61 protein-coding genes are annotated in these 55,175 nt (G+C 68.7%); 29 read left to right on the top strand and 32 right to left on the bottom strand.

The window, feature by feature from the left end:
* Positions 1-73: 73 nt before the first annotated feature.
* From J4030_RS15925 to J4030_RS15910, 4 genes are read left to right on the top strand one after another with little or no spacing between them, the layout of a single operon-like run.
* Positions 74-1,390: a class I SAM-dependent methyltransferase gene (locus tag J4030_RS15925; RefSeq protein ID WP_208050215.1), complete on the top strand. Its 1,317-nt coding sequence runs from the start codon at positions 74-76 to the stop codon at positions 1,388-1,390.
* Positions 1,387-2,199 carry a glucose-1-phosphate cytidylyltransferase gene (locus tag J4030_RS15920; RefSeq protein ID WP_208050214.1) on the top strand — a complete coding sequence of 271 codons (813 nt, stop codon included), beginning with the start codon at positions 1,387-1,389 and terminating at the stop codon, positions 2,197-2,199. Before J4030_RS15925 ends, J4030_RS15920 begins: the two co-directional genes overlap by 4 nt.
* Positions 2,199-2,852 (top strand): PIG-L deacetylase family protein, encoded by a 654-nt coding sequence (locus J4030_RS15915; protein ID WP_208050213.1) that lies wholly within the window; start codon positions 2,199-2,201, stop codon positions 2,850-2,852. Before J4030_RS15920 ends, J4030_RS15915 begins: the two co-directional genes overlap by 1 nt.
* Before the next feature lie 43 nt (positions 2,853-2,895).
* A complete protein-coding gene (locus tag J4030_RS15910) occupies positions 2,896-3,915 on the top strand; it encodes an NAD(P)-dependent oxidoreductase (RefSeq protein ID WP_208050212.1) in 1,020 nt (339 codons plus the stop codon).
* A 13-nt stretch (positions 3,916-3,928) separates the two neighbouring features.
* Here the strand turns inward: J4030_RS15910 and rfbC are convergent, their stop codons facing one another.
* Positions 3,929-4,489 (bottom strand): dTDP-4-dehydrorhamnose 3,5-epimerase, encoded by a 561-nt coding sequence (gene rfbC, locus J4030_RS15905; protein WP_208050211.1) that lies wholly within the window; start codon positions 4,487-4,489, stop codon positions 3,929-3,931.
* A 47-nt stretch (positions 4,490-4,536) separates the two neighbouring features.
* Between rfbC and J4030_RS15900 the strand changes: the two genes are divergently transcribed.
* From J4030_RS15900 to J4030_RS15885, 4 genes are all read left to right on the top strand, one after another.
* Positions 4,537-5,640, top strand: coding sequence for a class I SAM-dependent methyltransferase (locus J4030_RS15900; RefSeq protein WP_208050210.1), 1,104 nt, complete (start codon positions 4,537-4,539; stop codon positions 5,638-5,640).
* 196 nt (positions 5,641-5,836) lie between these two features.
* On the top strand, positions 5,837-6,586 hold the full coding sequence (locus J4030_RS15895; protein WP_208050209.1) for a helix-turn-helix domain-containing protein: 750 nt from the start codon (positions 5,837-5,839) through the stop codon (positions 6,584-6,586).
* 13 nt (positions 6,587-6,599) lie between these two features.
* Entirely contained in the window at positions 6,600-7,505 is a 906-nt protein-coding gene (locus tag J4030_RS15890; protein ID WP_208050208.1) for an oxidoreductase, read from the top strand.
* 103 nt (positions 7,506-7,608) lie between these two features.
* Positions 7,609-8,181, top strand: coding sequence for a TIGR00730 family Rossman fold protein (locus J4030_RS15885; protein WP_243763466.1), 573 nt, complete (start codon positions 7,609-7,611; stop codon positions 8,179-8,181).
* A 53-nt stretch (positions 8,182-8,234) separates the two neighbouring features.
* On the opposite strand, the gene J4030_RS15880 is transcribed toward J4030_RS15885, so the two are convergent.
* On the bottom strand, positions 8,235-8,672 hold the full coding sequence (locus tag J4030_RS15880) for an SRPBCC family protein (RefSeq protein ID WP_208050207.1): 438 nt from the start codon (positions 8,670-8,672) through the stop codon (positions 8,235-8,237).
* Positions 8,673-8,806: 134 nt separating this feature from the next.
* On the opposite strand from J4030_RS15880, the gene J4030_RS15875 reads away from it, so the two are divergent.
* A complete protein-coding gene (locus J4030_RS15875; protein ID WP_208050206.1) occupies positions 8,807-9,799 on the top strand; it encodes a TIGR03557 family F420-dependent LLM class oxidoreductase in 993 nt (330 codons plus the stop codon).
* 74 nt (positions 9,800-9,873) lie between these two features.
* On the opposite strand, the gene J4030_RS15870 is transcribed toward J4030_RS15875, so the two are convergent.
* The 5 genes from J4030_RS15870 to J4030_RS15850 all read right to left on the bottom strand — a co-directional run bounded on the left by J4030_RS15870 (position 9,874) and on the right by J4030_RS15850 (position 15,166).
* A complete protein-coding gene (locus tag J4030_RS15870) occupies positions 9,874-10,977 on the bottom strand; it encodes a YihY/virulence factor BrkB family protein (protein ID WP_307864738.1) in 1,104 nt (367 codons plus the stop codon).
* A gap of 43 nt (positions 10,978-11,020) precedes the next feature.
* A complete protein-coding gene (locus J4030_RS15865; protein WP_243763465.1) occupies positions 11,021-11,668 on the bottom strand; it encodes a bifunctional 2-polyprenyl-6-hydroxyphenol methylase/3-demethylubiquinol 3-O-methyltransferase UbiG in 648 nt (215 codons plus the stop codon).
* Between the two features lie 104 nt (positions 11,669-11,772).
* On the bottom strand, positions 11,773-12,108 hold the full coding sequence (locus tag J4030_RS15860; RefSeq protein WP_208050239.1) for a DUF779 domain-containing protein: 336 nt from the start codon (positions 12,106-12,108) through the stop codon (positions 11,773-11,775).
* A gap of 162 nt (positions 12,109-12,270) precedes the next feature.
* Positions 12,271-13,794, bottom strand: a complete 1,524-nt coding sequence (adh, locus tag J4030_RS15855) for an aldehyde dehydrogenase (protein WP_208050205.1) — start codon at positions 13,792-13,794, stop codon at positions 12,271-12,273.
* A 130-nt stretch (positions 13,795-13,924) separates the two neighbouring features.
* A complete protein-coding gene (locus tag J4030_RS15850) occupies positions 13,925-15,166 on the bottom strand; it encodes a GAF domain-containing protein (protein ID WP_208050204.1) in 1,242 nt (413 codons plus the stop codon).
* Between the two features lie 230 nt (positions 15,167-15,396).
* Here J4030_RS15850 and J4030_RS15845 point away from each other — a divergent pair, with 230 nt between their 5' ends.
* The gene (locus J4030_RS15845; RefSeq protein ID WP_208050203.1) at positions 15,397-16,302 is read left to right on the top strand and encodes an LLM class F420-dependent oxidoreductase; all 906 of its coding nucleotides are present in this window, start codon (positions 15,397-15,399) and stop codon (positions 16,300-16,302) included.
* Positions 16,303-16,381: 79 nt separating this feature from the next.
* Here the strand turns inward: J4030_RS15845 and J4030_RS15840 are convergent, their stop codons facing one another.
* The 4 genes from J4030_RS15840 to J4030_RS15825 all read right to left on the bottom strand — a co-directional run bounded on the left by J4030_RS15840 (position 16,382) and on the right by J4030_RS15825 (position 20,126).
* Entirely contained in the window at positions 16,382-17,788 is a 1,407-nt protein-coding gene (locus tag J4030_RS15840) for a hypothetical protein (protein ID WP_208050202.1), read from the bottom strand.
* Positions 17,789-17,942: 154 nt separating this feature from the next.
* Entirely contained in the window at positions 17,943-18,929 is a 987-nt protein-coding gene (locus J4030_RS15835; RefSeq protein WP_208050201.1) for an aldo/keto reductase, read from the bottom strand.
* A gap of 73 nt (positions 18,930-19,002) precedes the next feature.
* Entirely contained in the window at positions 19,003-19,620 is a 618-nt protein-coding gene (locus J4030_RS15830; RefSeq protein WP_208050200.1) for a maleylpyruvate isomerase N-terminal domain-containing protein, read from the bottom strand.
* Entirely contained in the window at positions 19,620-20,126 is a 507-nt protein-coding gene (locus J4030_RS15825; RefSeq protein WP_208050199.1) for a DUF1203 domain-containing protein, read from the bottom strand. Before J4030_RS15825 ends, J4030_RS15830 begins: the two co-directional genes overlap by 1 nt.
* Before the next feature lie 153 nt (positions 20,127-20,279).
* On the opposite strand from J4030_RS15825, the gene J4030_RS15820 reads away from it, so the two are divergent.
* Complete coding sequence (locus J4030_RS15820) at positions 20,280-21,242, top strand: GDSL-type esterase/lipase family protein (protein ID WP_208050198.1); 963 nt, start codon at positions 20,280-20,282, stop codon at positions 21,240-21,242.
* A 76-nt stretch (positions 21,243-21,318) separates the two neighbouring features.
* On the opposite strand, the gene J4030_RS15815 is transcribed toward J4030_RS15820, so the two are convergent.
* Positions 21,319-22,275 (bottom strand): NADP-dependent oxidoreductase, encoded by a 957-nt coding sequence (locus J4030_RS15815; RefSeq protein ID WP_208050197.1) that lies wholly within the window; start codon positions 22,273-22,275, stop codon positions 21,319-21,321.
* A gap of 104 nt (positions 22,276-22,379) precedes the next feature.
* On the opposite strand from J4030_RS15815, the gene J4030_RS15810 reads away from it, so the two are divergent.
* Positions 22,380-22,880 (top strand): GNAT family N-acetyltransferase, encoded by a 501-nt coding sequence (locus J4030_RS15810; RefSeq protein ID WP_307864737.1) that lies wholly within the window; start codon positions 22,380-22,382, stop codon positions 22,878-22,880.
* A gap of 21 nt (positions 22,881-22,901) precedes the next feature.
* Here the strand turns inward: J4030_RS15810 and J4030_RS15805 are convergent, their stop codons facing one another.
* On the bottom strand, positions 22,902-23,783 hold the full coding sequence (locus J4030_RS15805; RefSeq protein WP_208050196.1) for an LLM class flavin-dependent oxidoreductase: 882 nt from the start codon (positions 23,781-23,783) through the stop codon (positions 22,902-22,904).
* Positions 23,783-24,850 carry an aldo/keto reductase gene (locus J4030_RS15800; protein ID WP_307864736.1) on the bottom strand — a complete coding sequence of 356 codons (1,068 nt, stop codon included), beginning with the start codon at positions 24,848-24,850 and terminating at the stop codon, positions 23,783-23,785. The genes J4030_RS15805 and J4030_RS15800 overlap by 1 nt, the downstream gene beginning before the upstream one ends.
* A gap of 53 nt (positions 24,851-24,903) precedes the next feature.
* Between J4030_RS15800 and J4030_RS15795 the strand changes: the two genes are divergently transcribed.
* The gene (locus tag J4030_RS15795; RefSeq protein WP_208050195.1) at positions 24,904-25,497 is read left to right on the top strand and encodes a TetR/AcrR family transcriptional regulator; all 594 of its coding nucleotides are present in this window, start codon (positions 24,904-24,906) and stop codon (positions 25,495-25,497) included.
* On the top strand, positions 25,385-26,215 hold the full coding sequence (locus tag J4030_RS15790) for a HutD family protein (RefSeq protein WP_307864735.1): 831 nt from the start codon (positions 25,385-25,387) through the stop codon (positions 26,213-26,215). The genes J4030_RS15795 and J4030_RS15790 overlap by 113 nt, the downstream gene beginning before the upstream one ends.
* Before the next feature lie 238 nt (positions 26,216-26,453).
* On the opposite strand, the gene J4030_RS15785 is transcribed toward J4030_RS15790, so the two are convergent.
* Positions 26,454-27,182 carry a peptidase E gene (locus J4030_RS15785; protein WP_208050193.1) on the bottom strand — a complete coding sequence of 243 codons (729 nt, stop codon included), beginning with the start codon at positions 27,180-27,182 and terminating at the stop codon, positions 26,454-26,456.
* A gap of 21 nt (positions 27,183-27,203) precedes the next feature.
* A complete protein-coding gene (locus J4030_RS15780; RefSeq protein ID WP_208050192.1) occupies positions 27,204-27,782 on the bottom strand; it encodes a TetR/AcrR family transcriptional regulator in 579 nt (192 codons plus the stop codon).
* A gap of 125 nt (positions 27,783-27,907) precedes the next feature.
* Between J4030_RS15780 and J4030_RS15775 the strand changes: the two genes are divergently transcribed.
* Together J4030_RS15775 and J4030_RS15770 are read left to right on the top strand one after the other, a co-directional pair.
* Positions 27,908-29,500 (top strand): MFS transporter, encoded by a 1,593-nt coding sequence (locus J4030_RS15775; protein WP_208050191.1) that lies wholly within the window; start codon positions 27,908-27,910, stop codon positions 29,498-29,500.
* A gap of 125 nt (positions 29,501-29,625) precedes the next feature.
* Positions 29,626-30,441 (top strand): transglutaminase domain-containing protein, encoded by an 816-nt coding sequence (locus J4030_RS15770; protein ID WP_208050190.1) that lies wholly within the window; start codon positions 29,626-29,628, stop codon positions 30,439-30,441.
* A gap of 88 nt (positions 30,442-30,529) precedes the next feature.
* Here the strand turns inward: J4030_RS15770 and J4030_RS15765 are convergent, their stop codons facing one another.
* A complete protein-coding gene (locus J4030_RS15765) occupies positions 30,530-30,679 on the bottom strand; it encodes a GPGG-motif small membrane protein (protein WP_208050189.1) in 150 nt (49 codons plus the stop codon).
* A gap of 166 nt (positions 30,680-30,845) precedes the next feature.
* Positions 30,846-31,628, bottom strand: coding sequence for a PIG-L family deacetylase (locus tag J4030_RS15760; RefSeq protein WP_208050188.1), 783 nt, complete (start codon positions 31,626-31,628; stop codon positions 30,846-30,848).
* Positions 31,629-31,720: 92 nt separating this feature from the next.
* Here J4030_RS15760 and J4030_RS15755 point away from each other — a divergent pair, with 92 nt between their 5' ends.
* Positions 31,721-33,172 (top strand): cytosine permease, encoded by a 1,452-nt coding sequence (locus J4030_RS15755; RefSeq protein ID WP_208050187.1) that lies wholly within the window; start codon positions 31,721-31,723, stop codon positions 33,170-33,172.
* A 1-nt stretch (position 33,173) separates the two neighbouring features.
* Positions 33,174-33,656 (top strand): nucleoside deaminase, encoded by a 483-nt coding sequence (locus tag J4030_RS15750; RefSeq protein WP_307864734.1) that lies wholly within the window; start codon positions 33,174-33,176, stop codon positions 33,654-33,656.
* Positions 33,657-33,658: 2 nt separating this feature from the next.
* On the opposite strand, the gene J4030_RS15745 is transcribed toward J4030_RS15750, so the two are convergent.
* On the bottom strand, positions 33,659-34,297 hold the full coding sequence (locus J4030_RS15745; RefSeq protein WP_208050186.1) for a nucleoside/nucleotide kinase family protein: 639 nt from the start codon (positions 34,295-34,297) through the stop codon (positions 33,659-33,661).
* 59 nt (positions 34,298-34,356) lie between these two features.
* On the opposite strand from J4030_RS15745, the gene J4030_RS15740 reads away from it, so the two are divergent.
* Positions 34,357-34,953 (top strand): LysE/ArgO family amino acid transporter, encoded by a 597-nt coding sequence (locus tag J4030_RS15740; protein ID WP_208050185.1) that lies wholly within the window; start codon positions 34,357-34,359, stop codon positions 34,951-34,953.
* Between the two features lie 30 nt (positions 34,954-34,983).
* Here J4030_RS15740 and J4030_RS15735 read toward each other — a convergent pair whose 3' ends face one another.
* Positions 34,984-35,307: an Lsr2 family protein gene (locus J4030_RS15735; RefSeq protein ID WP_208050184.1), complete on the bottom strand. Its 324-nt coding sequence runs from the start codon at positions 35,305-35,307 to the stop codon at positions 34,984-34,986.
* Positions 35,308-35,435: 128 nt separating this feature from the next.
* Between J4030_RS15735 and J4030_RS15730 the strand changes: the two genes are divergently transcribed.
* Positions 35,436-36,812 (top strand): FAD-binding oxidoreductase, encoded by a 1,377-nt coding sequence (locus tag J4030_RS15730; RefSeq protein ID WP_208050183.1) that lies wholly within the window; start codon positions 35,436-35,438, stop codon positions 36,810-36,812.
* 100 nt (positions 36,813-36,912) lie between these two features.
* The gene (locus tag J4030_RS15725) at positions 36,913-37,485 is read left to right on the top strand and encodes a GNAT family N-acetyltransferase (protein WP_208050182.1); all 573 of its coding nucleotides are present in this window, start codon (positions 36,913-36,915) and stop codon (positions 37,483-37,485) included.
* A gap of 13 nt (positions 37,486-37,498) precedes the next feature.
* Here the strand turns inward: J4030_RS15725 and J4030_RS15720 are convergent, their stop codons facing one another.
* From J4030_RS15720 to J4030_RS15710, 3 genes are all read right to left on the bottom strand, one after another.
* Positions 37,499-38,059, bottom strand: coding sequence for a dienelactone hydrolase family protein (locus tag J4030_RS15720; RefSeq protein WP_208050181.1), 561 nt, complete (start codon positions 38,057-38,059; stop codon positions 37,499-37,501).
* 132 nt (positions 38,060-38,191) lie between these two features.
* Positions 38,192-40,162: a protease pro-enzyme activation domain-containing protein gene (locus J4030_RS15715; RefSeq protein WP_208050180.1), complete on the bottom strand. Its 1,971-nt coding sequence runs from the start codon at positions 40,160-40,162 to the stop codon at positions 38,192-38,194.
* Positions 40,163-40,309: 147 nt separating this feature from the next.
* Complete coding sequence (locus tag J4030_RS15710) at positions 40,310-41,332, bottom strand: 6-phosphofructokinase (protein ID WP_208050235.1); 1,023 nt, start codon at positions 41,330-41,332, stop codon at positions 40,310-40,312.
* Positions 41,333-41,491: 159 nt separating this feature from the next.
* On the opposite strand from J4030_RS15710, the gene J4030_RS15705 reads away from it, so the two are divergent.
* The 4 genes from J4030_RS15705 (at position 41,492) to J4030_RS15690 (ending at position 45,280) form a co-directional block, all read left to right on the top strand.
* Positions 41,492-42,307 (top strand): alpha/beta fold hydrolase, encoded by an 816-nt coding sequence (locus J4030_RS15705; RefSeq protein ID WP_208050179.1) that lies wholly within the window; start codon positions 41,492-41,494, stop codon positions 42,305-42,307.
* Between the two features lie 84 nt (positions 42,308-42,391).
* On the top strand, positions 42,392-43,789 hold the full coding sequence (locus tag J4030_RS15700; RefSeq protein ID WP_208050178.1) for a glucose-6-phosphate dehydrogenase: 1,398 nt from the start codon (positions 42,392-42,394) through the stop codon (positions 43,787-43,789).
* Positions 43,790-44,134: 345 nt separating this feature from the next.
* A complete protein-coding gene (locus J4030_RS15695) occupies positions 44,135-44,641 on the top strand; it encodes a GrpB family protein (protein WP_307864733.1) in 507 nt (168 codons plus the stop codon).
* Positions 44,642-44,746: 105 nt separating this feature from the next.
* On the top strand, positions 44,747-45,280 hold the full coding sequence (locus J4030_RS15690) for an ATP-binding protein (RefSeq protein WP_208050176.1): 534 nt from the start codon (positions 44,747-44,749) through the stop codon (positions 45,278-45,280).
* 223 nt (positions 45,281-45,503) lie between these two features.
* Here the strand turns inward: J4030_RS15690 and J4030_RS15685 are convergent, their stop codons facing one another.
* Entirely contained in the window at positions 45,504-46,136 is a 633-nt protein-coding gene (locus J4030_RS15685) for a TetR/AcrR family transcriptional regulator (RefSeq protein ID WP_208050175.1), read from the bottom strand.
* Positions 46,137-46,334: 198 nt separating this feature from the next.
* On the opposite strand from J4030_RS15685, the gene J4030_RS15680 reads away from it, so the two are divergent.
* The gene (locus J4030_RS15680; protein WP_208050174.1) at positions 46,335-46,505 is read left to right on the top strand and encodes a hypothetical protein; all 171 of its coding nucleotides are present in this window, start codon (positions 46,335-46,337) and stop codon (positions 46,503-46,505) included.
* A 48-nt stretch (positions 46,506-46,553) separates the two neighbouring features.
* Complete coding sequence (locus tag J4030_RS15675) at positions 46,554-47,474, top strand: SDR family NAD(P)-dependent oxidoreductase (protein WP_208050173.1); 921 nt, start codon at positions 46,554-46,556, stop codon at positions 47,472-47,474.
* Between the two features lie 150 nt (positions 47,475-47,624).
* Here the strand turns inward: J4030_RS15675 and J4030_RS15670 are convergent, their stop codons facing one another.
* Together J4030_RS15670 and J4030_RS15665 are read right to left on the bottom strand one after the other, a co-directional pair.
* Positions 47,625-48,068 carry a GNAT family N-acetyltransferase gene (locus J4030_RS15670; protein ID WP_208050172.1) on the bottom strand — a complete coding sequence of 148 codons (444 nt, stop codon included), beginning with the start codon at positions 48,066-48,068 and terminating at the stop codon, positions 47,625-47,627.
* A gap of 94 nt (positions 48,069-48,162) precedes the next feature.
* Positions 48,163-48,669: a GNAT family N-acetyltransferase gene (locus J4030_RS15665; protein WP_208050171.1), complete on the bottom strand. Its 507-nt coding sequence runs from the start codon at positions 48,667-48,669 to the stop codon at positions 48,163-48,165.
* Positions 48,670-48,916: 247 nt separating this feature from the next.
* Between J4030_RS15665 and J4030_RS15660 the strand changes: the two genes are divergently transcribed.
* The gene (locus tag J4030_RS15660; protein ID WP_208050170.1) at positions 48,917-49,540 is read left to right on the top strand and encodes a hypothetical protein; all 624 of its coding nucleotides are present in this window, start codon (positions 48,917-48,919) and stop codon (positions 49,538-49,540) included.
* A 95-nt stretch (positions 49,541-49,635) separates the two neighbouring features.
* Here the strand turns inward: J4030_RS15660 and J4030_RS15655 are convergent, their stop codons facing one another.
* From J4030_RS15655 to J4030_RS15640, 4 genes are all read right to left on the bottom strand, one after another.
* Positions 49,636-50,589: an aminoglycoside adenylyltransferase domain-containing protein gene (locus J4030_RS15655; RefSeq protein WP_208050169.1), complete on the bottom strand. Its 954-nt coding sequence runs from the start codon at positions 50,587-50,589 to the stop codon at positions 49,636-49,638.
* A gap of 15 nt (positions 50,590-50,604) precedes the next feature.
* Complete coding sequence (locus J4030_RS15650) at positions 50,605-51,618, bottom strand: hypothetical protein (RefSeq protein WP_208050168.1); 1,014 nt, start codon at positions 51,616-51,618, stop codon at positions 50,605-50,607.
* A 71-nt stretch (positions 51,619-51,689) separates the two neighbouring features.
* Positions 51,690-51,899 (bottom strand): hypothetical protein, encoded by a 210-nt coding sequence (locus J4030_RS15645; protein ID WP_208050167.1) that lies wholly within the window; start codon positions 51,897-51,899, stop codon positions 51,690-51,692.
* Between the two features lie 542 nt (positions 51,900-52,441).
* On the bottom strand, positions 52,442-52,981 hold the full coding sequence (locus tag J4030_RS15640) for a hypothetical protein (protein WP_208050166.1): 540 nt from the start codon (positions 52,979-52,981) through the stop codon (positions 52,442-52,444).
* A gap of 220 nt (positions 52,982-53,201) precedes the next feature.
* Between J4030_RS15640 and J4030_RS15635 the strand changes: the two genes are divergently transcribed.
* Positions 53,202-53,696, top strand: a complete 495-nt coding sequence (locus J4030_RS15635) for a GNAT family N-acetyltransferase (RefSeq protein ID WP_307864732.1) — start codon at positions 53,202-53,204, stop codon at positions 53,694-53,696.
* A 74-nt stretch (positions 53,697-53,770) separates the two neighbouring features.
* Here the strand turns inward: J4030_RS15635 and J4030_RS15630 are convergent, their stop codons facing one another.
* Both J4030_RS15630 and J4030_RS15625 read right to left on the bottom strand, forming a co-directional pair.
* On the bottom strand, positions 53,771-54,211 hold the full coding sequence (locus J4030_RS15630) for a GntR family transcriptional regulator (RefSeq protein ID WP_307864731.1): 441 nt from the start codon (positions 54,209-54,211) through the stop codon (positions 53,771-53,773).
* Complete coding sequence (locus J4030_RS15625) at positions 54,208-54,552, bottom strand: hypothetical protein (RefSeq protein ID WP_208050165.1); 345 nt, start codon at positions 54,550-54,552, stop codon at positions 54,208-54,210. Before J4030_RS15625 ends, J4030_RS15630 begins: the two co-directional genes overlap by 4 nt.
* Positions 54,553-55,175: the final 623 nt, after the last annotated feature.

Here is a 55,175-nt window from a genome sequence, read left to right as displayed (position 1 = left end):
CCCGGCCCGCCCGTTCGGTGTTTGTCGCGCCCGCGCAGCAGGCCACCATCGACCGAGGGGGACGTGGAACGACATGCAGGAGCAGCTCATCGACTCGCCGCCGGCGACCTGCCGGCTCTGCGGTAGCACCCAGCTGCGCAGCGTGCTCGATCTGGGCGCCACACCGCCGTGCGAGTCGTTCCTCACCGCCGGGCAGCTGGACCTGCCGGAACCGACGTACCCGTTGCACCTGCGGTTGTGCGGGGCGTGTCTGCTGCTGCAGATTCCCGCCCTCATCACACCCGACGAGACGTTCACCGACTACGCCTACTTCTCGTCGTACTCCGACTCCTGGGTCGAGCACGCGCGCTCGTACGTGGGCCAGGCGCGGGAGCGCCTGGGCCTCACGGGCGACTCCTTCGTGGTCGAGGTCGCTTCCAACGACGGGTATCTGTTGCAGCACTTCCAAGGTTCGGTGCCCTGCCTGGGCATCGAGCCCTCGGTGAACGTCGGGGCCGCCGCGCGCGATCGCGGGGTCGCGACGCGCACCGACTTCCTGGACGAGCACGTCGCCGCCGAGGTACGTCGCGAGCACGGTCCGGCCGACCTGGTGATCGCCAACAACGTCTACGCGCACATCCCCGACCTGCTCGGATTCACCCGCGCGCTGCGTGGCCTGGTCGCCGATGACGGGACGGTCTCGATCGAGGTGCACCACGCGCTCAACCTCGTGCGGCATGCCCAGTTCGACACGATCTACCACGAGCACTTCCAGTACTACACGCTGTTGTCGGCGACCCGGGCGCTCGCGACCGGGGGCCTGCGGGTGGTCGACGCGGAGCTGATCCCCACGCACGGCGGGTCGCTGCGCATCTGGGCGAGGCCGGAGGCCGTCGGCGAGGAGCCGTCCGCGTCGGTGGCGCGGATCCTGGCCCTGGAGGAGGAAGCAGGACTTCACACTCCCGCCGGCTACGACGCCCTCGCCCCGCGGACGGCGGCGGTCCGCCAGGATCTGCTGCGCTTCCTGCTCGACGCGCAGCGCGACGGACTGCGAGTCGCGGGTTACGGGGCTCCGGGCAAGGGCAACACCCTTCTGAACTACTGCGGTATCCGCCCCGACCTGCTGGCGTACACCGTCGACCGCAATCCGTACAAGCACGGCCGGTTCACCCCCGGCACCCGCATCCCGATCCATCCGCCCGAGCACCTGGACGCCGACCGACCCGACCTAGTCCTCGTGCTGCCGTGGAACCTGCGCGCCGAGCTGACCTCGGCCCTGGCGCACGTCGCGCAGTGGGGCGGGCGGCTCGTCTTCGCCCTGCCCGAACTGGCGGTGATCGACCCGGCGAACCCCGCGGAGCCGCTCGAGCAGTCCGGCGACGCGGCACGGACGACGGGGGCGCGGGCATGAAGGTCGTCCTGTTCTGCGGCGGTTACGGGATGCGGATGCGCGGCAGCACCGACGACGTCCTCACCAAGCCGATGCACCTGGTCGGTCCGCGCCCGATCATCTGGCACGTGATGCGCTACTACGCGCACTTCGGCCACACGGAGTTCATCCTCTGCCTCGGCTACGGCGCCGACCAGATCAAGGACTACTTCCTGCACTACGAGGAGACCGCCTCCAACGACTTCGTGCTGCGCGACGGGAAAGTGCAACTGCTCGACACCGACATCGCGGACTGGACGATCACCTTCGTCAACACCGGTCTGAACTCGCCGATCGGCGAGCGGCTGCGTCGGGTGCGCCCCTACCTGGAGGGCGATGAGACGTTCCTCGCCAACTACGCGGACGTCCTCACCAACCTCCCGCTCGACGCGATGATCGAGGAGTTCCAGGCGTCCGACTGCGCTGCCGCACTGCTCGCGGTCCCGCCCCAGTCGTCGTTCCACGTGGTGCAGTTCGACGAGCAGCATCGGGTGCGCGACCTGGAGCAGGTCGGTGTCATGTCGATCTGGGAGAACGGCGGCTACTTCGTGCTCACCCAGGCGGTCTTTGACCACCTGCCGGAGAACGGCGATCTGGTGGGCGACGTGTTCGAGGCGTTGCTCGCGGAGCGGCGGCTGCTCGCCTACCCCTACTCGGGCTACTGGAAGCCGGCGGACACCTTCAAGGAGCGTGCCGAGCTCGACCGCGCGTGGGACACCTACGACGCCCCTTGGGCGTTGTGGAACGGAGCCGGGCCCGGTCAGCCGGCATCGCAGCCCAGGACCAGTTGATGCTCGAGCTCACGACCGGGCCGATCGACCGGCTCGTCCTACTCGCCGCGCACTGCGACGATCTGGCGATCGGGGTCGGCGGCACGATCCTGCTCCTGGCGGCCGCCCGACCCGACCTACGGGTGGACGTCGTGGTCCTGACGGGGGGCGGCGGGCCGCGGGAGACCGAGGAGCGCGCCGCGTTCCACCGGATGTGCCCGGAGGCCGATCTGCACCTCACGGTGCTGGACCTGCCCGACGGCAGGGTGCCCTCGCACTTCGATGTCGCCAAGGACGCGATCGTCGCGGCGAGAGAGGCCGGCGCCGGCGGTCTCGTCCTGGCGCCCCAGGTCGCGGACGCCCACCAGGATCACCGGGCCGTCGGCGAGATCGCGCCGACCGTCTTCCGCGACCATCTGATCCTGCACTACGAGATCCTCAAATGGGAGAGCGATCTCCCCGCCGTGACCGCCTACCAGCCTCTCGACCGAGCCACGATGCGCGCGAAGCTCGCCGTGATCCAGGAGAGCTACCCCAGCCAGGCGCACCACGACTGGTTCGACGACGAGTCGTTCCTCGGCCTCGCCCGCATCCGCGGGGTGCAGTGCCATGCGGCGTACGCCGAGGCGTTCGTCGCGCCGAAGGTCACCCTCGGAATCGGACGCGGCCGGTGAGCGGGACGGCCCGTCGGTCCACGACAGAGAAGGACGAATCGCGTTGAGAATTCTAGTGACCGGCAATCAGGGGTATCTCGGCTCGGTGATGGTGCCGGTGCTGCAGGCCGCGGGACACGACGTCGTCGGATACGACACAGGGTTGTTCGCGGACAGCGTGCTGGGCGCCGCGCCGACGGATCCGCCCACGATTCGCAAGGACATCCGCGATGTGCAGCCGTCGGACCTGGAGGGCTTCGAGGCGGTCATCCACCTGGCCGCTCTGTCGAACGACCCGCTGGGCGCCCTCGAACCGCAGATCACCCACGACATCAACCACCACGCGTCGGTGCGCCTGGCGAAGGCCGCCAAGGAGGCCGGCGTACGCCGCTTCCTCTACGCCTCGACGTGCTCCGTCTACGGCGCCGCGGGCGCCGATGCCGTGAAGGAGGACTCGCCGATGCGCCCCGTGACGCCGTACGCCGAGTCGAAGGTGCGGGTCGAGGGCGACGTGCACGATCTCGCGGACGCCGAGTTCGAGCCGGTCTTCCTGCGCAACGCGACCGCCTTCGGCGCCTCGCCGCGGTTGCGGGCGGACATCGTGCTGAACAACCTGGTCGGCCACGCGGTGCTGAGCGGTCGCGTGCTCGTGCTGTCCGACGGGACGCCCTGGCGACCCCTCGTCCACGCGAAGGACATCGCCGAGGCGTTCTCCCGTTGCCTCACCGCACCGCGGGATGCGGTGCATGCCAAGGCGTTCAACGTCGGCACCGAGGCAAACAACGCCACCGTGGCACAGATCGCGCAGGAGGCGCAGCGCGCGGTGCCGGGCTCGACGCTCGACATCACCGGCGAGACCGGATCGGACCCGCGGTCCTATCGGGTCGACTTCGGCGCGATCCGCGCGGCGCTGCCCGGCTACGACGCGTCGTGGTCGATCGCCGACGGAGCGCGTGAGCTCGCGGCGGCGTACCGCTCGGCGCCCCTCACCCGGGACGGTTTCGACGGCGACTTCGTACGGCTCAAGGTGCTGCAGCGCAAGCAGGAGGCCGGACTGCTCGACGCGGGCTTCCGGCTGCGGTGAATCCGGCATGTCCTCAACCTTGTTCGCGCACGGCCAGGAGGGCGCGAAGTTCGGCGAACGTCCCGGCCGCCAGGTCGCGTGCGCTCATCGTGCCCACCGGCAGCGGCCAGTCGATCGCCAGGTCCGGGTCGTCGTACCGGACGGCCAGGTCCTCGCTCGGATCGTGCGCGCGGTCGATCCGGTAACACACGTCGGCCACGTCGCCGAGCACCTGGAAACCGTGCAGGAAGCCCGGCGGGACGTAGAGATGGGCGAAGGTCTCGTCGTCCAGGCGGGCGCCGACGCGTTGTCCGAAGGTCGCCGACCCGGCCCGGATGTCGACCAGCACATCGAGGATCGCTCCCCGCGCGCACCGCACCATCTTGCCCTCGCCGGCGCCCGAGCGACCGTGCATGCCCCGGATGACGCCGCGCGCCGAACGCGACTGGGAGTCCTGGATGAACGACGCAGGGTGCAGTCCGTGATCTGCTGCGATCTGCGCGTCGAAGGTGCGGGTGAAGAAACCCCGCGCGTCGAAGTGCGGCTCCGGTGTGAAGAGCAGCGGGCCGGTCACCTCGAAGGACGTCACGCGCACGGACTCATCTAAGCGTGTCCGACCATGCTGCGGGCGAAGGAGATCCGATGACAGAACACAGGTGCCGGGCCTGCGGTGGCAGCCGCGGTACGACGGTCCTCGACCTCGGCGAGCAGCCTGCGGCGGATCACTTCCCGCCGGCGAGCGACCCCGGACCCGACCCGCGTTTCGCGTTGTCGATGTGGTGGTGCGCCGACTGCTGCCTGGCCCAGCTGGCCGAGGACGAGACGAGCATCGAGGAACCCCGTGGCCTCGAACCGCGGGCATTGGTGTTGCAGGCGCAGCAGGCCCTGGCCCAGGTCGCCGAGGCGGGCTTCTTCCAGGGCCGGAGCACCGTCGGGGAGTTCCCCTCGCCGCACGGTGGCAGCTGGCTCGGCGACGCCGCGGCGTACGGGCCGACCATCGTCGCCGACGGTGCGGCGGAGGTGCTCGTCGACAGTTTCGGGATCATGCACGAGCGGGACCAGGCTGCCGGCGTACGACGTCGCGCGCAGCGCCTCGCACCCGGCGGAGTGTTGCTCCTGCAGTACCAGTCGTTGGACAGCATCGTGTCGCAAGGCGCGTGGAATGCGTTGCGGCACGGGCACTTCGGTTATTACAGCCTCTTGTCGCTGGAGCCGTTGCTCGCGCAGGCGGGCCTGCGGGTCCTGCGTGCGTGGGACTTCGACCTGTACGGCGGCACCGTCCTGCTGGCCGTCGCCCGTGCGGCCGACCGGCAGAGCGTCCATCCCTCGGTGGCGCTGCTCGCTGCGCGAGATCGGGCATCGGGGATGGCCGATCCCACGGTGCTCGCGACCCTGCAGGACCACGTCGATGAGCACATCGCCTGGTTGCGGCGACAGCTGCGCGATCGGCGTGCGGCGGGCCGTACGGTCCTCGGCTACGGCGCCGCATCGCGCGCCGCCGCCCTGCTCGCCGCGGCGCGTGCGGACACCTCGTTGCTTCCGGCGATCGCGGACGGGGGCACGGCCAAACACGGTCGCCGGATGCCCGGCACCGACATCCCGATCGTGTCTCCGGCGCAGTTGCTCGAGGCCGACCCGGACGACGTGATGCTCTTCCTTCCGGACCTGCTGCCGGAGGTGACGCGCTCCTTCCCGCAACTGGCCGGCCGATGGATCGCAGGTGTGCCATCGCCGCCGACTGGGTAAGGGGTCGATACGCCGGGGACGGCGTGCCCTACGAATTCGGGTCAAACGCCGGTCGCGGAGACGTCGACAGGAGCACACTGGTCGCACAGCGTGCGTCGACGGTCACCGAGCAGTCACCGGGGGACAGGGCGCCGTCCGGTCAGGGCGGCGGGTGACCTACGTTCGATACGTTGGAGTATTCAGTGAGGGGAGTGTCGTGACAGACCTATTGCCCGAGAAGTCAGCAGTCGACGAGCGCAGCTTCTCGATCGGCCCGACACCCGGGGCGATACCCCCTGGCGAGTTCCATGGTGTCGGCAGCGGAGTGCGCTCGCACCGCACGGCCAAGGGCCTATCGTTGCGCGAACTCGCACGCCGCCTGGGGGTCTCGGCGTCGTTCATCTCCCAGTTGGAGAACGGCAAGTCGCAGCCGTCCGTGGCGACCCTGGTTGCCATCTGCAACGCCCTGGGGGTCACGTTCGACGAACTCTTCGCAGCCTGCGTCGCCCTGGACGCACCTGCGCAACAGGAGCCGCCGCACCTCGTCGGTGAGCGGGACGTGGCTCGCGCGGGCGCCGCGCGACCGGCGACCTCCGACGACGACGTCGCCCCTCGTCCACACAACGTCTCGGACGGCCCGGTGATGCATGCCGGAGCGCGGCGACGGTTGGCGCTCGACACGGGTGTGATCTGGGAGCAGCTGTCCTCGGAGTCGGGCACCCCGGCGGAGTTCCTGCTCGTGACCTACGAGGTCGGCGGCACCTCGACCACCGGCACCAAGATGAGTCGGCACGACGGCACGGACTATGGCTACGTCCTCAGTGGCGAGCTGACGCTCACCCTGGGCTTCGAGACCCACGTGCTCGGCCCCACCGACTCGATCTCCTTCGACTCCAACATTCCGCACCGCTTCCACAACTCCGGCGACGTACCGGCGCAAGCCGTCTGGTTCGTCCACGGGACGTGACGCGCGAGCCGTGATGGCATGGAACCCAGGCCAGATCGGCGACCTGTCCGGTCGGACGGCGATCGTCACCGGTGCCAACTCGGGGATCGGGCGGCACGAGGCCGCCCAGCTGGCTGAACACGGCGCGCGGGTGGTGCTCGCCGTGCGCGACCTCTACGCAGGGCGCGCGGCGGCCGAGAAGATGGACGGCGACGTACGAGTCGCACATCTTGACCTGGCGTCTCTGGCATCGGTGCGGGCCTTCGCGGACGGCATCGAGCATCCGGTCGACCTGCTGGTCAACAACGCCGGGCTGATGGAGCCGCCGCACTACCGCGAGACCATCGACGGCCACGAGCTGCAGTTCGGCACCAACCACCTCGGCCACTTCGCCCTCACCGCACTGCTGTTCCCGCGGCTCGTGCAGGCCGCGGCACCGCGCGTGACCACGGTGTCCTCCCTCGCGCATTTTCGCGGCAACGATGCTGTGGTGCAGGGAAACCCGCCGCAGACCTACGTGCCCGGCACGGCGTACGGGCAGTCCAAGCTCGCCAACCTGCTCTTCGCGCACGAGTTGCAGCGTCGTGCCGACCGGGCGGACATCGCGCTCGCCTCGACCGCCGCGCACCCCGGCGTCGCCTCGACCGGTCTGGTCTCTGACCCCGAGGGCTGGGGGCGCAATCCCGTCGTGCGTCACGTGCTGCCGATCGCGATGCGAGTGGTGCTGCCGGGTGGGGCAGGTGGCGCGCGGCCGGTGCTCTACGCCGCCACCGACGCGGCGCCGGGGAGCTACTCGGGGCCGAAGGGCCCGGGTGAGGTACGCGGTCCGGTGGGTGAGGCGAAGCAGAGTCGCTTCGCGCGCGACGAGGGCCTCGCTGCGCGGTTGTGGTCGGTCAGCGAGGAACTGACCGGCATCCCGTTCGACGTCGCCCGGGCCTGAGGCTCCCGTCGGGGGGTAGGCACGTCATCGAGGGGTGGACCTATAAGCCCACCCCTCGACGCAATCACCACCCCTCGACGGTGCGGGTGGCTAGCGTTGCGGCATGCGCGTCGCCATCTTCATCGGTTCCTCACCGGGCAACGACCCGACGTACGCCGATGCTGCCGCCGCGCTCGCGACCCACCTGGCGCAGCGGCGGGTCGGCATCGTCTACGGCGGCGGTCATGTCGGGCTGATGGGCGTCGTCGCGGATGCCGCGCTGCGGGCGGGCGGCGACGTCATCGGAGTCATCCCGCGGTCGCTGGCCGACGCCGAGGTCGCGCACGGCGCGCTCAGTCACCTCGAGGTCGTCGAGACGATGCACGAGCGCAAGGCACGCATGGCGCAGCTGGCCGACGCGTTCGTCGCCCTCCCCGGGGGCATCGGCACGATGGAGGAGTTCTTCGAGGTCTGGACCTGGCTCCAGCTGGGCATCCATGCCAAACCCGTCGCGCTCTACGACGTCGAGGACTTCTGGTCGCCGATGCGCGCACTCATCGCGTCGATGGTCGACGGGGGATTCCTGCGCGCCCAGGTGGCGGAGCAGCTGATCCAGGTGGACGACCCCGACGACCTGCTGGCAGGGATCGCTCGCTGGCGACCCACAGCGCAGCGCTGGTCGGCCGACTCTCCTTGATGGTCAGCAGTTCGGTGGCGACGTCGCCACCGAACCGCTGACAACCGGCCCGATCAGAGGGTCTCGAGCGTCTTGGTCAGGTCGCGCACCGTGTCCTTGGCCAGTTTGAGGAAGATCAGGTTCATCACCGGCTCGCTGAGCTTCGCCAGGCCGTTGAAGGTGACGGTGGCTTCGTAGGTGATCGTCGCTCCGGTCGTCGACGGCTCGACCCGGATGTCGTCCTTGGACGTAGCGGTCTTGTTGGTGCCGACGAAGACGACGCGCTGCGGCTCCAGCTCGACCAACTCGTACTCCAGCTCCGTCTTGATGGCGATCAGCTTGGAGACGTTGTGCCAGCGCGAACCGACCTGTACCGGATCGGAGTCGGCCCCGATGCGGGTGCACGAGACGGTGCCCGGGTCCCATTGCTCGGCGTGCCCGAAGTCCTTCAGGTACTCGATGGCGACGGACGGGTTGACCTGCACCTCGAAGGTGCGGATGACGTGGACCATGGCTGTCCTTGCTGTGAGAGCGGTGGCGGCCGGGGCCGGGTGTCTCCTCACTCTACGAAGTGCGCCGCCCGCCTCGCGTACGGCGCCCCGGCCGGGGGCTGCGGGCGAACCCGCTGCGATGTCAGGGTGGAGCCATGACCACCAACTTCGGCTACACCCTGATGACCGAGCAGAGCGGACCCAAGGAGCTGGTGCGATACGCGCAGGCGGCCGAAGAGGTCGGCTTCGATTTCGAGGTCAGCAGCGACCACTACTCGCCCTGGCTCGCGGCACAGGGGCATGCGCCGTACGCGTGGACGGTGCTCGGCGCGGTCGCGCACGCGACCAGCCGGGTCGAGTTGATGACCTACGTGACCTGCCCGATCCAGCGGTACCACCCGGCGGTCGTCGCGCAGAAGGCTGCGACGTTGCAGATCCTGGCGGACGGTCGGTTCACGCTCGGGCTCGGCTCCGGCGAGAACCTCAACGAGCACGTCACAGGTGAGGGGTGGCCGCCGATCGACCAGCGGCAGGACATGCTCGCCGAAGCCGTCGAGATCATCCGCGCGCTGCACGAGGGGGATCTCGTGACGTACGACGGGGAGTACTTCCGGGTCGACTCGGCCCGCATCTGGGACGCGCCGGACGGTGGCGTGCCGATCGCGGTGGCCGCCGGCGGTCCCAAGGCGATCAGCCGTTTCGGCCCGCTCGCCGACCATCTGATCGCGACCGAACCGGATGCCGAGTTGGTGCAGGCGTGGAACGCTCTCGACGGTGCGTCGGCGATCGGCGCCGGTGCTCGGGCGATCGGACAGATCCCGATCTCATGGCATCCCTCGAGCAAGGACGAGGCGGCACGGATCGCGCACGAACAGTTCCGCTGGTTCGCGGGGGGTTGGGCCGTGAACTCCGATCTGCCGACCACGACCGGATTCGCCGGTGCGTCGAAGTTCGTACGACCTGAGGATGTCTCCGAGACCATCCCTTGCGGCCCGGATCTGGACGAGTTGGTCGAGATGATCAGGCCGTTCTGGGAAGCCGGTTTCACGGACGTCGCAGTCGTGCAGGTCGGCGACGAACTGCAGCAGCGGTTCCTGGACGAGGCCGCCGGCCCGCTGCTGCAGAAACTACGCGCGGCCGTCGGCTGAGTGCGCGATCGCGGCACAGAAAAGCCCGAGAGCCACACGTCGGCCTATGGCTCTCAGACCTACCTGCGCCACAGTCAGTCCTCGGTGGAGCGCTCCGGGATGGGCAAAGTCGCGCTGTCGTGCCTGTCGTGCCTGTCGTGCGCGTCGACGGCGGGCTGGGTGGGCGTCGGCGGCTCGGGTGGCGGCGGTTGGTCGAAGGTAACGACGATCTGCTCGAAACCCTTGTGCCGCTGCGCTTTCGCCAGTGCGATGTACGTACGCCGGTCACCGCCGGTCAGTTCCACGTTGTCGGTGAACGGCGTCAGCAGCGCGCGGGGATAGAGCTTCTTGTCGATCACGACGTTGATCTCCGTGCAGAAGACGGTGATCACGCTGGCCAGGTAGATGAACGCGAGCAGGCCGAGCACCGTCGCGAAGATGACGTTGGTCTCGCTGTTCTTCGCGTGGTCGACCACCCGGGTGACGTAGCGGACGCCGAAGGTCTGCAACAGCGTCAACCCGACGGCGGCGACGAGCGCGCCGGGCAGCACCTGCCGGATCCGCAGTTTCTTCGACGCGCCGTGTCGGTAGATGGGGATGAAGAGCAGGGTGTCCAGCACCAGCGGGACGCCCGCGCTGATGACGGTCGCCCACTCACCATGCAGCAATCCGACGATGGCGGAGACCGCCGTGGCGGCCAGGAGCACGAGGCCGGTGAAGCCGATGAGCAGCAGGCTGCGCAACCGGCCCGAGAAGGGGTCGGGCCGCTCGTTGCGCGGCACCGCCCAGGCGGCGTTCATCGCGAACTGCACGGCCTGCCCGATGCCGAGCCCACCGTAGATCGCGATCGCCAGCCCGGCGAGCACCCCACCCCAGCTGCCGCTCAGCCGCTTCGGGTCCTTGAACTGGTTGCCGATGATCGGGAACTGACCGGCCGCGGAGTTCACGATCTGCTGCTGCAGATGGGGGTACTGCCGCAGCACGAAGCTAAGGACCGTACTGAGCAGCAGCAAGAGCGGGAAGAGCGAGACGAACCCGTAGTAGGTCATCAGTGCCGCGAGATAGGTGCCGGAGTCGTCGAAGAACTTGTAGACGACCGCGATCGGGAAACCCACGATGCGGTGCCGGCGCTGGAAGTCATCGACCCAGAGCGTGCGCCGGCTCGGCACTTTCGTCGGCGTCGAGCCCGCGGTGGTCACACCCCCATGGTGACGGAGGGAGTCTCCTCGCGGGCCGCGACCCTCACAGGTGGCGCAGGAAGAACACGGCGTAATCGTCCTCGTCGCTGCTCGGAAGCAAGTCGTACGAGGCGAACCGGGCTTCGACACCGAGCCCGGCAGACCGCGCGTCGGCCACGAACTCAGGCGCCGGGTAGCGACGGGAGCTGCCCGGCTCGGCCTCGAGGTGGAAGCCGACGAGCAGGCGACCACCGGGTGCCAGCAGGGCGCGCAACCGGCCCAAGACCTCGCGCTCGGTGTCCGGCGCGAGCAGGATCATCACGTTGCCGACGCAGACGACCACGTCGTACGCGGTCGGGTGTCCTTGTGCCGCAAGGATCTCCGGGGTCAGCTCATCGAGCCGGGCCTCGACCACGGGCAGGTGCGGGAAGGTCTGCCGGGACTGGTCCAGCAGTGCCGCGTCCAGGTCGACGCCGACGACGTCGTGACCGCGATCCTGCAACGCGGCGCCGATGCGCCCCATCCCGCTACCGGCATCCAGGATCCGTGCGCGGCGCGGCGCGATCACGTCGGCGAGACGCGCCTCGCCCGTGATGTCCGCGCCGCTGTCGCGCAGGTCGGCGAACCGCCGCCCGTAGTCGCGGTGGTCGGAGGACTCCCAGCGGGTGGTGCGGTGCGCGTGCATACCCGCAGCCTGCCAGGGTGCCGTCATCGGACGAGGAGCGCCTGCTCGGCCCACAGGGGCAACAGAAAGCGCGACGACGCGGTCAGACCATCACCCGGCCGATCGCGACGCCGTGTCTCTGTGTGCCCGCGTCAGATGGTGCAGGCGGGGACCTCGGCAGGGGAATCCATCATCCGGGACCGGATGAGGAAGCGATGCCCGGTCGGCGCCTCGAGGGAGAACCCCGCGCCCCGACCCTTCACCAGGTCGATCGTGATATGGGTGTGCTTCCACGCCTGGTACTGCTCGCGGGTCATCCAGACCGCCACCGGGTCGCCCTCGCCGACGTCGAGGTCACCGAGATGCACGTCGTTCTCGCCGAGGATGAGATCCCCGTCGGGGTAGCACATCGGTGCCGATCCGTCGCAGCAGCCGCCGGACTGGTGGAACATCAGCGGACCGTTGCGTTCGCGCAGGTCGCGAATCATCTGGGCCGCGGCAGGTGTGACTGCCACCTGCTCACGCACCTCGGGTGCGCTCTCGTCGATCGACACGGTTTTCCTTTCGCCGACTTCGCGGGGACCCCGTGCAGGGTCCCCGCGAAGTGTGATGAGGACGACGCTTCGCAGTCTCCTCCGTGCGGGGCCGGTTTAGAAGAAGCCCTGCGCGTTCTGGGAGTAGGACACCAGCAGGTTCTTGGTCTGCTGGTAGTGGTCGAGCATCATCAGGTGGTTCTCCCGGCCGATGCCCGAGGACTTGTAACCGCCGAACGCCGCGTGCGCCGGGTAGGCGTGGTAGCAGTTGGTCCACACCCGGCCGGCCTGGATGTCGCGACCGGCGCGGTACGCCGTGTTGGTGTCGCGCGACCACACGCCCGCCCCGAGCCCGTAGAGGGTGTCGTTGGCGATGCTGATGGCGTCGTCGTAGTCGTTGAACTTCGTGACCGAGACGACCGGTCCGAAGATCTCCTCCTGGAAGATGCGCATCTTGTTGTTGCCCTCGAAGATCGTCGGCGCGACGTAGTAGCCGCCCGACAGGTCTCCCCCGAGGTCGACGCGCTCGCCACCGGTGATGATCCGCGCGCCCTCCTGGGTGCCGATGTCGATGTAGGACAGGATCTTCTCCAGCTGGTCGTTGCTGGCCTGCGCCCCGATCATCGTGTCGGTGTCCAGCGGGTTGCCCTGCTGGATCTTCTTGGTCCGCTCGGTCGCGGCCGACAGGAACGGGTCGTAGATGCTGTTCTGGATCAGCGCACGGCTCGGACAGGTGCAGACCTCGCCCTGGTTCAGCGCGAACATCGCGAAGCCCTCGAGCGCCTTGTCCTGGAACGCGTCGTCGGCGCTCATCACGTCGTCGAAGAACACGTTCGGGCTCTTGCCACCGAGCTCGAGGGTTGCGGGGATGAGGTTCTGGCTCGCGTACTGGGCGATCAGGCGACCGGTCGTGGTCTCACCGGTGAACGCGATCTTCCGGATGCGGCTGGAACTGGCGAGCGGCTTGCCCGCTTCGACGCCGAAACCGTTGACGACGTTGAGGACTCCCGGCGGGAGCAGGTCGGCGATCAGCTCCATGAGCAGCATGATCGAGGCCGGGGTCTGCTCGGCGGGCTTGAGGACGACGGCGTTGCCGGCGGCCAGCGCGGGCGCCAGCTTCCAGGTCGCCATCAGCAGCGGGAAGTTCCACGGGATGATCTGCCCGACGACGCCGAGCGGCTCGTGGAAGTGGTACGCCACGGTGTCCTCGTCGATCTGGGACAGGTGACCCTCCTGCGCACGGATCGCTCCGGCGAAGTAGCGGAAGTGGTCGACCGCCAGCGGCAGGTCCGCGGCCATCGTCTCGCGGACCGGCTTGCCGTTGTCCCAGGTCTCACCGACCGCGAGCATCTCCAGGTTCTGCTCGATGCGGTCCGCGATCCGGTTCAGGACTGCAGCGCGCTCGGCCACCGACGTCTTGCCCCATGCCGGAGCGGCCTTGTGGGCGGCGTCCAGTGCCAGGTCGATGTCCTCCGACGTGGATTGCGCGACCTCGCAGAAGGTCTTACCGGTCACGGGTGAGGGGTTCTCGAAGTACTGCCCCTTGACCGGAGCGACCCACTCGCCACCGATCCAGTTGTCGTAGCGGCTCTTGTAGGTCGTGGGGCTGCCGTCCTGCCCCGGCTGCGCGTACGTGCTCATCCGACATCTCCATTCGAAGGTGCTGCGTCCTGTGTGCTCAGCTGTAGCCAGCTTGCCTGTGACGCTAGTCACAGACACGTTGCGTGAACGTTGCAGCGGCTGTGCGGTCGATGTGCGAGCCCGCCGCACCTCAGCCGAGCTCGCGGTCCAGCCGCGCGAGGTGGGCGCGTACGCCGTCGTGCCGGGGCGAGCCGGGGTGCAGGCAGTCGCGCACCGCCCGCCACACCTGGTCGTCGTCCCATCCGTGGGCGGTATCGGCGAAGCGCAGCAGCAGGTCGGGGTCTCCCGTGCGGATCAGCGCGTCGCGCACCTGCCGGTGCAGCTGGTCGCGCAGCCGGCAGATGCCCGGTGCGTCGGACGTCGGCAGCAGCGGACCGCGGTAGAGGTCGAGCGCCGCGGCGATCTGGTGGCCGCGCAGCAGGTCCTGCACCTGTTCGACGTCGGTCACCAGGTGCGGGTCCAGCCGGTACGGGCGCGAGGTCAGGGTGAGCGGCGCCAGCGCGGTGCGCAGCCTCGACAACTCCGCACGGACGGTGACCGCGGCGTGGTCACCGCTGCTCAACTCGACGGCCAGGCGATCACCGGAGATTCCGTCACGGGCCTGACCGAGCAGGATCAGCAGCTCGGTGTGCCGCTCCGACATCCGGGTGATGCCATGAGCGCCCTCGAGCGCCCCGCCCTCCCGGCCGAGGGACCGCAGCAGCATCCCGGCGCCATGCCGGTCGGCGCGGGTGAGGCGGTGCAGGCGCAGCTCGCTCTCGACCGCCGCCACGGTGGCCTTGACGATGGTGAGGGTGTGCGGCGCCGCGACGTCGTCACCGCCGGTCAGATCCAGCGCGCCGAGCACGGCACCGGTGTCCGGATCGTGGATCGGCGCCGCCGAGCAGCTCCATGCGGTGACCGGCCTCGCAAGGTGCTCGGCCGCGAAGATCTGCAACGGCTGGTCGAGCGCGAGCGCCGTGCCGGGTGCATTGGTGCCCGCCGCCGTCTCGGACCACAGCGCACCCTCGACGAAGTGGATGCCTTCCGCGCGGCGCCGCAGCGCGGAGGGACCCTCGACCCACAGGAGGCGCCCGGCCGCGTCGCTCACCGCGACGAGCATCCCCGCCTCGCGCGCGTCGTCGACGAGCAGTCGTCGGATGACCGGCATGGCGTCGGCGAGCGGGTGGCTGTCACGCCAGGCGTCCAGATCGCCGTCCAGCAGATCGACCGGCGGGCTGGAGTGATCGGGATCGAGGCCGCCGCGGATGCTGCGCTGCCACGAACTGCGCACCACGGGGCGCAGACCGTCCGGGGTCTCCCCGGTGCTGACGAAACGATCACGCGCCTCCGCCACGCTGCGCAGCCGGTCGCGCCGGTCGTGATCAGACACGGTCGCTCATGACCTCGAGGTCCGTGCGGCTGGTCGGCAGGACGGCGCAGGCACGTACGCCATCGACGTACGACGTGGGCGCGGCGGTGCGGACCATCGGGCAGCTTCCAGGACGGCGGAAATTCCACGATACGCGCCGCCACGCACCCTGGCACGGACAACGGCGGATGCTGTCCGTGGCGTCCGCGACGCGGGTGTCCCGCCCAGGCGAGGAGGTGCAGGATGGGGAGATGCGAATCGGACAGCAAGTGCCGTACTTCTCCTGGCCGGGTGCTCCGGAATCCATCGCTCCGACGCTCGGTCGGATCGCGCGGGACTCCGAGGACGCCGGTCTGTCCAGCCTGTGGGTGATGGACCACTTCTTCCAGATCGAGATGATCGGACCGCCCGAGCTGGACATGCTCGAGGGCTACACGGCCCTCGCGTTCCTCGCCGGACAGACTTCGCGAATCTCCCTGGGGACTCTCGTGACCGGCGTGACCTACCGCCACCCGGCGCTGCTGGTGAAGACGGTCACCACGCTCGACGTGCTGTCCGGCGGCCGGGCGCTCCTCGGCATCGGCGCCGCGTGGAACGAGGAGGAGCACCGCGGTCTTGGGGTGCCGTTCCCGTCCACGAAGGAACGGTTCGAGCGGCTGGAGGAGACCCTGCAGATCGCGCTGCAGATGTGGGCCGGTGACGAGGCGGCGTACGACGGGGAGCACTACCAGCTGGAACGCCCGCTCAACGTCCCGCAGTCGATCAGCCGGCCGCACCCGCCGATCATGCTGGGCGGCAGTGGCGAGAAGAAGACGTTGCGGATGGTGGCGCAGTACGCCGACGCCTGCAACATCTTCGACCTCGGCCCGCAGGGGGTGCGCGCGAAGTACGACGTGCTCGCCGCGCACTGCGAACGCCTCGGTCGTTCCTACGATGACATCATCAAGACCGTCATCACCCAGCTGTCGCTCTCGGAGCGCGGTGGTGAGGAGCGCGAGCGCGGCGGCCCGGCGATCACCGTCGCCCAGGCGGTCGACAAGCTCGGCGCGCTCGCCGAGATCGGCACCGATGTGGCGATCGTCGGGATGGCGGACAACAACGACCCGGCCGTCTATCCGCTGCTCGCCGAGGTCGTCCGTCAGGTCGAGCCTCTCTGATCGACCCCGCACGACACACGACCGGCCGGACCCGCCCCTCGTCGAGGTACGGATCCGGCCGGTCGTCGTACGCGGTGGGTCAGTGCGCCCGGATGACCTTGTGCTTGATGGTCACCGTCGGCCGCTGCGCCAGGATGCGCTTGGCGAGCTGCCGGCTGGACATCTTGTTCGCGCCGGCGATGCCGAAGTCGCTGAAGTCGAACCGGCCGTAGGTCCAGGCCTGCACGTCGATGCTGCCCTTGCCGTTGTAGAAGCCCACCTGCGGTGCGTCACTCGTCATCGACGAGTCCAGCTGCGCGGTCAGCGTGCCCGAACGCGTAGCTTCGGCAAGCGTGTTCACGATGCTGGTGCTGCGGGTGTTGAGCAGGTCGGTGGTCTGTGCGACCCAGGTGCCGGCCGTCGGAGCGACCGCCGCCGTCGTCATGTTGACCGCGATGGTGCTGTCGTCGATCGCCGAGGTCGGCAGGGTGGCAAGTCGGGCGCTGTCCGTGCCGAGGCGGCCCTTCGTGATCCCCAGGCCGGTGGCCGTGTTGACCGCGAGGCGGGGTGCGGTGGGCCGGTACGCCGCGCCGAAGGCATCCTTGCCCTGCGTGTAGAGGCCGCCGACCGACAACGCCACGTCGGTCGAGCCCCCGAAGTCGCCCACGACGAACTTGTACGTCGCGACGGTCTCGCCGTCCTGCGACTGGCTGCTCACCAGGGTGACCGGCACGATCACCGAACCGCTGACCGAGTCGCGGTTTCCGAACTCGACCGACGGCACGTACGGCCGCCCGCCGGTGCCGTTCCACGCGGTGAGTCCGCCGGTGCCGCTCGGGCTGAGGGCGCTGATGTTGAGGTCGACCGCCGTCAGCTTGGGTGCCTGGAAGCTCGGGTCGTCCGAGCCGAAGCCGACCTGCAGGTCCTCCTCGAGCTGGTCGCCCGGCTGGAGACGGCTGCCGCTCATGCGGGTGTCATCGGTGAGGTCGAGCTCGCTCGGCAGATAGAGGCTGCCGACCGCCGCGGTCGAGGACGAGGAGGCGTACCAGCCGACCACGTCGACGCGCAGGTGGGCCTGGTACATGCCGGCGCCGGCGATGGTGATGCGGCCCGTCGAACTCACGGGCACGGTCACCTTGCCGACCTGGGTGCTCCGGCCGCCGTACGCGAAGCTCACCGCGGCGGGGCGGGTGCTGCCCGCGGCGTACGCCACGAACGCGCCGTTGCCGTGCTGGTCGAATGCCGTCAGCTGGACCACGACGGCCGACACCCCGGTCGAGGGGATGCCGTTCTTGCCGGTGACGGTGTAGCTCACCGAGTTCTTGCGGGAGACATAGCCCTTCGCGCCGCCCTGACCGGAGTGGGTGTCGGCGATGCGCGCCGCCGTGCTCGGGTGGTAGGTGCCGGCCGCCCCCGCGGTGGCCGCGTGCGCCGACGTCGGCGCCGCCGCCCATGCGGATCCGGCCAGGGCGATGGCGAGGAGCGGTGCTGCGATTCTGCGTGACACGTGTGGGTCCTTCCCCCGAGGTGCGGGTCGCCGCCGTGGCGACCCGTGCCGAAACCTAGCGTCTGCGGGGGTCGCGGCAGCCCGTAACGGGCGGACATTTCCAGCACGTGCCGAGACGGCTGTCCGCCGGGCACCTCGAGGGTGGTTCTGGTGCCTACCAGCGGGGCATCATCGCCGCGGGGTAGCGGCTTCCGTACGCGCCTCGCGGCAGGATCGCGGCCACCCGTTCCAGGTCGGCGGCGGTGAGCGCGAGGTCGGCCGCCCCGACGTTCTCGGCGAGCCGGTCGGGGTTGCGGGTGCCCGGGATCGGGACGATGTCGTCCCCCTGGGCGAGCAGCCACGCGAGCGCCAGCTGGGTGACGGTGGCGTCCTTCTCGCGGGCCAGGTCGGTCAGCTGGTGGATCGCCTCGACGTTCTTCTCGTAGTTGCCGGGCTGCCAGCGGTCGTCCCAGCTGCGCATGTCGTCCTTGGGGTACTCCGCGGCCGGTTTCACCGTGGAGGTGAGGAATCCGCGGCCGAGGGGTGAGTACGCCACGAAACCGATCCCGAGCTCGCGGACCGCCGGGAGGACGTCGGCCTCGACCGCCCGCTCGAAGATGGAGTACTCGGTCTGCAGCACCGACACGGGTTGCACGGCGTGGGCGGCGCGGATCTGGTCCGGGCCCGCCTCGCTGAGACCGAAGTAGCGGACCTTGCCCGCGTCGATCAGCTCCTTCACGGCCCCGGCGACGTCCTCCATCGGCACGTCCGGGTCGGGGCGGTGCTGGTAGAGCACATCGATGTGGTCGGTCTGCAGATAGCGCAGGCTGTTCTCGGCGACCTCGCGGATGTGCTCGGGGCGGCTGTCGAACTCGCGGCCACCGTCGTCGCTGCGGGGGAGCACGAAGCCGAACTTGGTGGCGAGCACCATGTCGTCGCGGAAGTCCCGCACCGCCGCCCCGACGATCTTCTCGTTGCTGCCGGTTCCGCCGCCGTAGAGCTCGGCGGTGTCGAGCAGGGTGACGCCCAACTCGTGCGCCCGGTGGATGGTGGCCGTGCCCCCCGGTTCGTCACCCGCGCCGTACGCCATCGTCATGCCCATGGTGCCGAGACCGATGGCCCCGACCTGCAGACCCTGCGTGCCCAGTTCGCGATGTTCCATGTGTTCGACGCTAGACCCGGTGGGGCTGATGCGCGACCGGGGCCGGGGCCGGGAGCACGGACCCGGGTCGCGGTCAGCCCAGGAGGGTGAATCCCGTGGGGAGGTCGGTGCGGCCGGTCAACGCGCGCAGCATCTGTGGGCCGCGTCCGATCCGCGCGGCGAGACAACCGGCGAGAGCGCAGGTCTCCTCCAGCGCTGCAGGTGCGAAGGTGATCGGCAGGTCGACCGCGGCGCCGATGTCGAGGCCGTGGACGACCAGTTCGAAGGTGCGTGTCGGCAGGTAGGCCTCGACGGACATGCCTCCCCCGATGGTCGTGATCACCGCGTGCGGGTCGGCCGCGATGACCGCGGGGCCGACCTGCTGCACGAGGGTGTGGAATGCGGCGGCGGGATCGGCGCCGAGGTCGCGTCCTGCCTGCCGTCCGCGTTCGAGCACGGCTGCCTCGTCGACACTCCGGCCACTGTGCAGCACCCCCAGGAAGTAGTCCTCCGGTGTCGCCAGGTCGATGCGGTCGGCGGGTTGCTGCAGGTAGGTCAGCACCGTGACGAGCGCACGGGCCATGTGCCCGACCAACGACCGGAGATCCCAGTCCCCGAGCCCCGCGCCGTCCCAGGCATCCGGGCCGATCCGCGCCACCAGATCGTCGACGCAGGCCGCGGCCTGCAGGTAGTCCTCGACGGTTGTCGACATCAGGCGGAGGTCCTGCCGGGACCCTCACCGACGCCGACGGAGTACATGAAGCACTGCGAGTCGAGGTTGCGGACGTGCACGGTCGCCACGTCGGTCTGCGACAGCAGCCGTCGGATGACCGGCTCGAGATCGGCCTGATCCGGCACGACCGTGTTGTGCTCGTAGTTCATCGTGTCGTCGGCACGGTAGGTGCGCAGGAGCCGCGGGCCGGTCGCCAGCTGTGCGGGCAGGTCACCCGAGGCGGCGTACCCCTCGCAGCGATCGGCGTGGATGTAGACGGGCCCGACCTCGGTCCACACCGACGGATGGTCGAACGGTGCGTACGAGATCAGGGCGATCCGCTCGCCCGGCTCGGCGAAGCGCAGGCAGCAGCGCAGTGGTTCTCCCTGCCCGACGGCAGCGAACGGGGCCACCCGGTTGCCGTGGCCGTCCGCGTCGTCGCGGCGCACCGCGTCCAGGCGGGTGCGATCGATGGCCTGCACCAGCAGGTCTGTGGTGGTGTCCATGTCGTCAACTGTGGCAGTTCGTCTCGGCGCGTGCTGGCGGAAAATCGACGTCGCGTCCCGCGCCTCGAAGTCTTGTTTCCGCAGGTTTCTGGCGACCGAGCGTGCTAGCTTCCGAAACGGTTCGGGACAGCGGTTCTACGGAAGCAGGCAGTCATGCGCGTTCCTCTCAGTCGTCGCTCGCGGCGCAACATCCTCGGCCTCACCGCCGCGACCGCGCTCAGTGTGGGTGTCGCGGTCCCCTCCCTCGCGGCGACGGCCCACCCCGTGCATCCCGACCATTGGGGCTCCTCCCACCAGCGGGCGGTCGTCCCCGGCTCGGACTACCTGGCTCTCGGCGACTCGGTGGCGTTCGGCTACCGCGAACCGACGACCTTCCCGCCGCCGAACTACCTCGACCCCAAGAGCTTCGTCGGATACCCCGAGGAGATCGGTACGGCCCTCGGGGTGCGGGTCACGAACGCCACCTGCCCGGGTGAGACGTCCGGGAGCCTCATCAACACGGCGACCCCGAGCTACGCGTGCGAGACGCCCGCCGGATACCGCACGAACTTCCCGCTGCACGTGACCTACCGCAGCAAGACCGAGAGCCAGCTGACCTTCGCGGTCGACTTCCTCAAGAAGCACCACAACACCCGCCTGGTCACGCTCGGGATCGGTGCCAACGATGCGTTCCTGTGCCAGGCGCAGCACGGCGGCACCTGCTCGGGCGCGGCACTGGCGACCACACTCGCCGGGATCAGCAAGAACGTCAGCACGATCCTGTCCACCGTGCGCAACCAGGCGCACTACTCCGGCCAGATCGTGATCGTCAACTACTACTCGACGAACTACGCGTCGGCCACCGCGAGCGCCGGCAGCGTCGCGCTGAACCAGGTGATGGACACGGCCGCCAAGCCGTACGGCGTCCGGATCGCCGACGGCTACGCCGCGTTCCAGAACGCCGCCCTGCACTCCGGTGGCGACAGCTGCGCCGCCGGGCTGCTCACGCAGCTGTTCCCGCACCAGACCGCGACGTCGAGCGGAGCCCAGAGCGGCTGCGGGGTGCACCCCAGCGTCGCCGGCCAGGATGTGCTGGCGCACACCGTCGAGGCGAGTATCAAGAAGTCCTACCGCTGAGCCACTCGTCAGGAGGCCGGGCCGTGCGCCGCCAGTCGCGGCGTCCGGCCCGGCCTCGTGGCGACCGGACGCTCCCTCAGGGGAGCAGCGCCAGCTTGCCGCCCGGGTGCCCGGACTTGAGCAGTTCGAGCGCGTCGAGTGCGTCCCCGAGGGGGTAGGTGCCGGCCATCGGCACGACCAGGTCGCCGTCACCCGCCAGCTGGATCAGGTGCGCGCGAATCCCATCGCGGTACGCCGCGCTCTGCGGCATCGTGCCGCCGATGACGCGGATGCCGTCGTTCTCGGCCCGGGCGAAGGCCGCGATGGTCACGATGCGAGCCCGGTCCTCGACCAGAGTCAGCGAGACGTCGACGGCCTCGTCGGTGCCGACGCAGTCGAGCGCGGCGGCGACGCCCTCGGGTGCCTCTTCCCGCACCCGCTGCTCCAGCTCCTCGCCGTAGAGGACGGGCACGGCGCCGAACCGTCGTACCGTGTCGAAACGTCCTTCTCCCGAGGTGCCGATGACGCGGGCGCCGATCAGCGCGGCCTGCTGCAGGACGCTGACGCCGACGGCTCCGGAGGCGCCGTGCACCAGGATCGTGTCGCCCTTGGCCACCCCGGTGACGTGCAGCATCTCGGCCGCCGTCGACCCGGCGAGCAGGAGGTTGGCGGCCTCCGGGAAGCCGAGGCCGGCGGGTTTGGCGAAGACGTCGCGGGCCGGCACTGTGATGCTCGACGCGTAACCACCCGAGACCCGGAACGCCAAGACCTCGTCACCGACAGCGCCGGCGCCGGATGCGATCCGCGTGTCCGGCCCCATCGCCGAGATGACGCCGGCGATCTCGTAGCCGATGGGAACGGGCAATGCATCCCGCTCACCACCGCGCGCGATGTGCTTGTAGTCCGCCGGATTCATGCCGGCGGCGCGCACCTCGATGCTCACCTGCCCCTCGGCGGGTGCGGGAACGTCGGTCTCCTGCAGGCGCAGCACGTCCAGGTCGCCGTAGTCCGTCGCCACCCAGTGCTGCGCGGTCCGTCGCGCGTTGTCTGCCATGCACTCATTCAAGCCCCGTCCGACGCCGCCCGCTCGGCAGGGTCCCTGGGGACGCTGCCGCGAAAGAGCTGGCGGTCGGCGCCGTTCGACGCTTGGGTGGGATCGTGACCTCGTTGCCGCAGATCCGCGCGTTCGCAGCCGAGGACTGGGCGCAGGTGTGGCCCATCTTCCGCGAGGTCGTCCGGGAGCAGGAGACCTTCGCCTACGATCCGGGGACCTCCGAACGCGAGGCGCGGTCGCTGTGGGTGGTGGGTCCGCCGGGCCGGACGACGGTGGCGCACACGGGTGGTCGTGTCCTCGGCACCGCGAGCATGTACGCGAACCGGCCGGGTCCGGGGAGCCACATCGCGAGCGGCAGTTTCATGGTGGCGCGCTCGGCACGGGGCGAAGGCGTCGGTCGCGCGCTGGTGCAGGACGCTCTGGACTGGGCGGCTGCAGGTGGTTTCGCGGGCATGCAGTTCAACGCGGTCGTCGAAGGCAACACGGCCGCCGAGCGGTTGTACGCCGATCTGGGTTTCGTGACCGTCGGCACGGTTCCGGGCGCGTTCGAGTCCCCGACCCGCGGACGCGTCGGCCTGCACGTGCTCTACCGGCCGCTGCCGTGATCGTCGACGGCCGCCGGTGGTTCACGAGGCGGCGTGCTCTCCGATGATCTCGTCGGTCACCTGCCGCACTAGGCCGTCGACGTACGGCGCCCCGAGCCCGAGCACGATGTGCGTGAAGCCGGCATCGAGCGCCTCGGCGACCGCGTCGCGGGTCGACTGCGGCCGATCGAGGGAGACCGGCAGGAAGATCGAGCGGGTGATCGCAGCGGGATCCCGGCCGATCTCGGCGCAGAACCGGTCGAGCATCGCACTCCGGTCGATCGCGTCGGCGATGTCGCCGCCGGGGATGTTCCAGACGTCGGCGTGCTCGGCGACGACCCGCAGGGTCGCGATCGCGCGCCCGCCGATGACGATCGGCGGGCCGGGCCGTTGCACGGGTTTCGGATTGCCGAACGCACCTTCGAGGTGGTGATAGGTGCCGTCGAAGTCGAACGGCGCGTCCTCCGTCCACAACCGCCGCACGATCGTGCACGCCTCGGCGAGATTTCCGACTGCGGACTCCGCGTCGTGATACGGCAGCCCGTGCGCCGCGTACTCCCGCCGGGCGGCGGGCATGCTGGGGCGCGATCCGGCACCGATGCCGAAGTCCAGCCGTCCGCCGGACACGATGTCGACCGTGGTCGCGATCTTCGCCAGCACCGCGGGCGGGCGGAAGCGATTGCTCGTGACCATCAGGCCGAGCCGCAACCGGCTGGTCTGCGCGGCGAGTGCCGCCAGGAGCGTCCACCCTTCGAAGATCGGACCGTCCGGGTCGCCGCCGATCGGCATGAGGTGGTCGAACAACCAGGCGTGCTCGATCGCGGGGATGGCGTCCGCCTCGCGCCAGACGCGCACGATGTCGTCGTAGCCGATGTTCATCGGCGGCGTCATGATCCCGAAGCTCGGGCGTGCATCGGCGGCCATCAGCGGCGTCGCAGTGAAGCGTCGGTGATGGACGGGCGGGCGTCGACCTTCTCGCCGGGCGCCAGGTCGACGCCGGGCGCGACGATGGCGTCGAGCGCGTCCAGAACGTCCGCGGAGAGCACCGTGTCGGCGGCAGCGAGCTGGGACTCCAGGTGCTCCATCGTGCGCGGGCCGATGATCGCACTCGTCACACCCGGGTGCGCGTTCACGAACCCCAGAGCGACCTGGATCATCGTCAGTCCGGCGTCGGCCGCGACCTTCGCCACCTGCTCGACGGCGTCGAGCCTCGCGCGATTGGTCGGGTCGTCGAGGTCGAAGCGCTGCGGCATCAACCGGGCACGGTGGGTCGTGATCTCCTGACCCGCCCGCACCGCTCCCGAGAGCCAGCCCGACGACAGCGGGCTCCACACCAGCACCCCGAGCCCGTGGTTCTCGGTGACCGGAAGCACGTCGGTCTCGGCGCCGCGGTTGAGGATCGAGTAGTTCAGCTGCTCGGTGACGTAGCGGCCCAGGTGGTGTCGCCGGGCCGCCCACTGTCCCTCGACGATCCGGTACGCCGGGAACGTGGACGATCCGAAGTAGCGGATCTTGCCCGCGCGCTGCAGATCCGTGAGCGCCGACAGGGTCTCCTCGTCGGTGGTCGTCGGGTCCCAGCGATGCACCTGGTAGAGGTCGACGTGGTCGACGCCCAGCCGGCGCAGGCTGCCCTCGATCTCGGTGGTCAGCCAGCGGCGGGACGCCCCGCGGTGGTTGCGCTCCTCGCCCATCGGCAGGAACGCCTTCGTCGCGAGGACCACGTCGTCACGGTGGCCGGCGATGGCCTTGCCGACCATCTGCTCCGATTCGCCCTGGCTGTAGAAGTCGGCGGTGTCGATGAGGTTCACCCCGGCCTCGAGCGCGGCGTCGACGATCGCCGAGGCGTCCTCCTGCGTCGTACGCCCGTTCGTGCCGAAGTTCATCGCGCCGAGCGACAGGGTGCTGACCTGGACACCGGTCCGGCCGAGTGTGCGGTACTGCATGGCGATCTCCTGGATGGCATGATGGAAGTGGAACGTTGCTCCGCTCACTATACGGAGCGATGTTCCGTTTGTGAAGACATCGGCGAGACGAGGTGATCGACGTGCGCGACGGGGGGACCTCGTCGACCGTGCGCAAGCGTGCGGACGCCCGCCGCAACGAGCAGACGCTGCTCGATGCCGCCGCCGCCGTCTTCGTCGCGCGCGGTGTCGACGCGCCCGTGCGTGCGATCGCTGCGGCGGCCGGCGTCGGGATGGGCACCATCTACCGGCATTTCCCGACCCGGGCCGACCTCGTCATCGGCGTCTACCGCCATCAGATCGATGCCCTCGTGAGTACCGCGGCACATCTCCTTGCGGAGTCGGAGTCACCCGCCGCAGCGCTGGCGCAGTGGATGGACGGGTTCGTGGATTTCCTGGTGACCAAGCACGGGCTGGCGGGCGCACTGCGGTCGGAGGAGGCCAGCTTCGACACGCTGCACGCCTACTTCCTCGACCGACTCGTCCCGGCCTGCGCCTCGCTGCTCGACGCCGCCACAGCGGCGGGTGAAACCCGCAGTGACGTCGACGCGCTCACCCTCATGCATGCAGCGGGCAACCTCTGCATCGGCGTCGAGGGCGGGGGCGACGCGGCGTCCGACGCGCACCGGATGGTCGGCCTGCTCATCGCCGGAATGCGACTTCCGGCTGTGGGCTGATGGTGCGAATCGACCAGGAGGTCGCGACCCGGATGTTCGGGGCCGAGCGGGCGGAAACGAGACCCTGGCCAGGGTGGTGCCTGGACGTTGGGGCCGAGCGGGCCGAAACGAGATCGGCGGCAGGGTCCTGATGGCAACAGGTGACGAGGAGCGTGGCGGGGCGGCTCGGGTCCTTCGGTTCGGTGACTTGGCGGTGTCCCGGTGGGCGAACGGTCTCGGGGAGACACGCGAAGTAGCCTCGGACCGTACGGCGGACGGTGGGCTCGTGTGGCGCCTCAGCATCGCGACCATCGCCGCGGCATCCGACTTCTCCGCACTGCCCGACGTGGATCGGCGGCTGATGAACCTCGGCGACGGTCCGCTCGCCCTGGTGATCGAGGGTGAGCCGGTCACTGTGCCCCGACACGAAGTGGTGTCCTTCCGCGGCGAGGACGCCGTGCGGGCGCAGCACGCGAACGGCTACGACCTCAACGTCATGACGGGTCGAGGGCGCGCGCGCAGCAGCCTCGAGACGGTGCGCATCCAAGGGTCCGCTGTGCTCGCCGGTGCAGGACCCGCGCTGTTCGCGGTCGTCGCCTTGGACGGTGCAGCCGTCGTCACGGTCGGTGATGGCGTCGGCACGCTCGCGCCGCTGGACTGCCTTCTCGCGACTCCGGGTCGCGACATCGCCGTGGACGGTCACGCCACCGTGGCGCTGGTGCGCATCGCCCTCACATAAGGGCCCACGCGGTGTCGATGTGCGCGCCCGGGTGGGCTGCCCGTGGTCGTAAGGGCCCACGCGGTGCCTGACGTACGCGGGGGTGGGCGGCGCGGGCGTTTGGGGCCGACCGGGCCGAAACGAGACCTTGGGCAGGGTGCGGCGAGGGCGTTGGGGCCGAGCGGGCCGAAACGAGATGCGGTGCCGTGGTGCGCCCGTGCGCGGCCCAGAGGCTCGTCCGAAAACTGCGGCTGCTCGCTCAGGCGGAGAGGCGGCGTACGTCGAGTGGTTCCTCCCGGGCGATGTCGCCGTCACGCTGTACGACGTACGCGCCCGCATCGCTCTCGGCGACCGCCTCGACCAGTTCCGTTCCGCGGTAGAGCAGTCCGGCGCCGTCGTCGGTGCAGTGCGTCCGGCCCAGCGTGCCGTCGGCGACCAGGCGGTGGATCAGCGGACGGCGCCGCTCCTCGCTGTCGTAGTGGACCCCGTTGCCGTAGGGAAGGAACCCCAGCCCGTCGGTCACCGGCGCGAGCTGCGGGCCGAACGAATCGGTCGCGCCGCCCTGGTGCCAGCAGATCGACCCGGCGCTCACCCCGGTGAGGACGACGCCCGCCTGCCACACGCGGTGCAGGATCGCGTCCAGTCCGTGCGCCCGCCACACCGCCAGCAGGTTGACGACCGAGCCGCCCATCACCCAGATGACGTCCTGCGCGAGAAGGTGCGCCTCGATGTCGGGGACGTTGGGCATCCCGAACAGTTGCAGGTTCGTGAGCTCGTAACCGGCGACGCGGCCCGCTTCGGCGAGGCCGTGCATCACGTGCGCGGCGTCGCCGACCGCAGTGGTGATGGTGCAGACCCGCGGCGCGCGCCCTGCCACGCCGGCGAGGTCGACGGCGTACGCGGTGAGTGGGGTGAACTCGAAGTACGTGCGCTCGCCAGGGCGTAGCCCGCCGGAGGTCGCGAGGATCGTGGGCTCGGTGGCAGTCACCGGACCGAGTATGCCGAGCGGTCAGGCCTTGATGCCGTACCGCAACCCGTCGTAGATGAGGTCGACCAGATTCATCGACACCTGGTCGACGTCCGGCTGGGTGCTGGCCAGGCAGATGCCGCCGAGCGCACGGGTGAGCTCGGTCGCGCTGGTGTCGGCGCGGATCACGCCCGCGGCGATGGCGGGAGCGAGGACGACGTCGGCGGAGTGCAGGAGCTTCGCGCGGATCGCGTCGAACGGCTCGTGGTTGGCGTTCATCATCGACCGCAACAGGTGGATGATCCCGCGCTTGACCGCGTAGAAGTCGACGAACTCGCGCATCCACTCGTGTAGCGCCTCGCCCGAATCCGGCCGCGCAGCAAGCTCGTCCGAGCGCTGCGCCAGATCGTCGACGCGTGCTGCGTAGACGGCCAGCACGAGGTCCTCTCGGGTGGGGAAGTGGCGGTACAAGGTGCCGATGCCCACTCCGGCGGTCCGCGCGATGTCGTCGAGGGCGACGTCGACGCCGCCCGCTGCGAACGCGTCCGCTGCGGTGTCGATCAACAGCCGACGGTTGCGCGCGGCATCGGCACGCAGCGGCTTCTTCGCCGTGACGGACACGTGACTCACCTTCTCCTGCTGGCCCGCTTGCATAACCGGAGGGACCCTCCGTATAGTCGAAGCAAGCGGAGTTCTTCTCCGTTTCCAGTACGAGGGTACTACTCCTCTGACTCCAAGGACCACTCATGGCAATCACCACCTCGCCGTCATCCGCGACGTCGTCCGCCCCGGGCGGCGCGTCGGCCACCGCGTCATCGGGCCGACAGCGCCGCGGCCGCTGGGGGCGCCGCTCCACCGGTGCGCACTTCTCCCGACCCACTCACCCTGGACTGATCATGGTCGTGGTCCTCGTGACCCAGCTGATGATCGTCCTCGACGCCGCGATCGTGAACATCGCGCTGCCGGACATCCAGACCCAGCTCAAGATGAACCCCGCCAACCTGTCCTGGGTGGTGAACGCCTACACGCTCGCCTTCGGTGGCCTGCTGCTGCTGGGCGCCCGCGCCGGTGACCTCTTCGGCCGGCGCCGCGCGTTCCTCGCGGGACTCGCGATCTTCACCCTGGCCTCCTTCCTCGGCGGCATGGCCCAGGACTCCGCCCTGTTGCTCGCGGCACGCGGCCTGCAGGGCGTCGGTGCGGCGCTGCTCGCACCGTCCGCGCTCGCGATCCTGATGTCGAGCGTCAAGCCGGGCCGTGAGCAGACCCGCGCGATCGGCCTCTACACCGTCGTCTCCGCGAGCGGCGCGGCGATCGGCCTGATCGCCGGCGGCGTCCTCACCTCGGTCGCCTCGTGGCGCTGGGTCTTCTTCGTCAACGTGCCCATCGGCATTGTCGTGCTGGCGCTCGGGATCCGAGCGCTGCCGATCTCCAAGATCACCAAGGGCGCTGTCGATGTCGCCGGTGCCGTGCTCGTCACGGCCGGCATGTCGACGCTGGTCTACGGATTCATCCGTGCCGCGTCCGACGGCTGGAGCGACACCCGCGCCCTCGCCTCGTTCGCCGCGGGCCTGATCATGATGGTCGCGTTCGTCCTCGTGGAGCGTCGTGCGAAGGCGCCGATCACCCCGCTGCACCTCTTCGCACACCGGGACCGCTCGGTCGCGTACGTCGCCCGCACCCTGCTCGTCGCGGGTTCGATGGGCACGTTCTTCTTCATGAGCCAGTTCATGCAGATCGTGCTCGGGTGGACGCCGTGGGAGTCGGGGCTGGCGTTCCTGCCCATCCCGGTGGCCGTCTTCACCGCCTCGCAGCTGGTGTCGCGGATCTTCTCGCAGCGCTTCTCCACCAGGGCGATCGCCTCGACGGGCCTGCTGCTCTCGGGCATCGGCCTCACCTGGATGTCGATCCTGGACGTGAGCAGCACGTACGCCACGATGGTGCCCGCGCTCGTCGTTTTCGGACTGGGCAACGGCATCGCGTTTGTGCCGCTGACCACCGCCGGAATCGCCGGCGTGGAGCCCAAGGACACCTCGGTGGCCTCCGGTCTGGTCAGCGTGACCCAGCAGCTCGGCGGCGCCCTCGGGCTCGCGGTGCTGGTGAGCGTCTTCGCGACTGCCGGCAAGGGCGCCGCGCAGACCTCCTCTGCGGGTCACGCCGCCCTCGAGGTCTTCGTCCACGGCGCGGACCGCGGGTTCGTGGTCGCGGGTGGCCTGTTGATCCTGGCCTTCGTGCTGGTGCTCACGGTGATGCGTCGACCGCAGCTCGCCGAGGCCGACGAGCTGGTGCTCGCCGAGGCCGAGGTCGCCGAGCGCGACCGGGCTGCCGCGGTCACCGACTGACGCAGCCGACATACGGGGGAGTCAGCCGCCGCGCACCCACATCGGGTGCGCGGCGGTTTCCGTTGTCCGGGCCCGGTAGCGTTCGCTGTCACCGTGCCCCTGCTCGAGCGAGGACGACCTCACCCATGAACACCCGCACGCTCGACCTGGGGTGCACCTTCCGCTACTCCTCACTCGCACCGACGGCGGCGGTCTTCCAGGTGAAGCCGACCGACAATCCGCGGGTCACCCTGTCCGGGGAGTCGTGGAGCAACACCGCGTCGGTGGCCAGCCACGACTTCCGCGACGCCTTCGGCAACACCTGCACCCGGCTCGTCCTGCCGCAGGGCATCACCACGTTCGACTACTCCGTGCGCGCCGAGGTGCCGGATGCCCCCGAGGACGTCGACACCGACGCCCCCGAGATCTCACCGGAGCACCTGCCCGACGAGGTGCTGCAGTACACGATCTCCAGCCGCTTCTGCCAGCCCGACGTGCTCGGCACCCACGCGTGGCGGCAGTTCGGCAACCACCCCCGCGGATATCGCCGGGTCTCGGCGCTGTGCACCTATGTGCACGAATACCTCACGTACACCATCGGATCCACCAACTCACTGTCGACGTCGGTGGACGCGTGGACGACGGGACAGGGGGTCTGCCGCGACTTCGCGCACCTGCTGATCACCTTCTGCCGGGCGCTGAACATCCCGGCGCGCTACGTGTTCGGCTACATGCCGGATATCGATCCGCCGATCAACACCGGTCCGATGGACTTCCACGCATGGACGCAGGTCTGGCTGGGTGACCGCTGGTGGGACTTCGACGCCCGGCACGACCGCACCCGCAAGGGTCGGGTCGTGATCGGCCGCGGCCGGGACGCCGCCGACGTCGCCCTCGTGACGACGTACGGCGCGCCGTGGCTGCAGTTGATGAACGTCACGGCACAAGAGATACCGGCCTGACAACACCGAGTGGCATACCTATGTGTCGAGTGGCGCACTCCTACGGGGTGCACCGGACACATAGGTATGCCACTCGGCAGAGGAACGGTCAGCGCCTGCTGAGGACGCTCCAACCGCCCGGACCCACGGCGAGGCCGACCACGATGAGCACGATGCCCAGGATGATGCTGCCCTTCAGAAGGGTCACGATGCCGACAATCACCAGGATGACGGCCAGGATCCACAACAGAAAGCCCACGACACTTGCTCCTTTGCTTGTCGCGACGCGGTCGCCCGCGCGCGTCTGAGACGCGAATTGTCAGGCTATACCCAGGAATTCAAGTCTTGCTGTATGCCGTGCCGGTGCACTGAGCAACGTGTCGAGCCCGTCGCGGTGGCGTCCGCGCCGGCCCGAACGTCACGGGTCAGCCGAAGGGCCAGCCCTGCGTCATACCGGCGGGTCGTCCCGGCTCGACGTAGTACTCGTGACCGAACGCGCCGGAGAAGATCTCCGGCGGCATCGCCATGAACATGCCGATGTCGCTCACCTGGCTCGCATGCGCCTGCATGGACGCTCGTTTGGTGTCCAGATAGTCGGAAACGTCGACATCCCAATGGATCTCGTCCTGTGGCAGACCCATCGGGTTGCCGTCGTCCATCGGTCCGTCCACGTCGAAACCCGGACCTTCGGGAGCGCCGGCCATCATCGCGCGCATCGCGTCGCGGTTCATGGTCACCTCGAGCATCCGCGGGGTACGGCGTGCCAGGGACGCGGCTCGGTGCGCGACGTGATGCACCCGGACGTGATCGGGGTGGCCGTAACCGCCGTGCCAGTCGTACCCGATCAGGTCGTCGGCGTCCTCGTCGTCGAGGATTCCCGCGAGCCGGCCGGCCGCTTCGTCGACGTCCGCCCGGGCGAACGCCGCCTCCGCGTCGTTCTGCGCCCACCCGGTCATCCCGGAGTCGGCGTATCCCAGCCACTCGATGCGGTGCACACCGAGCACCCGCCCGGACGCGGCGGCCTCGGTACGTCGCCGCATCAGCACGGTCTCACCCTCGGCGAGATCGTCCGCCACCTCGCCGTGATCGCCGTTCGTGGCGAAGACGACCACCACGCGGTGGCCCTCGTGCACGGCGCGGGCGATGCTGCCGGAGGTGGAGCTGGCCTCGTCATCGGGGTGGGCATGGAGGAAGACAAGTGTGCTCACCCAGGTGAGTATGCCGAGCGGCAGGATTTACGTCACCGAAACCACCCACCCCGCCGGTAGGCACCAGAATCCCTCACGTGAGCATATCCAGCATGACTGCCAACCCCATCGCCGAAGAGCACTACGGGAGCAAGACCGTCGCGGTCGAACCCGGCGGTGTCGAGCACATCCCGGACAGTGAGCGGCACGGGAAGCCCCACCAGCTGTTGTGGACCTGGACCTCTCCGAACCTGGAGTTCGCGACGATCGCCGTGGGCATCATCGGCCCGCTGTTCTTCGGGCTGTCGTTCTGGCAGGCCGCTGCCGCGATCGTGCTGGGCACGGCGCTGGGATCCGCCACGCACGGCGTGCTGTCCAGCTGGGGACCGCCCAGTGGGTTGTGTCAGATGGTGCTCAGTCGCTCCGGGTTCGGCTGGATCGGCAACATCCTGCCGGCGGGCCTCAACGCTCTGGTCGCCGGGATCGGCTGGTTCGCCGTCAACAGCGTGAGCGGCGCCCTCGCCCTGCACGCGCTCGCCGGCGGGGTACCCCGCTGGCTGTGCCTGTTGATCGTGGTCGCCGCCCAACTCACGGTCGCGGCGTTCGGTCACAACCTCGTGCACAGCTTCGAGAAGTTCGTGCTGCCGGCACTGGCCGTCGTCTTCGTGGTGGGAGCGGTGGTCGCCTTCCACAAGGCCGACCTGTCCGCGTCCCACCTGGGTGAACTGCGCACGGGCAAGACGCTCTTCCCGCCGGTGTCGGTGACGGGAGCGTTCCTCATCGAGGCCGCCGCGGCGTTCGGCTACGCGTGCGGCTGGAACCCGTACGCGTCGGACTACACCCGGTATCTGCCTCGCACCGCGAACCGGGCACAGACGGGCGCGTACGCCGGTCTCGGCGTCTTCCTGTCCTGCGTCGTCCTCGAGTGTGCAGGCGCAGCAATGGTGTTCGCCGTCGCGAAGCCCGGTGTCGACCCAGGCATCTACACCAGCATGTTCCCGACCTGGTTGGGCAAGCTGACCCTGCTGGGTATCGCGGTCGGCGCGGTTGCTGCGAACGCCCTCAACATCTACTCCGGCGCGATGTCGGCGCTGGCGCTCGGAGTGCGACTGCCGGTGCACCGGGCCCGCATGGTCGTGGCACTGGTCTTCGGTGCGGCCGGTTTCGTGCTCGCCTATTTCGGCTTGGACGACGCGGGCAGCAAGTACGAGAACTTCCTGCTGATCATCTCCTACTGGATCGCGCCCTGGCTGGGCGTCGTCCTGCTGGACCGGGTCCTGCGCCGCGGCCAGGACATCAACGCCCTCGCTCTGGACCCGCGGCACCGCAACTGGGCCGGGCCGATCGCGATGTTCGTGGCCGGCGCGGTGTCGATCTTCTTCTTCTCCAACCAGACCAAGTACCTCGGCCCGATCCCGAAGCACCACCCGGTCTTCGGCGACGTCACTCCCGTGGTCGGCTTCCTGCTCGCCGCGTTGATCTACGGCGTGCTCTACAAGGCCCTGGCCGGGCAGCCGCGCACCGACGTACGCCCGGCGGACACCGAGCCCGCCCCGGCGGCCTGAGGTGGGCGCACCTGACACTCCCGGCGCCGCGCTGACCCGTGCAGACGACCGGCAGCTGCTGGAGATCGCCGTCGCCGAGGCGCGGCTGGGGCTCGCGGAGGGCGGCATACCCATCGGCGCAGCACTCATCGCGGCGGACGGCGCGGTGCTCGGGCGCGGGCACAACCGCCGGGTGCAGGACGACGACCCGTCGATGCACGGTGAGACGGCGGCGTTCAAGGCGGCCGGACGGCAGTCCACCTATCGCGGCACGACCATGGTGACCACGCTGTCGCCCTGCTGGTTCTGCAGCGGGCTGGTGCGTCAATTCGGCATCTCCCGGGTCGTGATCGGGGAGGCGCTCACGTTCCACGGCGGTCACGACTGGTTGGCCGAGCACGGTGTGGAGGTGGTCCTGCTCGACGATGCGCAGTGCGTGGGGCTGATGACGGACTTCATCGCCGCCCACCCCGCGTTGTGGCACGAGGACATCGGCGCCGAGTGAGCTCAGTCGGCGCGTACGACGAAGTCGGCCGTCCGCCGGTACGAGGCCACGAGCCGGGCGTTGACCTCGTCCGTGCCGAGCGCGCGGTGTGCGGCCTCGCGGGGTGACCGGCCGAAGTCCTGGTGACGCCGGGTCAACCGCTCGTGACGTACGTCGTCCGGCAGCTCCAGGTACCAGCACTCGTCGAGGGATGCGCGCGCCGCCGGCCACGGATCCTGCTCGAGCAGAAGGTAGTTGCCCTCCGTGACGACCAGCCGGTCCTCGGGTTCGATGCCCACGGATCCGGCGATCGGGTCCTCGAGGGAGCGGTCGAAGCGGGGTGCCCACACGGTCGCGTCGCCTGCGGTCTGGGCGCGCACCCGACCCAGCAGATCGGCGTACCCGTGGGCGTCGAAAGTGTGCGGCGCGCCCTTGACGTCGCCCCATCCGCGCGCGTCCAGCACGGCCTGGGCCAGGTGGTAGCCGTCCATCGGGACGACGACGGCGCGGATCCCGGCGGCATCGGCCCACCGGTGCACCCGGTCGGCGACCGTGGACTTCCCGGCGGCCGGGGGACCGGTGATGCCGAGGACGACCCGGCCGGCGTCGAGCCGCGGGCCCAGCCGGTCCCATGCATGCTCGAGGCTGACCGATGTGCTCACCGTGGACAGGCTAGGGGTGCGACCCCGCTCCGGTGGGCCGCTCGTACGCTGATCGCCTCATGTTGACGTCAGCGCTCACCGGTTTCGCGACCGGTCTGTCGTTGATCGTCGCGATCGGCGCGCAGAACGCCTACGTGCTGCGCCAGGGACTCGCGCGGGACCACGTCGCGGTCGTCGTCGCCATCTGCGCCCTCAGCGATGCCGTGCTCATCGCGGCAGGCGTCGGCGGGGTGGGCGCGCTCGTCTCGGCGCACGCGACCGTGCTAACGCTGCTCAAGTTCGTGGGAGCGGCCTACCTGCTCGGGTACGGAGTCCGCTCGCTGCTGGCCGCGCGGCACGCCACGGCACTGGGTCCGGTCGTCCTGTCCGGCGCCCGATCGGTGGTGACCACCACGCTGGCCCTCACCTTCCTCAATCCGCACGTCTATCTCGACACCGTCCTGATGCTCGGCAACATCGCCAATCAGCAAGGCTCGCAGGGGCGTTGGTGGTTCGCAGGCGGTGCGGCCCTCGCGAGCGTCGGGTGGTTCTGCTCCATCGGGTACGGCGCGGCCGCCAGTGCGCGCTGGCTCGTGCGGCCGCGCACCTGGCAGGTGCTCGACGTCCTGATCGGGATCACCATGATCGCGATCGCCGTCGTCCTGGTGACGAGCTGACCGCCGCGGCGTACGAGGGGTCGCGCGACGTCAGTTGCCGGCGGCGCGGAACTGCCTGACGACCGCGTCGGGGATGCGGCCCTTGGCGGGAAGGTCGAGGTTGCGGGAGGTGGCCCAGGCGCGCACAGCCCGGGAGTCGACCGGCGTGTCCACCTGACGCGGCACGGCCGGGTGGGCGGTGCCGGCGCGACGGGCGTGTCGGCGCCAGCCGTCGAGCGCGGACCGCAGCTGCTCGGCGTGCCGGGAGGACAGGTCTATCTCGTAGGCGACACCGTCGAGCCCGAAGCGGATCGTCTCCACAGCCGGCCCACCGTCGACGTCGTCCTCCAGCACGGTCACCGCACGCTGCGTCATGTCGCGATCATCCCAGTCGTGCGCGCGCAAACCTGGGACGCCGGGCGTTTGCGAACCGGGCGGGGCGCGCACGGGACGACGATCGGACACCCGGCACGCTCGAGCGTTCGACCTGCCAGGCTTGGCGGATGACGGTCAACGGCGCGGTCTCCCACTGGTGGTCCACCCTCGGCGGACCGCCGACTCGGCGCGCGCCGCTCGGTGGTGACCGCGGCGCCGACGTCTGCATCGTCGGCGCCGGGTACACGGGTCTGTGGGCGGCGTTCTACCTCAAGCAGATCCGTCCTTCCCTCGACGTGGTCGTGATCGAGCGGGAGTTCGCCGGCTTCGGCGCGTCCGGGCGCAACGGCGGGTGGCTCACCCCGGCGCTCCCCGGGTCGCGCGCCGTGCTCGCGAAGGGCGGCGCGGGTCGGTCGGGTGTGATCGATTTCGAAGGGGAGCTGCGCCGCCAGGTCGACGAGGTCATCGCCGTCTGCGCGGACGTAGGGATCGACGCGGACATCGTCAAGGGCGGGGAGCTGACGGTCGCGACCACGCCGGCGCAGACCGGGCGGCTGCGGGCGGCGTACGACGAGGACCGCGACTGGCAGGTCACCGACGACGAATGGCTCGACGCGACGCAGGCCTCCGCGCGAATCGCGATCGAGGGCATCCGGGCCGCGATCTGGACACCGCACTGCGCCAGGATCCACCCGGCCAAGCTCATCGAGGGTCTGGCGAGGACGGTCGAGCAGCTGGGGGTCTCGATCGTGGAGGACACCGCCGTGACCTCGATCGAACCGCACGCCGTCCACACCGACCACGGCACCGTCCGCGCGACGCACGTGCTGCGGTGCACCGAGGGCTTCACGGCGGGACTGCCGGGCGAACGGCGTACCTGGCTGCCGATGAACTCCTCGATGATCGCGACCGAGCCGATCCCGGCCGGGGTGTGGGCGCAGATCGGGTGGGAGGGTCGCGAGGTGCTCGGCGATGAGGCCCACGTCTACATCTACGCCCAGCGGACGGCGGACGACCGGATCGCGATCGGTGGCCGCGGCGTGCCGTATCGCTACGGGTCGCGGACCGACAACGACGGGACCACCCACGACGCCACCGTCACCCAGCTCGCGGCCGCGTTGCACCGGCTGCTGCCGGCCACCCGCGACGTGCCCGTCGCGCACGCGTGGTCCGGGGTGCTGGGGGTGCCGAGGGACTGGTCGGCGACCGTGTCGTACGACGCGTCGACCGGTCTGGGGTACAGCGGCGGGTACGTCGGGCACGGGGTGACCGCGGCGTCGCTCGGCGGACGGACGCTCGCGGAGCTGGTGACCGGGCAGGACACCGAGCGCACCCGGCTGCCTTGGGTGAACCGCGCGGTGCACCGCTGGGAACCGGAACCGTTGCGGTGGCTGGGCGTTCGCGGGCTCTACGCGGCGTACCGACGGGCCGACCAGCGGGAACTCGCGACCGGGCGGTCCTCGGCGATCGCGCGGGTGGCGGACGTGGTCTCCCGCAAGCCCTGACCCGCCGACTGCGCATGTCGTGCGGTGAAACGGGGGGTGACGGGCCCGCGACATGCGCAGTCGACGGAGGCGGGGTGCGCACCGGCCGTACCCTCGCTGGGTGTTGGTGACCACGACGACCCTGCAGTCGACCGCCCGGCCTTCGGCGCACACCGTCGAGCTGCCGCCGGACGCCCGGATCGAGCGGGTGGGCGCCGCGATGCCGGAGTTCGCGCGCTGGCTCTACGCCGCCGTCGGCGGTCCGTGGCGCTGGACCGACCGGTTGGGATGGACCCGCGGGCAGTGGACCGAGGACCTGGCGCGGCCCGGGACCGAGCTGCATGTGCTGTACGTCGACGGCGCACCGGCCGGGTACGCGCAGTTCGCGGCGGTGGTCGAAGAGAGCCACACCGCGGTGGAGATCGTCTACTTCGGGCTCATGGTGCACGTCACCGGGCGCGGCCTCGGGCGCGCGCTGCTCGCGTACGCGATCGAGGCCGGGTGGAGCCTGCCGGAGCGGCACGCCCTGCCCGCAGCGGGACGGGTCTGGCTGCACACCTGCGACCTCGACGGACCGCACGCCCTGGCCAACTACCGCGCCCGCGGTTTCGAGGTGGTCGCGCAGACGACCGCCGAGGAGGTGCGGCCGTCCGAGCCACTCGGTGCGTGGGTCTCCGCGGGCGGCCCCGCCTGAGTCGGCGAAAGGTCTAGGAGGAGAGGAGGTTCAGGACCCGTTCGACGCTGCGGTCCCGCGCGGCACGGTCACCGTCGGCGGTTCCCAGATCGGTGAAGAGGTGGCCGGTGCCGGGCACCACCACGTCCTCGAAAGAGGCTCCCGATGCGCGGACGGCGGCACCCAGGGCGACGACGTCGCACTCCTCGATGATCGGATCTGACGCGTAGCGGTGCACCTGCACCGGCATGCCCGGCCAGTCGCCGCGTACCGGCCCGACCGCGTGCAGCAGGATCGTCGCCCGGGCAGTCGGCCGGGCGCCGCTCAGATGCTGCGCGAACGCCGCGCCGAGCGAGAACCCGGCGAGCACGGCGTCGTCCGGAACGTCGCCCAGCTGATCGCGCACCCGCGCGAGCAGCGTTCTGCCACCGACCTCGTCGCGGTAGGCGATGCCTTCAGCCTGGACCTCGAAGACGTGTCCGTCGTAGAAGTCGGGTGTGCGTACGACGTGGCCGCCTGCCCGCAGCAGATCGGCGTACTCCCCGACGGCGGGGCGTAGCCCGAGGGCGGAATGCAGCAGCAGGATCTCGGCCATCGGGCCACCTTCTCACCCCGAGCCCGAGTCGGTCGGCGCGGACGCGCCACGCCCGAACGCACAGAACGGGGGCTCCGGCATACCGGAGCCCCCGCCTGCTGTGCTCGACCGGTCAGTCGAGCACGTGTCGTGCTACTTGAGCAGCGCCGCCAGGAACGTCTTGGTCGACGTCGGCACACCGAACCCGGTCAGGTTGTCGTACCCCTTGTCCGAGGTCAGCGTCTGGTCCTCCAGGTTCTGGGAGTTGACGCTCACCGTGGTCAGTGCCTGGTAGATCGCACCGGTCGTCTTGCTGACGAAGTTGGCCTTCAGCTCGAACCCGTGCGTCAGCTGGTTGCCCGAGATGTCGGTGAGGCCCGCGTGGCCCTTCCCGTAGATGATCGGGTTCAGGAAGCCCAGTCGCTTCCCGGCCAGCGCCAGGGTGCCGGCGGTCCACGGCGAGGACCAGCTGGTCCCGCCGATCTTGCCGAGCGTGAAGTTGCCCGATGCGCTCGCCCCGTCGTGGTACCCGATCAGGTATCCGGTGTACGGGTCGGCCGCGCCTGCCAGGTCGGGGTAGACCCGGTGCGGGTCGACTCCGGCGAAGCGGGTCGGGACGACGCCCTTCTGGTAGTAGGGCTGCGGGTGGTAGTTGCTGGTGCCGCCACCGCCGCCGTACCGGTAGGTCCACGGGCCCCACGTGTCGCTGGAGAGGACGCTGCGCTCGGTGTTCCAGGCCTGCTCCCACCCGACCTTCGAACCGGAGACGTTGGACGTGGCGAGCGAGGTGCCGCCGACAGCCGTCACCCACGGGTTCGCTGCCGGGTAGTCCGGGCTCGGCGGGGTGACCTTCTGGTTGCCGCCGGTGTTGTCACCCTCGTCTCCGGAGGAGAAGAGCACGGGGATGCCCTGGGCAGCGGCCTGCATGAAGACCGAGCTGTACGCATCGTTGGTCGCTGCGTCGTTGGTCTCGCTGCCACCCCACGAATCGGTGATGACGTCGACCCGGTTGTTGTCGACGAGAGCGTGCAGCGAGGTGATCAGCGCGTCGTCGAACGGAGCGGATGCCGCCGAGTAGACGATGTTCGCGTTCGGCGCGGCCCCGTGGATCGACTGCACGTCCAGGGCCTGCTCGACGTTCACGCCGCCGGAGTCCTGGTTGTCGCAGTAGTTCGGGTCGAAGCCCGCGGCGGGCGTGAGCACCTGGTACTGGCTGGCCTTCAGCTTCTGGTAGCCGAGGTCACCCGCCCAGGTGTTGGTGTCGTTGAAGATCCGCGGGTCGTTGCACCACAGCGTGATACCGACCTTCATGCCCTTACCGGTCGACTTCACCTTGTCGATGCCGCGCGCGGCCTGCATCTGCTGAGGGGTGTACCCACACATCGCACCCGGCAGCTTCTTGTTCAGCGGAGCCTTGCCGGCCGGGATGTAGGGCAGCGTGTACTGCCCGTAGTACGCCGAGCAGGCATCGCTCGTGCCGGACGTCGCGGACGTCGTGGCACCCAGCGACTTCAGTGTGGGGGTCGCCTTGCGCGCCACGTTGTCAGGACGCACGTTGGTGGTGTGCAGCAGTCGGGACTGGTCCAACCCGACGACTCCGGCGATCGACCCGGCGAGGTTGGCCGGCACCGTGACGGACGTCGACGGCGCGGTGAAGGTGCGCGCACCGGCCTTGTACGAACGGATCTTGGTCGCGAACGCCTTCTGCACGGCGCCGGTCGAGCCGTTCACCGTGATGAACGTACGGCTGGGCGAGACCTTCCCGGGCTTGAGGCCCTGGCTGCGCAGCCAGGCGGTCACCTTGGCGACGTCCGCGGTGGTGGCGGAGTAGCGCGCCGCGTACTGGGCGGGAGTGATGAACTTGCGGTAGGACGAACTGCTCGGGTCGGACACGCTCTTGACGAACGCCTCCAGTCCGGCGGCGTTGTGCGGCTGCAGGGTCACGATGAACGACGAGGACTTACTCGCGTTGGGGGAACCGACCAGCTTGCCCGGTGAGGCGACGGAGCGAGCGACGACCTTGCGTCCTGAGGACTGCTGAGCAGCCGCGGAGGTCGGGATCACGCTGGTGGCGGCGCCGGCGGCGAGTGCCACCGCCCCCGCTACGGTGAGTGCCTTTTTCATGTGGATCCTTCCGGAAACATGCTCGCGGACCCTGTTTGAGCCGGCGCGAGAGGATGGTTCACCTTGGACTCAGCTCCCCGCTCACCGCAACGGGTTCACAGAATATTGACTGGTTATTTACCTTGCGGCGGGAACTTCTGCGGTGAATCAGCCGAAAAGGATCGCGGCTTCGTCCCAGCGTTCGCGCGGAACGGTCTTCAGCACGGTGGTCGCCGCATGCAGGTCGACGTGCACGATCGATTCCCCCGACAGCGACACCATCGATCCCCAGCGCTTCTCGATGACGGCGTCGATCGCGGCGGCCCCGAAGCGGGTCGCGAGCACCCGGTCGTACGCCGTCGGCACCCCGCCGCGCTGCAGGTGGCCGAGGCGCGCCGTCCGCGTCTCGATGCCGGTCTGCTCCTCGATGAGCGGCGCGAGCGTCTCTCCGATGCCACCGAGACGCGGCCGACCGAACGCGTCCAGCCCGCGCGACGCCGTCGCGCGCTCCTCGCCCTCCGGGATGAATCCCTCGGCCACCACTACGACGGGTGCGCGACCGCGGGACTGCGCACTGCGCACCCACTGGCACACCTGCACCAGTGAGACCGGGATCTCCGGCACCAGCACCGCGTGAGCGCCGGAGGCCAGGCCCGCGTGCAGTGCGATCCAGCCGACGTGACGACCCATCACCTCGACCACCATGCAGCGGTGATGCGACTCCGCTGTCGTGCGCAACCGGTCGATGGACTCGGTCGCGATCGCTACCGCGGTGTCGAAACCGAAGGTGTAGTCGGTGGCGGACAGGTCGTTGTCGATGGTCTTCGGGACGCCGACCACCGGCAGGCCGTCGTCGGACAGCCGCCGCGCGGCGGTCAGCGTGCCCTCGCCGCCGATCGCGATGAGCGCGTCCATCGAGTGCCGTTGCATGACCTCGCGGACCCGCTCGGATCCGCCGTGCTCGAACGGGTTCGTACGCGAGGTGCCGAGGATGGTGCCGCCTTGGCGGGACAGCCCGCGTACCTCGTGGCGCGGCAGGTCGGCGACGTCGTCCTCGACGATGCCGCGCCACCCGTCCCGGATCCCGATGAAGCGCTCCTGGTAGATCCGATCGCCCTTGATGACGGCGCCGCGGATCACCGCGTTGAGTCCGGGGCAGTCGCCGCCGCTGGTCAGGATGCCGATGCTCACGGACTCGTTGCTCATTTCTGACGAAGACTCGGACGGGCGGTGGGCGACGCGCCGTCGGGGCACGCCGTTCTCCCGAGGGTCATCGGATCGCGCCAAACCGTTTCGCCGCAAGTTACTCCAAGGTAAGGTCACGCTGACAGCCCCTGACGAGGAGTGACGATGACCAGCACCATCTCGTATTCGCGGACCGGTTCCGGTGAACCGATCGTGCTGATCCATGGCATCGGCCATCGCCGAGAGGCCTGGAATCGGGTGCCCGAGCTGCTGGCGCGCGACTTCGATGTGATCAGCATCGACCTGCCCGGTCACGGCAGGTCGCCGGCGCCGGACAAGCCCGCCGGTTACACGATCGCCAGCTACGCCGAGCAGGTCGAGGAGTTGCTGCGCGACCTGCAGGTGACCCAGCCGCACGTCGCGGGCAATTCGCTCGGCGGCATCCTGGCGCTGGAGCTGGCCGCTCGCGGCACCGTGCAGAGCTGCTCGGCGTTCTCGCCCGCGGGGTTCTGGTCCAAGGCCGAGCTCGGCCTGCTCGCGGCCAACCTGCTCGCGCTCAAGGTGTCCTCCTATGCCCCCGGACCGATGATCAAGGCGGTCTGCGGCAACCAGCGACTGCGCGCGATCTCGATGCGGTCGCTCTACGTGCACCCCGAGCACCTCACCACTGAAGAGGCGATCGCCGACACCTACAACCTGCGGCGCGCGCGAGGGTTCTGGCCCTGCTTCGTGCGGGGAATCACGTTGTCGTACAAGCAGATGCCGCTCGTGCCGAGCACCATCGCCTGGGGCGAGAAGGACCGGTTGCTGCTCCCGCGGCAGGCCACTCGGGCCGCACGGAAGCTGCCCAGCGTCACCCATGTGCCGCTTCCGGACTGCGGTCACGTGCCGATGGTCGATCACCCCGAGCTGGTCGCGAGCGTGATCCGCGAGACCACCGCGCGGGTCGGAGAGCGTCAGCTCTCGTCCGTCGTGGGCTGAGCGCCACAGCCCGGCGTATGGCGGTTCGTCCGGGTTCGCGGCGCCTCACGCGTGCGGAGCCGCGTTGCGTGGAATGCTGACGGCATGGCGAACACGGACGCTCCTGTCACCCTGCTCATCCTCGGCGCCAGCGGCGACCTGACTCAGCGCCTCCTGCTGCCGGGCCTCGGCAGCCTGCTGCACATCGAACCGGACCGGAAGGTCGAACTGTTCGGCGTCGGCCGCACCGGACTGGACGACGCCGAATGGCACCGCCGCATCCGGGAGTCGTTCGCGGAGACCAAGGTCGCCAAGCGGCGTACCGATCAGATCGTGAAGTCCGCTCGCTGGCTGACCGCCGACGCGACCCAGGGCGATCACCTCAAGTGGCTGCTGGAGCAGTGCTCGGAGGGTCCGGTCGTCATCTACTTCGCGCTGCCGCCGGCCGTGACGATCAAGATCTGCGCGCTGCTGGAGAAGCTGGACGTGCCCACGGATCTGCGGCTGGCGCTGGAGAAGCCGTTCGGCGAGGACGAGGCGAGCGCGCGCGAGCTCAATGCCCAGCTGCACCGGGTGGTCCCGGAGGACCAGGTCTTCCGCATCGACCACTTCATGGGTATCGCGACCGTGCTCAACCTGATCGGCCTGCGGTTCGCCAACCGGGTGATGGCCCCCGTCTGGAGCTCGGAGCACATCGAGCGGGTCGAGATCCTCTACGACGAGGCGCTGGCCCTGGAGGGTCGTGCGGGCTACTACGACACCGCCGGCGCGCTACGGGACATGCTGCAGAGTCACCTGCTGCAGGTGATGTCCATCTTCGCGATGGAGCCGATCGCCGACCTGCACCCGCAGGAACTGGCCGACCTCAAGGCGCAGGTGTTACGCGCGACCCACCTGTGGCAGGACTCACCCAAGCGGGCGTCGCGGCGGGCGCGGTACACCGCCGGCACGCTGGACGGCAAGAAGATCCCGTCGTACGTCGACGAGGACGGCGTCGACCCCAAGAACGGCACCGAGACGCTGGCGCAGGTCAAGCTCGAGGTGCGCAACAGCCGGTGGTCCGGTGTGCCGATCACGTTGCGCAGCGGCAAGGCGCTCGGCGCGGCGCGCAAGCAGATCGTGTGCTACTTCCGACCGGTCGACCACGTGCCCGGTGGGTTCACCGGCGACGCGAAGGCAGACAAGCTCGTGGTCAACTTCAAGCCCGGCTCCGTGTCGCTGGAGCTCACCATGAATGCCGAGGGCGACCCGCTCGGCTTGGAGCAGAAAGTCCTCGAGGCCGATCTCGCCGCCGCTCGGATGGAGGCGTACGGCGAGGTGCTGCGCGACATCCTCGACGGCAACCCGCTGCTGTCCTTGCGCGCTGATGCGGCCGAACTGGGCTGGCACATCATGGATCCCGTCCTCAAGGCATGGGCCAAGGACCGCGTGCCGCTGGAGGAGTACGTGGCCGGCTCGGCCGGCCCGGACAACTGGCTTCCGGCAGACTCCGTCGTCGGCTGACGCTGCCACGAGGTCACCCCGCGAATTCGGGTGTGCGGCTGTGCGGACCGTGTTCCGGGAAGCCGCGGCACGCAAAACGTCGCGTCGTGATCGCGTCCGTATAAGACCGGCGTGCCATGAGGTACCCCTCTCCCGGGACGCCCAGGCGGGCGGGTGTTGCGTTTCTCATCGTCGAACCGCGGAGCGTGCCCGTTGTCCCATCGGCAGCGCCACCGTTTGCAGTTCGCTCTGAGGAACCGTGGTGTGATGCCCACTCCAGCCGAGATCACCAGGCACCACGATGCACCTGCGCCGCCGGGAAACAGTTCGTGGGTGGAGGGGCGAGGGCCCCGAACGGGTATTGCGGTGGTCGAGTTCGATCCGCGCTGGCCAGATGACTTCACCTGGCTGGCACGACAGATTGCGGACGCTCTCGGCACGCGGGCGTTGATCATCGAGCACATCGGGTCTACGTCCGTGCCCGGCTTGGCTGCGAAACCGGTGATCGATATCGACCTCACAGTGGCTGTGCCGGCAGATGAAGGGACATGGCTGCCTCCGTTGGAGGCTGCCGGTTTCGATCTGGTGATTCGAGAGCCGTGGTGGTACGAGCACCGGGTGGTGGTGTTTGAAGTCCCACGTTGCAATGTGCATGTGTTCGGTCCAGAGAGCCCCGAGCCGGTGCGGCACCGGATCTTTCGAGATTGGCTGCGTCAGCACCCGCAGGACCGGGCGCTCTACAGCGCCGCCAAGGTGGCCGCGGCCGCAGGGTCCAATGCGGCTGGAGAGCACGTGATGGAGTACAACGCCAGGAAACAGCTGGTTGTACGCGCGATTTACGACCGCGCATTTCGAGCTGCCGGTCTGCTGTGATCGATACGAGACATCACCCGAAGGCACCCCCGCACGCTCGAGGTGACCCATCGGTTGCAATATCGTGTCGCGCCGCCGAAGTCCTGCGTGTGACGATCGACGATCATGACGAGACCCATCCTGTTCTTGACGATTGGGATGCCGGGGTGCGGAAAGACGACCGCGGCACGCAGCTTCGAGGTTGAGCATCGCGCGCTCCGGCTGACCAAAGACGAGTGGATGAAGGCGCTCTATGGCGAGGAGAATCCGTCGTCGGCTAGCGGTGTCGTCGAAGGCCGACTGATCGCGATAGCGCTCCGCGCCCTGACGCTCGGCACCAACGTTGCGCTCGACTTCGGCCTATGGAGCCGCGACGAACGATCGGCTCTGCGCGACGCCGGCGAGCAAGCGGGCGCATCGGTGATCATGTGGTACGCATCGATCACCTTGGAGGAGCAGCGACGACGCCACGACATCCGGCTTGCCGCCGAACCTCACTGGACCTGGCCGATGTCCGACGAGGACCTGGCTGGGTGGGCGGGTCTGTTCGACGTCCCGTCACAAGGCGAACTGGACGGCACCGAGCCGATTGATTCGCCGCCGACCGGGTTTCCGTCGTGGACCGACTGGATGCAGCACAGGTGGCCCGCGAGGGTGTGACGCCCCGGATCTAGTGGGCTCGCCGACAAGCCGATGTGAATTCCTACGGAAACTCGCCAAGGCCACGGGTCACCGAGCGGCAAGCAGCCCAAACTGACCTGGCCGCCGAGGAAGACACCTGGTCCCCCTGCTGCAAAGCGGTGAATACAGCACGGCCGAGGTCGCCGACCTGTTCGGTGTGGGCCGTTCCAGCACGACTCACGATTGGAACGTTGCTAGCGGGCTACTCGTCGGGCCCGGAAGAAGGGTTCGAGCCTGGGATAGCAAGGGTGAGAAGGGTGTCGATCGCAGTCTCGAACGGGCCGATAGATCCCGTTGCCTGGGCCAGTAAGAGTCCTCCTTCGAGAGTGGCGAGAAGAGTGGTCGCGAGGTCGTCCGGGTCGATGCCGGGCTGCAGCTTTCCGTCGGCATGAAGGGATCTGAGCCCATCCGCGATCGTGGCCGACCACTGATCGAACCCTCCTGCGATGAGCGCCCGCGCCTCGGGGTCGGTCTCCGCGAGTTGACCGACGAGCGAGCCCAGTTGGCAGCCTCCCTTTGCCTTGGTTCTCTTCGCGGCGCTGATCACCATGTCCCGCCAGGCCTCGACCCCGTGCACGCCACTGAGCGCGTGCCGGTTGCGACTGACGATGGCATCGGCTTGATAGGCGATGACCGCCTGCAGGAGCTCGTCCTTGTCGGGGAAGTAGTGGTACATCTGAGAACCGCTGACTTCAGCTGCCACCTTGACGTCTTCCAAGGTCGTGCCCACTACCCCGCGCGCGTGGACTAGCGCTGCAGCGGCCTCCACGATCCGCGCCCGGGTGCGTGCCCCTCGGGGGGTCAGCCTAGGTCGATCGATTGTCTCGTCCCTCATGGGCTCACATTATCAGAAACTGAGTTTGACAACCCAGTTTTATCTGGCCATAGTGAGTCGCACAACTCAGTTCACGTAAGCGAGGGCAAGGCGACGAATGGCATATCGACGCGGCAATCTGCACTGGTCACGGGCTCGCCGAGCGGCCTCGAGAGGTCTGCGGTCGTTGCCCTCGTTGCCCATCGCGCTCATCTGCTGGTGGTCGCTCGAGACGAACGGCCAACCAAGGGCGTGGTCGCCGAGATCGAGGGCAGTTATAGGGGTGCGGCGCTCCCGCTCACCACGCGCGGCGACGTCGACATCCGCATCAGCAACGCCGATGTCGCCGTGCTCGGACCAAGCAACGCAGCCACCAAGGCAGCCCAATGAGGCCTTGCTAACAGCCTCCCCGCGCTGCAAAGAGAGAGGAATTTTCGAATGAGCGCACTCCCAGAAAAGACAGCCCTGATCACTGGCGCCAATGCCGGGATCGGGAAGGAGGTGGCTCGGCAACTGGCGCTGCGTCCCGAGATGGCGCGCATCTACTTGGCGTGCCGAAACGAAGATCGGGCGACAGCGGCGAAGGCCGAGCTTGAAGCCGTTAGCGACCGGCGCATCTTCGACATCGTTCTGATGGACGTCGCCGATCTGGATTCGGTGCGCGCCGGCCTTGCGGGCATCGACGGATCAGTCGACGCACTGGTCATGAACGCTGGCGTTATCGGCCCGCAGTCGATGGAACTGACAGCTGGTGGGGTCACCACCGTGTTCGCGACGAACGTCCTCGGCCACGTCGTCCTCCTCGAACGCCTTCTGGCCGAGCATCGGCTCGGCGAGGTTGCGCTCTTCGCCGGAAGTGAGGCAATGAGAGGGGTCCCGAAGTTACGGATGAAGGGGCCGTCATTCGTGTCAACCTCAGCTGACGAGCTCGCCACTGCCATCGACGGCAGCTACTTCGCCGGCATGAAACCTGACTTCAATCTGGCTTTCGGGCAGGCCAAGTACATCGGCGCGTTATGGATGGCCTACCTGGCCCGCCAATACCCCGATCGCCGCTTCGTCACCGTGAGCCCCGGCAACACCACTGGCACCCGAGCAGCCAGTGACCTCCCCTTGCCGATGCGTATCGCGGCCAAGTACGTCATGCCCACCCTGGGTCTCGCCCACAAACTCGACGTGGGAGCGAAGCGACTGGTCGACGGCGTCACCGACCCGACTTTGTCCAGCGGGACGTTCTACGCCAGCGCGGCCAACACCCTCATAGGTCCCATGGTCAACCAAGCAGACTTCCTCCCGGACCTGGCCAACCCGTCGTTTCAGGACCACGCCAACGAGGCCATCCACCGCTTCATTCGATGACCGTCGCTCGTCCCGGGGCGTGCCACCTCGACCTCATGGAGATCCGTATGGCGTGACGACGTCAAGTGCGGGCACATAGCGACAAGAAGAGATCTCGGCTCGGATCCGTCCCGGGCATCGATCGATGAGCGGTCGTGACCTTGCCGCCGATCACCGCGTTGCTGTGGCACCGAGTGAGGGGTTTGAGGTGCGGCGCATGAGTCCTGACCGACCGACGGCGGTGTTGAATCCCCAGCGGGCGTAGAAGTCCTGAAGCTCGGGTTGGCAGACCAGTTCAATACTGTCGACGTGCTGCAACCGGGAGTGCTCAGTGATCGCCTGCATCAGCGCTGCTCCAATTCCCTTGCCGCGGTGAGCCTGGCTGGAGATCACGTCGAGCACGGTCGCCAGATAAACGAAGTCGGTCAGGACACGCGCGGTCCCTACCACCTGGCCCTCGCCGTCGGCGGCGGTAAACACCAGCTGCGACGCCCGCAGCGATGCCTCGACGTCCCGGGCACGCCGGTCCCTGGTCCACCACTCCTGCGAAAGCAAAACCAGTGTTCCGCCGAGGACTGCCTCGTCGTAAGTATCCGTAACAAACCAGGTGCCCATCCCCGCAGCATGCCCGACCTGCTGCCGACGCGTTTCGCGGCACGAAGTGGCCCGGGTTGGCAACCCACCTTAGGCTGCCCGGCAGGGGATGGGCCTACGGAAGCGCCTGGAGGTCGGCGCCGAAAACGAGGTCTTCACCACCGTTATTGACGATCCGGCGCTCCAGCCGGAGGCCGAGCTTCTGAGCGACTCGCTGGGACGGTCGATTGGCTGGTCGGATGATCGCGACCAGATGGGGCATTCCGGCATCCCTGGCAGCATTGCGTACAGCGGTGGCTGCCTCGGTGGCAAGTCCGCGGCCTTGCCACGCCGCACACACGTGGTAGCCGACCTCAACTAAACGCTCACCTTCAACGTCCTGGACGGTCAGACCGCAGTCCCCGATGAACGTCCCGTCGGTGAGCTCGATGATCCAGAGTCCGAAGCCGTGTTCGGCGTAGTTCCGTACATTCCAGGTGATCCAGTCTTCGGCCTCTTTTCGAGATTGCGGGGCCGGGTAGTGGCGCATGACCTCAGGATCAGACAGCAGCGCAGTCATGTCGTCGAGGTCTGATTCGGCCATCTCCCTGAACCGCAGCCGAAGCGTAGGGGTAGGAAGCATTTCGACAACTTATGCGATGCCGCCCGGTCGGCATCCCTCCCCGCGAGGTGATGGATAACCGGGAGCTAATTCTCGAGCGGTGCGCACCGGGCGCGCACCCGGGTTCGTCGGGTGAATCTAGGCTGCTGGAATGGTGTCGTCGTTCGAGTCGGTGTCAACGTAGCGCCAGCCCGCGCCCGAGGTGGTCTCACCGGCTCGTGAGAACCTGCTTGCTGAACTTGCTCAGGACATCTGCAGCATGGGCGCGATGCGAATCCGGGTCGCCATTGATGGGTATACAGCGGCCGGTAAAACCACCTTCGGTCACGAGTTGGCGGCCGCGATCCGCCACCGCGGACGACCCACTGCCCGTGCTTCGCTGGACGATTTCAAGCACCCGTGGGGTCAATCCATTGAACACCGGTACGACCGTCTCACTGGGGAGGGTTACTACCGCAATGCCTACGACTTCGACTCCGCCCGCGATCTGCTGCTGACCCCGGCAGGGGCACACGGGACAGGGTTGGTCGCCCTGTGCGGGCATGACCCACTGACTGGCACCGACCATCGCGGAATCCTCGTGCACCTCCCCGCAGATGCGATTCTCATCGTCGACTCCGCGTTCGCGTTCCGACCCGAATACAACGATCTATGGGACTACCGGATCTGGCTGGAGGTCAGCCCAGAGCTGGCGTTGCACAGGGGAATCGCACGAGATGCCCCAGAGGAAGGATTCGAGGAGGCCGCCAAGCTGCATCGCGACCGCTACCACGTGGCTGAAGCGATCTACCTCCGCGAGGTCCCCGCCCGCGGGCTCGCGAACACCACCATCGACAACTCCGACTACGACACCCCGCTCCGACTGCATATCTCAAGGCCGGATGGTGCCTGACGAGCTGCTTGGAAGGCACCGTACGACACCCGCCGTGCCCCAGTGGACGATCGGTCATCGGTCATCGGTCATCGGTCATCGCTCGACTGTTGGGGTCACAGTCCAGTGAACGAATGAGCACGGGTGATGACGTAACGGATGAAGCTGCGGGCAGCGTCGGCTTGCCCGGCGCTCGGGGGCTGGTGCTGATCCCAGCCCATCGCGCGTTCGTCGCGTGCTTGCGCCAGAAGTGGGTGCCACTGCCGGTCGAGGGTGCGGAGCGCCCACTCGAGTGCGCCCTGTTTGCTCGCAACCTTCGCGGTCAGCACGGTGTAGAGGCTGCGGCAGGCTTGGACGACGGCATAGCGCTGACCCCAGGCGATGGTGTCGATATCGACCCAGGACGCGAGATCGTCCAGCAGAGTGGATATCTCCGATCTGGATTCGCGCCGTAGGAGTTGCGCAGGCACGACGGGCATGAATGACCGAGGCGCGGGCCCGGCCAGGATGATGCCGTGCTCGCGAAGGATCCAGCGGGTGTACCCACGGTTGCAGTGGTCGTCCCTTTCCAAGCTGCGCTGGCCGTGGTCGTTGAACAACCACTTGCGACCGAGGTGCTCCACGCTGGCCAGTTCATCGACCGGCGCATAGGACCCTTCGAGATCGTGGCACCAGTGCCCATCTCGAGTTGGGATTTGCGCGTGCAGAGCCCGTAGCTGGGTGGCCTGTGCCTCGGTCGGGGACCCGCGGGTGGCGACGAGCCAGTCACAGTCGCTGTGTCGGTCGCCACTCCCGAGCGCGAACGACCCCTGCACATATGCCCCGACCAGGTTTTCACCAAGGATCCGCTGCCAGTGCTCGAGCAGCTCCGTCAGAAGGGCGTCGAGATCCGCGTACGGAGTGATGACGTCACGTGCGGGCACACAGCGACAGTAAGAGATCTCGGCGCTGATCCGCCCCGCGTCCGGATTCTCGAGCGGGGTGAACATGTGGCAAGGCAGGCTGTCCATCGATGAGCCGCAGGCTAGTCCTGTCGGGACCAGGCCGCCTCGGTCCTCGGGGTCGACCATGGCCAGCCCTTCGCTTCAACGGCGTCTCGTACCTGCACTGACGTCGGCTTGCACGCTCGAGCCCATCGCCTCTCCCAGGGCTAAGTCTGGCTCCTGGCCAACGGCTCGGATGAGGTCGGAGATCTCGGGGGCGTCCGGTGTTTCGGCCACGGTGGTGAGACGTCCCTCGGCTCTGCGGTACAGGCCGGCTCGGGGTCCAATGCCCTTGATGCGCGCGTTGTCGACGATCAGCAGGTGGCCCCCCTCGGGCAGGTTGCCAAGGAGGATCTGAAGAGCACGGCTGATCATCGCGTCCGGGAAATAGAGGCGGCGCAAGAGATTGGCGACTTTGATCAGGTCGGGTGGGGAGCCGGCCCACGGCTGAAACACGTCGTGCACACGGTGAGTGACTCGCCCGTCGTGGGCCATCAGCTCGCGCAGCTGGGGGTTGAGCAGTAGCACGGGTGTCCCCGCGCCCGCCCGGGTGCGCTGCATCGCCGCAATCGCTGGCGCATACAGGACACCAACCGTCTTCGACATCGTGGGCCACCCGATCAACCGCCGACCCACGACGAGAACGCACTGCCCATCTTGATCGAGAAAGAAGGTGTGACCCAGCGCGTGCACGGTCACCAACTCGAGATAGAGGTCGGCCACGACGTAGGAAGCGAAGGTCGGCAGCTTGGCGATCAGGTCCAGAGACGTCGAGCCGTCGGAGGCACCGATCTCGAGGATGTCGGCGCCGGTGAGGTCGAGGTGGTCGATGAGCAGTTCATCAGCGTTGGGGTGACGGGCGGCGCCGGTGATCTTGAAGGTGCCCCCGAGCCAGAAGCAGGACATCGCGGCGCGAAAGACCTCGGGTGTCGTGTCGTCAGCGCAGACGACGGACGGGTCCATCCAGAAGAACCGCGCCAGCCGCCGTTCCAGCCCGGAGGGCCAGCGGCCGCGGATGGGGCGAACGGGCAACCGCATCGCAGCGGGCCGGCTACGGGGCAGCACCAGTCGAACACGTGCGGGCCGTTGTGGGCGCCACCCGGTGATCTTGCCCACGGATGCTCCGATCATCTGTGTACGGGCGGCTGCGGCACGGGCATCGACGGACATCATCGAAACTATCGGGTTCAGTTCATACCCGCACTTCGTCCGAGCAATTGTCGAATCAGGGGCGTGGACGCAGTTTTCACAGCGCTTGCGACAATGTCGCTGAACACGATGATCCACACCATCAATGCGCCAGTGAGGACGATGATGACTTTGAGAGAGTGGCCCGATACGTACGAATTTTCCGCCAGAGCGAGAATGATGCCACCGGCGAGCAGCATCCAACTCATAGATCTCAACTCCGAGTTCGAATGGGCCACACTGGGGCGAGGCTCAGAGCCGCGCAGAACTTCTCGTGCGCGAGCGATCGCGGCTTCTTCCTCTGCACGCTGCCGGCGCATCAACCCATCCCTTTCCACCGCCATTACACGAACGCCTCGTCCTGGCGCTCAAGTCCGCGATGTCACGTCGATTACCAGCAAAGCAAAAGGACCCTGAGGCCACCCTGAGGATCTCCGGTAGATGCCAAGAGTTGTCACTTGGCGTGGCTACCAAGGGTTCCCGGGGAACTCACCGTTCCGGCCTGCAGCGTGGCGACACCCTGGACACTGTTAGCACCAACCGGACGAAGTAGGTTGACTAGCGGGTCCTGCGCGCGGCATTACCTCAATAAATAGGACGCGCCCAGGCGCTCGACTCACTCATCGTTGCCCTGGACCCCGAGACACTGGACAGACAAGATCGGTTCTCGTGGATCCGGCCTTCTGCGGTGGCACGTCCTGGGAGGACGCCCCGATGGCGCTAGAACTCTTGCGCCCTGGGGGTCGTGGGTTCAGGTGCAGGTGTTCGCGAAGCTGCTGATGGTGATGTCGTCACCAGTGGTCCCACTGGTTGCTGCGACGAAGTCGTACCGGAGGACCACCGGCGAGGTGACGGTGGTCGTCGGGGAGTAGGTGACGGTCTTACTGCCGGAGCCGCCGCTGGTCGTGCTCGTGTCGATGGCGCCGGTGGACTGGGCGACCCCGTTGATCTGGAAGCTCATCGTCAACTTCCGCGGGTTCGACGAGTACGTCGTGTAGTTGTAGGTGAACTTGTACGTACGGCCGGCGAGGAAGGTCTGGCTCGGGCTCTGCACCACCTCCGACGCTGCGGCGGTCGACGCGGGGTCCTGCACCAGGACGTAGCCGTTGTTGGTGAACTGGTCCGTCCCACCGTTGGTGGACATGTTTGTCTTGGTGACCGTCCACCCCGCAGCCGTGCTGGGAGCCGCCACCGCTCCACATGCCGACGCTGCAGCCTGCGGTACGACGGCGCCGACCGCGATGACGGGAACTGACCAGACCGCCGTACCCAGCACGACGCGGCGGCCCACTACCCGCGCGTCACCGTCCACTGCTTCCCAATCCTCCGGCGGCGTGCTCCTCGGAGAACACATCGGATGCTTTCGCTCTGACTGTTGAATGGTAAAGGAAGAGTCAGCGCCCGGTCCGCAAATGGACCCCGTTCCAGCCGGCCGGTGACTCGGCAACTGCCGACAGTCTGAGCGCGTTATTGGAACTGGTTACCGGGCGGTGCTGACTAGCCTTGCGCGGGTGGACTCAGTGATCCGGGTGAGGTCGGCGGTGGAGCAGGACGCGCCGGCGATGGCGCGGGTGCATGTGGACTCCTGGCGTGAGACCTACCGGGGCCTGATGGCCGACACGGTGCTCGACGATCCTGCTCTTCTCGACCAGCGTGGGAGATTCTGGGCCGCGGTCCTCACTGATCCGAGCTATGCGATGCAGCGAGTCGCGATCGCCGAGCGCGATTCGGAGGTGGTGGGGATTGCGATGGCAGGACCGTCGCGCGAGCCGGAGGTGGAGTGGTCGCAGCAGCTGTTCGTCTTATACACCTACGCCGCAATCCACGGGCTAGGAGCTGGGGCGGCATTGCTGGGCGCCGTCGTCGAACCCGCCTCAGTGGTCGGACTGTGGGTTGCAGACCCCAACCCTCGGGCGCAGGCGTTCTACCGCAAGCACGGCTTCCTGCCCGACGGTGCCTCCTCAACAGAAGATGGCATCCAGGAGATCCGGATGGTTCGGCGCTGACACGTCGACTGGGCGGTGGCCCCTCCGGGACACACCTCCCAGCCTGACCAATGGTGCCCGTTCGCCGATCCTCTTCAGACGTGTTGGGTGGTGGGGTGGGTTAGTGGGAGTCGGGCGAGGGCGCTGTGTAGCGCCGTGAATGCCGCGTCGTCGCTGAGGTTTTGTGATCGTGCGGTGGCGGCGAGCTGGTCGGCTGCGGTCGCCAACGCAGCACGGCGTGCCTGTGCCGCATCATCCCCGGTGGGGCGGGGCCTGATCACCGTGCCGTGACGGCCGTGACCCCGCACGAGGCCGGCATGGTCGAGTTCGCGGTAGGCGCGGGCGATGGTGCCACCGGCCAGACCGAGGTCGGCAGCGAGCTGGCGCACGGGTGGCAGTCGATCTCCCGGCGGCAGGACCCCGGTTTCGATGAGGCCGGCCAGCTGCGATCGAAGTTGTTCGTAGGCGGGGATCGGGGAGGCCAGATCGATACGCAGACTCGACCCCGACTCTTGTGGGCTCAGTAGGTCGCTCACGGGCGCGCCGGGTGCGCGCTATTGATGGTCAACTGCATGGCTGCCGGACGGCGCCACCGTCCCAAAGCGCAAGCCGTGACGACGGAAGCGACCATGAGGGCGACTGCGCCCCAGTTGAGCACGTGGACGGCCCAACCGGCCGCGACCCAGCCGGACGAGAGGTCGCTCTCGGGGTAGGGGGTGTGGAGTCCGTGCGTAGCGCCGAGCGCCGTATATGCCAGGAAGAGCAACTCGATGCCCAGGACCGCTCCTACTGCAGCGCGGACACTGTTGGTACGGGCCTGTTCGCTGATCGGCGGGTCCGTGGTCACCGGTGGCAGCGCGACCAAACGCCCCACCACTACCGCACCGGCTAACAGTGCCCCGATCGCCCCCAGCGCGACCGGCGCACTGTTACCCAGCGCGGGCCACGCTGCCGACCCGGCAGGCAGCCCCGCCCAGGACGCGTAGTGAAGACGCGGTAACAATGCGAACAACACCGGCGATGCGACCGTAACCAGGGCAGCCCCTACCGCCAACCGAGCCGGCCAATGGGGCACGTACGTGCGCCCCGTACGCGGTCGCAACGACGCAATACGGACCGGACCACCGGGCCTGGGGGCGGCCAACAGCTCTCCCACCAACACGCCCACCAGGTAACCCGCGATGACCAGGGCGGTCGCCAGCCATGGCGCAAAGAACCACCAGGCGACCACGCCCGTGATGACGCCGACACCTAGTCCGATCAGCCGCCCATAAAGGGCCCGACGCACCGGCTGCGCAGCTAGATCAACCCGGCCTCTGCGAGCTGACCACCACACCGTGACCCCAATGGCAACGGCAGGGACGCCAATCAAGACGAGGGACGCCCACACGTACCACCAAAACAACACCGAGGACTGCTCTACCCCTGCTCGAACATGCATCATGGCGTCAACGTATCACTCAATTGATACAAAAAGGCCGGGACTGTCCGGCAAACGGT

The sequence above is a fragment of the Allobranchiibius sp. CTAmp26 genome, assembly GCF_017565405.1.
In the GTDB taxonomy this organism is placed as follows: Bacteria; Actinomycetota; Actinomycetes; order Actinomycetales; family Dermatophilaceae; genus Allobranchiibius.
This window is presented reverse-complemented; position numbering and strand designations above follow the sequence as displayed.

Coding starts and splice junctions, on each gene's coding strand:
- J4030_RS15925 (WP_208050215.1), top strand. CDS start 74: ATGCAGGAGCAGCTCATCGACTCGCCGCCGGCGACCTGCCGGCTCTGC.
- J4030_RS15920 (WP_208050214.1), top strand. CDS start 1,387: ATGAAGGTCGTCCTGTTCTGCGGCGGTTACGGGATGCGGATGCGCGGC.
- J4030_RS15915 (WP_208050213.1), top strand. CDS start 2,199: ATGCTCGAGCTCACGACCGGGCCGATCGACCGGCTCGTCCTACTCGCC.
- J4030_RS15900 (WP_208050210.1), top strand. CDS start 4,537: ATGACAGAACACAGGTGCCGGGCCTGCGGTGGCAGCCGCGGTACGACG.
- J4030_RS15890 (WP_208050208.1), top strand. CDS start 6,600: ATGGCATGGAACCCAGGCCAGATCGGCGACCTGTCCGGTCGGACGGCG.
- J4030_RS15885 (WP_243763466.1), top strand. CDS start 7,609: ATGCGCGTCGCCATCTTCATCGGTTCCTCACCGGGCAACGACCCGACG.
- J4030_RS15880 (WP_208050207.1), bottom strand. CDS start 8,672: ATGGTCCACGTCATCCGCACCTTCGAGGTGCAGGTCAACCCGTCCGTC.
- J4030_RS15875 (WP_208050206.1), top strand. CDS start 8,807: ATGACCACCAACTTCGGCTACACCCTGATGACCGAGCAGAGCGGACCC.
- J4030_RS15865 (WP_243763465.1), bottom strand. CDS start 11,668: ATGACGGCACCCTGGCAGGCTGCGGGTATGCACGCGCACCGCACCACC.
- J4030_RS15860 (WP_208050239.1), bottom strand. CDS start 12,108: ATGATTCGCGACCTGCGCGAACGCAACGGTCCGCTGATGTTCCACCAG.
- adh (WP_208050205.1), bottom strand. CDS start 13,794: ATGAGCACGTACGCGCAGCCGGGGCAGGACGGCAGCCCCACGACCTAC.
- J4030_RS15845 (WP_208050203.1), top strand. CDS start 15,397: ATGCGAATCGGACAGCAAGTGCCGTACTTCTCCTGGCCGGGTGCTCCG.
- J4030_RS15835 (WP_208050201.1), bottom strand. CDS start 18,929: ATGGAACATCGCGAACTGGGCACGCAGGGTCTGCAGGTCGGGGCCATC.
- J4030_RS15830 (WP_208050200.1), bottom strand. CDS start 19,620: ATGTCGACAACCGTCGAGGACTACCTGCAGGCCGCGGCCTGCGTCGAC.
- J4030_RS15825 (WP_208050199.1), bottom strand. CDS start 20,126: ATGGACACCACCACAGACCTGCTGGTGCAGGCCATCGATCGCACCCGC.
- J4030_RS15820 (WP_208050198.1), top strand. CDS start 20,280: ATGCGCGTTCCTCTCAGTCGTCGCTCGCGGCGCAACATCCTCGGCCTC.
- J4030_RS15815 (WP_208050197.1), bottom strand. CDS start 22,275: ATGGCAGACAACGCGCGACGGACCGCGCAGCACTGGGTGGCGACGGAC.
- J4030_RS15805 (WP_208050196.1), bottom strand. CDS start 23,783: ATGGCCGCCGATGCACGCCCGAGCTTCGGGATCATGACGCCGCCGATG.
- J4030_RS15790 (WP_307864735.1), top strand. CDS start 25,385: ATGCAGCGGGCAACCTCTGCATCGGCGTCGAGGGCGGGGGCGACGCGG.
- J4030_RS15775 (WP_208050191.1), top strand. CDS start 27,908: ATGGCAATCACCACCTCGCCGTCATCCGCGACGTCGTCCGCCCCGGGC.
- J4030_RS15770 (WP_208050190.1), top strand. CDS start 29,626: ATGAACACCCGCACGCTCGACCTGGGGTGCACCTTCCGCTACTCCTCA.
- J4030_RS15755 (WP_208050187.1), top strand. CDS start 31,721: ATGACTGCCAACCCCATCGCCGAAGAGCACTACGGGAGCAAGACCGTC.
- J4030_RS15740 (WP_208050185.1), top strand. CDS start 34,357: ATGTTGACGTCAGCGCTCACCGGTTTCGCGACCGGTCTGTCGTTGATC.
- J4030_RS15735 (WP_208050184.1), bottom strand. CDS start 35,307: ATGACGCAGCGTGCGGTGACCGTGCTGGAGGACGACGTCGACGGTGGG.
- J4030_RS15730 (WP_208050183.1), top strand. CDS start 35,436: ATGACGGTCAACGGCGCGGTCTCCCACTGGTGGTCCACCCTCGGCGGA.
- J4030_RS15720 (WP_208050181.1), bottom strand. CDS start 38,059: ATGGCCGAGATCCTGCTGCTGCATTCCGCCCTCGGGCTACGCCCCGCC.
- J4030_RS15715 (WP_208050180.1), bottom strand. CDS start 40,162: ATGAAAAAGGCACTCACCGTAGCGGGGGCGGTGGCACTCGCCGCCGGC.
- J4030_RS15705 (WP_208050179.1), top strand. CDS start 41,492: ATGACCAGCACCATCTCGTATTCGCGGACCGGTTCCGGTGAACCGATC.
- J4030_RS15700 (WP_208050178.1), top strand. CDS start 42,392: ATGGCGAACACGGACGCTCCTGTCACCCTGCTCATCCTCGGCGCCAGC.
- J4030_RS15690 (WP_208050176.1), top strand. CDS start 44,747: ATGACGAGACCCATCCTGTTCTTGACGATTGGGATGCCGGGGTGCGGA.
- J4030_RS15685 (WP_208050175.1), bottom strand. CDS start 46,136: ATGAGGGACGAGACAATCGATCGACCTAGGCTGACCCCCCGAGGGGCA.
- J4030_RS15675 (WP_208050173.1), top strand. CDS start 46,554: ATGAGCGCACTCCCAGAAAAGACAGCCCTGATCACTGGCGCCAATGCC.
- J4030_RS15670 (WP_208050172.1), bottom strand. CDS start 48,068: ATGGGCACCTGGTTTGTTACGGATACTTACGACGAGGCAGTCCTCGGC.
- J4030_RS15665 (WP_208050171.1), bottom strand. CDS start 48,669: ATGCTTCCTACCCCTACGCTTCGGCTGCGGTTCAGGGAGATGGCCGAA.
- J4030_RS15660 (WP_208050170.1), top strand. CDS start 48,917: ATGCGAATCCGGGTCGCCATTGATGGGTATACAGCGGCCGGTAAAACC.
- J4030_RS15655 (WP_208050169.1), bottom strand. CDS start 50,589: ATGGTCGACCCCGAGGACCGAGGCGGCCTGGTCCCGACAGGACTAGCC.
- J4030_RS15645 (WP_208050167.1), bottom strand. CDS start 51,899: ATGAGTTGGATGCTGCTCGCCGGTGGCATCATTCTCGCTCTGGCGGAA.